Source organism: Mycobacterium sp., from assembly GCF_035274705.1.
GTDB lineage: Bacteria > Actinomycetota > Actinomycetes > Mycobacteriales > Mycobacteriaceae > Mycobacterium.
Genome location: NZ_DATENY010000119.1, coordinates 56,974 through 111,123 on the forward strand (window position 1 = coordinate 56,974; position 54,150 = coordinate 111,123).

General features: G+C 66.9%; 54 protein-coding genes and 1 pseudogene (1 of these 55 only partly in view). 33 read left to right on the forward strand and 22 right to left on the reverse strand.

Annotated elements, in window-relative coordinates:
• Positions 1 to 1,387 carry the 5' portion of a 2-oxoglutarate dehydrogenase, E2 component, dihydrolipoamide succinyltransferase gene (sucB, locus tag VJV41_RS25205; protein ID WP_325338375.1) on the reverse strand. Its footprint begins 344 nt before the window's first position, so 1,387 of the gene's 1,731 nt are visible here — the first part of the coding sequence; it begins with the start codon at positions 1,385 to 1,387; its stop codon lies off the left edge, out of view.
• Between the two features lie 148 nt (positions 1,388 to 1,535).
• Between sucB and VJV41_RS25210 the strand changes: the two genes are divergently transcribed.
• Positions 1,536 to 1,889, forward strand: a complete 354-nt coding sequence (locus tag VJV41_RS25210; RefSeq protein WP_325338377.1) for an oxidoreductase — start codon at positions 1,536 to 1,538, stop codon at positions 1,887 to 1,889.
• A 42-nt stretch (positions 1,890 to 1,931) separates the two neighbouring features.
• Positions 1,932 to 3,695 (forward strand): SDR family oxidoreductase, encoded by a 1,764-nt coding sequence (locus VJV41_RS25215; protein WP_325338379.1) that lies wholly within the window; start codon positions 1,932 to 1,934, stop codon positions 3,693 to 3,695.
• On the opposite strand, the gene VJV41_RS25220 is transcribed toward VJV41_RS25215, so the two are convergent.
• On the reverse strand, positions 3,692 to 5,194 hold the full coding sequence (locus VJV41_RS25220; protein ID WP_414685054.1) for a leucyl aminopeptidase: 1,503 nt from the start codon (positions 5,192 to 5,194) through the stop codon (positions 3,692 to 3,694). The genes VJV41_RS25215 and VJV41_RS25220 overlap by 4 nt on opposite strands.
• 37 nt (positions 5,195 to 5,231) lie before the next feature.
• Between VJV41_RS25220 and gcvT the strand changes: the two genes are divergently transcribed.
• Together gcvT and VJV41_RS25230 are read left to right on the forward strand one after the other, a co-directional pair.
• The gene (gene gcvT / locus VJV41_RS25225; RefSeq protein WP_325338382.1) at positions 5,232 to 6,326 is read left to right on the forward strand and encodes a glycine cleavage system aminomethyltransferase GcvT; all 1,095 of its coding nucleotides are present in this window, start codon (positions 5,232 to 5,234) and stop codon (positions 6,324 to 6,326) included.
• Positions 6,327 to 6,348: 22 nt separating this feature from the next.
• A complete protein-coding gene (locus tag VJV41_RS25230; protein WP_325338384.1) occupies positions 6,349 to 7,455 on the forward strand; it encodes a branched-chain amino acid aminotransferase in 1,107 nt (368 codons plus the stop codon).
• Here VJV41_RS25230 and VJV41_RS25235 read toward each other — a convergent pair.
• From VJV41_RS25235 to VJV41_RS25250, 4 genes are read right to left on the reverse strand one after another with little or no spacing between them, the layout of a single operon-like run.
• Positions 7,448 to 8,173, reverse strand: coding sequence for an adenosylcobinamide-GDP ribazoletransferase (locus VJV41_RS25235; RefSeq protein WP_325338386.1), 726 nt, complete (start codon positions 8,171 to 8,173; stop codon positions 7,448 to 7,450). The two genes, VJV41_RS25230 and VJV41_RS25235, sit on opposite strands and share 8 nt — an antisense overlap.
• Positions 8,170 to 9,210, reverse strand: coding sequence for a nicotinate-nucleotide--dimethylbenzimidazole phosphoribosyltransferase (cobT, locus tag VJV41_RS25240; RefSeq protein ID WP_325338388.1), 1,041 nt, complete (start codon positions 9,208 to 9,210; stop codon positions 8,170 to 8,172). The genes VJV41_RS25235 and cobT overlap by 4 nt, the downstream gene beginning before the upstream one ends.
• Positions 9,207 to 9,740, reverse strand: coding sequence for a bifunctional adenosylcobinamide kinase/adenosylcobinamide-phosphate guanylyltransferase (locus VJV41_RS25245; RefSeq protein WP_325338390.1), 534 nt, complete (start codon positions 9,738 to 9,740; stop codon positions 9,207 to 9,209). Before VJV41_RS25245 ends, cobT begins: the two co-directional genes overlap by 4 nt.
• A gap of 6 nt (positions 9,741 to 9,746) precedes the next feature.
• Positions 9,747 to 10,412, reverse strand: a complete 666-nt coding sequence (locus VJV41_RS25250; RefSeq protein WP_325338392.1) for a DUF3043 domain-containing protein — start codon at positions 10,410 to 10,412, stop codon at positions 9,747 to 9,749.
• A gap of 23 nt (positions 10,413 to 10,435) precedes the next feature.
• Here VJV41_RS25250 and VJV41_RS25255 point away from each other — a divergent pair, with 23 nt between their 5' ends.
• On the forward strand, positions 10,436 to 11,518 hold the full coding sequence (locus VJV41_RS25255) for a glycerate kinase (RefSeq protein ID WP_325338467.1): 1,083 nt from the start codon (positions 10,436 to 10,438) through the stop codon (positions 11,516 to 11,518).
• Positions 11,519 to 11,599: 81 nt separating this feature from the next.
• Positions 11,600 to 11,974, forward strand: a complete 375-nt coding sequence (locus VJV41_RS25260) for an iron-sulfur cluster assembly accessory protein (RefSeq protein WP_325338394.1) — start codon at positions 11,600 to 11,602, stop codon at positions 11,972 to 11,974.
• Positions 11,975 to 12,002: 28 nt separating this feature from the next.
• Here the strand turns inward: VJV41_RS25260 and VJV41_RS25265 are convergent, their stop codons facing one another.
• Positions 12,003 to 12,668, reverse strand: a complete 666-nt coding sequence (locus tag VJV41_RS25265) for a hypothetical protein (RefSeq protein WP_325338396.1) — start codon at positions 12,666 to 12,668, stop codon at positions 12,003 to 12,005.
• A gap of 162 nt (positions 12,669 to 12,830) precedes the next feature.
• Between VJV41_RS25265 and VJV41_RS25270 the strand changes: the two genes are divergently transcribed.
• Positions 12,831 to 13,805: a carbohydrate kinase family protein gene (locus tag VJV41_RS25270; RefSeq protein WP_325338398.1), complete on the forward strand. Its 975-nt coding sequence runs from the start codon at positions 12,831 to 12,833 to the stop codon at positions 13,803 to 13,805.
• On the opposite strand, the gene asnB is transcribed toward VJV41_RS25270, so the two are convergent.
• Positions 13,802 to 15,733: an asparagine synthase (glutamine-hydrolyzing) gene (gene asnB / locus VJV41_RS25275; RefSeq protein WP_325338400.1), complete on the reverse strand. Its 1,932-nt coding sequence runs from the start codon at positions 15,731 to 15,733 to the stop codon at positions 13,802 to 13,804. The two genes, VJV41_RS25270 and asnB, sit on opposite strands and share 4 nt — an antisense overlap.
• Positions 15,734 to 15,838: 105 nt before the next feature.
• Between asnB and VJV41_RS25280 the strand changes: the two genes are divergently transcribed.
• The 4 genes from VJV41_RS25280 to VJV41_RS25295 all read left to right on the forward strand — a co-directional run bounded on the left by VJV41_RS25280 (position 15,839) and on the right by VJV41_RS25295 (position 18,966).
• Entirely contained in the window at positions 15,839 to 16,867 is a 1,029-nt protein-coding gene (locus tag VJV41_RS25280) for a cytochrome c oxidase subunit II (RefSeq protein WP_325338402.1), read from the forward strand.
• Positions 16,868 to 16,876: 9 nt separating this feature from the next.
• Complete coding sequence (locus VJV41_RS25285; protein ID WP_325338404.1) at positions 16,877 to 17,296, forward strand: cytochrome c oxidase subunit 4; 420 nt, start codon at positions 16,877 to 16,879, stop codon at positions 17,294 to 17,296.
• A gap of 147 nt (positions 17,297 to 17,443) precedes the next feature.
• Positions 17,444 to 18,268, forward strand: a complete 825-nt coding sequence (locus tag VJV41_RS25290) for an MmpS family transport accessory protein (RefSeq protein WP_325338406.1) — start codon at positions 17,444 to 17,446, stop codon at positions 18,266 to 18,268.
• Positions 18,268 to 18,966 carry a DUF2561 family protein gene (locus tag VJV41_RS25295; RefSeq protein ID WP_325338408.1) on the forward strand — a complete coding sequence of 233 codons (699 nt, stop codon included), beginning with the start codon at positions 18,268 to 18,270 and terminating at the stop codon, positions 18,964 to 18,966. Before VJV41_RS25290 ends, VJV41_RS25295 begins: the two co-directional genes overlap by 1 nt.
• 196 nt (positions 18,967 to 19,162) lie before the next feature.
• Here VJV41_RS25295 and VJV41_RS25300 read toward each other — a convergent pair whose 3' ends face one another.
• On the reverse strand, positions 19,163 to 19,327 hold the full coding sequence (locus VJV41_RS25300) for a hypothetical protein (protein ID WP_325338410.1): 165 nt from the start codon (positions 19,325 to 19,327) through the stop codon (positions 19,163 to 19,165).
• Here VJV41_RS25300 and VJV41_RS25305 point away from each other — a divergent pair.
• Positions 19,326 to 19,487, forward strand: a complete 162-nt coding sequence (locus VJV41_RS25305; protein WP_325338412.1) for a hypothetical protein — start codon at positions 19,326 to 19,328, stop codon at positions 19,485 to 19,487. The genes VJV41_RS25300 and VJV41_RS25305 overlap by 2 nt on opposite strands.
• Here VJV41_RS25305 and VJV41_RS25310 read toward each other — a convergent pair.
• The 4 genes from VJV41_RS25310 to VJV41_RS25325 are packed head-to-tail and all read right to left on the reverse strand — an operon-like array spanning position 19,484 to position 23,761.
• A complete protein-coding gene (locus tag VJV41_RS25310; protein ID WP_325338414.1) occupies positions 19,484 to 21,172 on the reverse strand; it encodes a cytochrome bc complex cytochrome b subunit in 1,689 nt (562 codons plus the stop codon). The two genes, VJV41_RS25305 and VJV41_RS25310, sit on opposite strands and share 4 nt — an antisense overlap.
• Positions 21,169 to 22,335 (reverse strand): ubiquinol-cytochrome c reductase iron-sulfur subunit, encoded by a 1,167-nt coding sequence (locus VJV41_RS25315; protein WP_325338416.1) that lies wholly within the window; start codon positions 22,333 to 22,335, stop codon positions 21,169 to 21,171. The genes VJV41_RS25310 and VJV41_RS25315 overlap by 4 nt, the downstream gene beginning before the upstream one ends.
• Positions 22,332 to 23,153, reverse strand: a complete 822-nt coding sequence (locus VJV41_RS25320) for a cytochrome c (RefSeq protein WP_325338418.1) — start codon at positions 23,151 to 23,153, stop codon at positions 22,332 to 22,334. The genes VJV41_RS25315 and VJV41_RS25320 overlap by 4 nt, the downstream gene beginning before the upstream one ends.
• Entirely contained in the window at positions 23,150 to 23,761 is a 612-nt protein-coding gene (locus tag VJV41_RS25325) for a heme-copper oxidase subunit III (RefSeq protein WP_325338419.1), read from the reverse strand. The genes VJV41_RS25320 and VJV41_RS25325 overlap by 4 nt, the downstream gene beginning before the upstream one ends.
• Positions 23,762 to 23,828: 67 nt before the next feature.
• On the opposite strand from VJV41_RS25325, the gene trpD reads away from it, so the two are divergent.
• Complete coding sequence (trpD, locus tag VJV41_RS25330) at positions 23,829 to 24,887, forward strand: anthranilate phosphoribosyltransferase (RefSeq protein WP_414685053.1); 1,059 nt, start codon at positions 23,829 to 23,831, stop codon at positions 24,885 to 24,887.
• On the opposite strand, the pseudogene VJV41_RS25335 reads toward trpD, so the two are convergent.
• Positions 24,825 to 26,723, reverse strand: a pseudogene (locus VJV41_RS25335) (DEDD exonuclease domain-containing protein); the annotation flags it as partial. The gene trpD and the pseudogene VJV41_RS25335 sit on opposite strands and share 63 nt — an antisense overlap.
• On the opposite strand from VJV41_RS25335, the gene VJV41_RS25340 reads away from it, so the two are divergent.
• From VJV41_RS25340 to VJV41_RS25355, 4 genes are all read left to right on the forward strand, one after another.
• A complete protein-coding gene (locus tag VJV41_RS25340; RefSeq protein ID WP_325338421.1) occupies positions 26,722 to 26,925 on the forward strand; it encodes a hypothetical protein in 204 nt (67 codons plus the stop codon). The pseudogene VJV41_RS25335 and the gene VJV41_RS25340 sit on opposite strands and share 2 nt — an antisense overlap.
• Before the next feature lie 157 nt (positions 26,926 to 27,082).
• Positions 27,083 to 28,210, forward strand: coding sequence for a peptidoglycan hydrolase RipC (gene ripC / locus VJV41_RS25345; RefSeq protein ID WP_325338423.1), 1,128 nt, complete (start codon positions 27,083 to 27,085; stop codon positions 28,208 to 28,210).
• On the forward strand, positions 28,179 to 29,012 hold the full coding sequence (locus tag VJV41_RS25350) for a peptidase (protein WP_325338425.1): 834 nt from the start codon (positions 28,179 to 28,181) through the stop codon (positions 29,010 to 29,012). The genes ripC and VJV41_RS25350 overlap by 32 nt, the downstream gene beginning before the upstream one ends.
• Before the next feature lie 10 nt (positions 29,013 to 29,022).
• Positions 29,023 to 30,159 carry a glycosyltransferase family 4 protein gene (locus VJV41_RS25355; RefSeq protein WP_325338427.1) on the forward strand — a complete coding sequence of 379 codons (1,137 nt, stop codon included), beginning with the start codon at positions 29,023 to 29,025 and terminating at the stop codon, positions 30,157 to 30,159.
• Between the two features lie 2 nt (positions 30,160 to 30,161).
• Here the strand turns inward: VJV41_RS25355 and VJV41_RS25360 are convergent, their stop codons facing one another.
• A complete protein-coding gene (locus VJV41_RS25360) occupies positions 30,162 to 31,958 on the reverse strand; it encodes a long-chain fatty acid--CoA ligase (protein WP_325338428.1) in 1,797 nt (598 codons plus the stop codon).
• 90 nt (positions 31,959 to 32,048) lie between these two features.
• Between VJV41_RS25360 and VJV41_RS25365 the strand changes: the two genes are divergently transcribed.
• The 5 genes from VJV41_RS25365 to VJV41_RS25385 all read left to right on the forward strand — a co-directional run bounded on the left by VJV41_RS25365 (position 32,049) and on the right by VJV41_RS25385 (position 35,426).
• Positions 32,049 to 32,438, forward strand: a complete 390-nt coding sequence (locus tag VJV41_RS25365) for a polyketide cyclase / dehydrase and lipid transport (RefSeq protein WP_325338430.1) — start codon at positions 32,049 to 32,051, stop codon at positions 32,436 to 32,438.
• A 40-nt stretch (positions 32,439 to 32,478) separates the two neighbouring features.
• A complete protein-coding gene (locus tag VJV41_RS25370) occupies positions 32,479 to 32,916 on the forward strand; it encodes an SRPBCC family protein (RefSeq protein ID WP_325338432.1) in 438 nt (145 codons plus the stop codon).
• Between the two features lie 25 nt (positions 32,917 to 32,941).
• Complete coding sequence (locus VJV41_RS25375; RefSeq protein ID WP_325338471.1) at positions 32,942 to 34,198, forward strand: ArsA family ATPase; 1,257 nt, start codon at positions 32,942 to 32,944, stop codon at positions 34,196 to 34,198.
• The gene (locus VJV41_RS25380) at positions 34,195 to 34,617 is read left to right on the forward strand and encodes a hypothetical protein (RefSeq protein ID WP_325338434.1); all 423 of its coding nucleotides are present in this window, start codon (positions 34,195 to 34,197) and stop codon (positions 34,615 to 34,617) included. Before VJV41_RS25375 ends, VJV41_RS25380 begins: the two co-directional genes overlap by 4 nt.
• Before the next feature lie 83 nt (positions 34,618 to 34,700).
• The gene (locus VJV41_RS25385; protein ID WP_325338436.1) at positions 34,701 to 35,426 is read left to right on the forward strand and encodes a lysophospholipid acyltransferase family protein; all 726 of its coding nucleotides are present in this window, start codon (positions 34,701 to 34,703) and stop codon (positions 35,424 to 35,426) included.
• On the opposite strand, the gene VJV41_RS25390 is transcribed toward VJV41_RS25385, so the two are convergent.
• The gene (locus VJV41_RS25390; protein WP_325338438.1) at positions 35,386 to 36,663 is read right to left on the reverse strand and encodes a glycosyltransferase 87 family protein; all 1,278 of its coding nucleotides are present in this window, start codon (positions 36,661 to 36,663) and stop codon (positions 35,386 to 35,388) included. The genes VJV41_RS25385 and VJV41_RS25390 overlap by 41 nt on opposite strands.
• A gap of 150 nt (positions 36,664 to 36,813) precedes the next feature.
• On the opposite strand from VJV41_RS25390, the gene VJV41_RS25395 reads away from it, so the two are divergent.
• From VJV41_RS25395 to VJV41_RS25405, 3 genes are read left to right on the forward strand one after another with little or no spacing between them, the layout of a single operon-like run.
• Complete coding sequence (locus VJV41_RS25395) at positions 36,814 to 37,626, forward strand: hypothetical protein (protein ID WP_325338473.1); 813 nt, start codon at positions 36,814 to 36,816, stop codon at positions 37,624 to 37,626.
• Positions 37,623 to 38,120 (forward strand): polyadenylate-specific 3'-exoribonuclease AS, encoded by a 498-nt coding sequence (locus tag VJV41_RS25400; RefSeq protein ID WP_325338440.1) that lies wholly within the window; start codon positions 37,623 to 37,625, stop codon positions 38,118 to 38,120. Before VJV41_RS25395 ends, VJV41_RS25400 begins: the two co-directional genes overlap by 4 nt.
• 33 nt (positions 38,121 to 38,153) lie before the next feature.
• Complete coding sequence (locus VJV41_RS25405) at positions 38,154 to 39,551, forward strand: class II 3-deoxy-7-phosphoheptulonate synthase (RefSeq protein WP_325338442.1); 1,398 nt, start codon at positions 38,154 to 38,156, stop codon at positions 39,549 to 39,551.
• Positions 39,552 to 39,555: 4 nt separating this feature from the next.
• Here VJV41_RS25405 and VJV41_RS25410 read toward each other — a convergent pair whose 3' ends face one another.
• Together VJV41_RS25410 and VJV41_RS25415 are read right to left on the reverse strand one after the other, a co-directional pair.
• Entirely contained in the window at positions 39,556 to 41,223 is a 1,668-nt protein-coding gene (locus tag VJV41_RS25410; RefSeq protein ID WP_325338444.1) for an FAD-dependent monooxygenase, read from the reverse strand.
• Between the two features lie 107 nt (positions 41,224 to 41,330).
• Entirely contained in the window at positions 41,331 to 42,518 is a 1,188-nt protein-coding gene (locus VJV41_RS25415) for a protein kinase domain-containing protein (RefSeq protein WP_325338446.1), read from the reverse strand.
• Positions 42,519 to 42,554: 36 nt separating this feature from the next.
• Between VJV41_RS25415 and VJV41_RS25420 the strand changes: the two genes are divergently transcribed.
• On the forward strand, positions 42,555 to 42,959 hold the full coding sequence (locus VJV41_RS25420) for an Rv2175c family DNA-binding protein (protein ID WP_325338448.1): 405 nt from the start codon (positions 42,555 to 42,557) through the stop codon (positions 42,957 to 42,959).
• Here VJV41_RS25420 and VJV41_RS25425 read toward each other — a convergent pair.
• From VJV41_RS25425 to VJV41_RS25440, 4 genes are all read right to left on the reverse strand, one after another.
• Positions 42,880 to 44,445: an alpha-(1->6)-mannopyranosyltransferase A gene (locus tag VJV41_RS25425; RefSeq protein ID WP_325338450.1), complete on the reverse strand. Its 1,566-nt coding sequence runs from the start codon at positions 44,443 to 44,445 to the stop codon at positions 42,880 to 42,882. The genes VJV41_RS25420 and VJV41_RS25425 overlap by 80 nt on opposite strands.
• 4 nt (positions 44,446 to 44,449) lie before the next feature.
• Positions 44,450 to 45,538, reverse strand: a complete 1,089-nt coding sequence (gene idsA2, locus VJV41_RS25430) for a bifunctional (2E,6E)-farnesyl/geranyl diphosphate synthase (protein WP_325338452.1) — start codon at positions 45,536 to 45,538, stop codon at positions 44,450 to 44,452.
• Between the two features lie 123 nt (positions 45,539 to 45,661).
• Positions 45,662 to 46,282 carry an LppM family (lipo)protein gene (locus VJV41_RS25435; protein ID WP_325338475.1) on the reverse strand — a complete coding sequence of 207 codons (621 nt, stop codon included), beginning with the start codon at positions 46,280 to 46,282 and terminating at the stop codon, positions 45,662 to 45,664.
• Positions 46,283 to 46,377: 95 nt separating this feature from the next.
• A complete protein-coding gene (locus VJV41_RS25440; RefSeq protein ID WP_325338477.1) occupies positions 46,378 to 46,983 on the reverse strand; it encodes a GNAT family N-acetyltransferase in 606 nt (201 codons plus the stop codon).
• A gap of 230 nt (positions 46,984 to 47,213) precedes the next feature.
• Between VJV41_RS25440 and VJV41_RS25445 the strand changes: the two genes are divergently transcribed.
• The 7 genes from VJV41_RS25445 to VJV41_RS25475 form a co-directional block, all read left to right on the forward strand.
• Complete coding sequence (locus VJV41_RS25445; protein WP_325338453.1) at positions 47,214 to 47,618, forward strand: DUF3040 domain-containing protein; 405 nt, start codon at positions 47,214 to 47,216, stop codon at positions 47,616 to 47,618.
• A gap of 292 nt (positions 47,619 to 47,910) precedes the next feature.
• Complete coding sequence (gene mraZ, locus VJV41_RS25450; protein ID WP_325338455.1) at positions 47,911 to 48,342, forward strand: division/cell wall cluster transcriptional repressor MraZ; 432 nt, start codon at positions 47,911 to 47,913, stop codon at positions 48,340 to 48,342.
• Positions 48,317 to 49,447, forward strand: a complete 1,131-nt coding sequence (gene rsmH, locus VJV41_RS25455; RefSeq protein WP_325338457.1) for a 16S rRNA (cytosine(1402)-N(4))-methyltransferase RsmH — start codon at positions 48,317 to 48,319, stop codon at positions 49,445 to 49,447. Before mraZ ends, rsmH begins: the two co-directional genes overlap by 26 nt.
• Positions 49,444 to 50,445, forward strand: a complete 1,002-nt coding sequence (locus VJV41_RS25460) for a hypothetical protein (RefSeq protein ID WP_325338459.1) — start codon at positions 49,444 to 49,446, stop codon at positions 50,443 to 50,445. The genes rsmH and VJV41_RS25460 overlap by 4 nt, the downstream gene beginning before the upstream one ends.
• Positions 50,442 to 52,346, forward strand: coding sequence for a penicillin-binding protein 2 (locus tag VJV41_RS25465; RefSeq protein WP_325338460.1), 1,905 nt, complete (start codon positions 50,442 to 50,444; stop codon positions 52,344 to 52,346). The genes VJV41_RS25460 and VJV41_RS25465 overlap by 4 nt, the downstream gene beginning before the upstream one ends.
• Positions 52,347 to 52,413: 67 nt before the next feature.
• Complete coding sequence (locus VJV41_RS25470) at positions 52,414 to 53,943, forward strand: UDP-N-acetylmuramoyl-L-alanyl-D-glutamate--2,6-diaminopimelate ligase (RefSeq protein ID WP_325338461.1); 1,530 nt, start codon at positions 52,414 to 52,416, stop codon at positions 53,941 to 53,943.
• Positions 53,940 to 54,150, forward strand: a 211-nt coding sequence (locus VJV41_RS25475; protein WP_325338462.1) for a Mur ligase domain-containing protein, incomplete at its 3' end; no start/stop codon positions are given. The genes VJV41_RS25470 and VJV41_RS25475, both read left to right, overlap by 4 nt.

Genomic DNA, 54,150 nt, shown 5'->3' on the forward strand with positions numbered 1-54,150 from the left:
CTCGCGCCAGACCGCCAAGCGACAAGTCGCCTGCGTTGTGGATCACCGGCGATAGCAGACCCTGTTCGGTGTCTACCGCGATGCCGAGGTGCTCGGCGTCGTAGTAGGTGATCTCCTTGGATTCCTCGTTGTAGCTGGCGTTGACGTTCGGATGGATCTTCAGCGCGTCGATCACCGCGCGGGCGATGAACGGCAGATACGTCAGGTTGACGCCCTCCCGTTCGGCGAAGGAGTTCTTGGCCTTGGCCCGCAGCGACACGATCTTGGTCATGTCGACCTCGTGGGTTTGCGTCAATTGCGCTGTTGCCTGCAGGGATTCGCGCGTCTTCTTTGCGGTGATCTGCCGGATCCGGCTGGCCTTCTGGGTGGTACCGCGCAGATGCGCCAGGGCGGGCGCGGGCGTCGGCACGGATGCAGCCGCGGGCGCCTTGGCCGGTGCTTGGGTGGCCGGCTCCGGTGCCGGGGGAGCCTTCTTGGCTTCCGCTGCAGCTAGCACGTCCTGCTTGCGGATCCGGCCGCCGACACCGGTGCCCTTCACCCGCGAGAGGTCAATGTCGTTCTCCGCGGCGAGCTTTCGCACCAACGGGGTCACATACGGACCGGCTTCGGCCGAGGTCGGCGAAGGTTCGGGTGCTTGCTTCGGCTCCGGCTTGGGCTCGGGCTTGGCCTCCTGCTTGGGTTCCGGCTTCGGCTCGGGCTTGGGCTCGGCCTTCGGTTCCGGTTTGGCTTCTTCCTTCGGAGCCTCTTGTTTGGGTTCGGGTTTCGGCTCGGGCTTGGGCTCGGCCGCCGCGCCCGCTTCACCGACCTTGGCCAGTTCGCCGCCGACGGGAACAGTGTCGTCCTCCTCGGCCGTGATCGACAGCAGCCTGCCGGCCACCGGCGACGGGATCTCGGTGTCGACCTTGTCGGTGGATACCTCGACCAGCGGCTCGTCCACCTCCACCTTGTCGCCCACCTTCTTCAGCCACCGGGTAACGGTCCCCTCGGTAACCGACTCACCCAGCTCGGGCATTTTCACCGACGTGGCCTCACCTGAACCGGAGGTCTGCGCGGCGGGCTCGGGTTCGGGCTCCGCGGCCGGTTCCTCCGAGGGTTTTTCTTCTTCAGCCGGCTCCTCTTCGGCGGCAGGGGGTTGGCCGTCGGATTCACCGGCATCACCGATCACGGCCAGCTCGCCGCCCACCTCAACGGTGTCGTCCTCTTGCGCGACGATCTTCTTCAACACACCGGCCGCGGGCGACGGAATCTCGGTGTCGACCTTGTCTGTGGAGACCTCAAGTAACGGCTCATCTTGTTCAACCGTGTCGCCCTCTTGCTTGAGCCAGCGGGTCACAGTGCCCTCGGTGACGCTCTCACCGAGTGCGGGCATCTGAACGGAGATGGCCATGTGGGTGGACTCCCTCGAACGATCAGTCGTGCCGGGTCAAATGTCGGTTCCCATCCTGTCATGTCGGGACCGACAGTTCGTCGCAGACCTGGGGTCTCGCGGCTCTGGCACTATCGAAGGAGGTAGAGCCGGAAGGAGTAGGGCCCAGGTGGGACTGTTCGACAGGTTCCGTGGTCCCCGTAGGACCGGAAACGACGGCCACGATCCGGCGGCCGATCTGCGTTATCTGCGCCAATGGATCACACAACGCACGGGTGTCGAGGCGTTCGTCGAACCGAAAACCACTGTCACCGACGTCACGGTTGTGCTGGTCGCCGCCGACGGCGAATGGACCCGGCGCAGGGCCGGCGGCGATGCCGGCGCACGGCGGCTGTCCGAGCGCCTCAACATCCCGGTCTACGACGTGCAGAAGGTCGGCTACCCGCAACGGATGCGCGACTACGACGCCCGCCGTCGCATCGAACGGCAACGCGCCGCCCGCAAGGAGCTCGAGGAGCGCTGATACGGTACCTGCGGTCCCACTAAATTGTGCGGGAGGTGTGCGATGGCAGCGCAGCGTTTCGTGGACACGGCTGACGGTGTCCGGATCGCGGTCTACGAAGAGGGCAACCCCGACGGGCCCACCTTGATGCTCGTTCACGGCTGGCCCGACTCACATGTGCTGTGGGACGGTGTGGTGCCGCTGCTGGCCGACCGATTCAGGATCGTGCGCTACGACAACCGCGGTGTCGGCAAATCCTCTGTGCCCAAAGCGGTTTCGGCGTACACTATGGACTGCTACGCCGATGACTTCGCCGCCGTGGTCGATGCCGTCGCGCCAGGCGAGGCCGTGCACGTGCTCGCTCACGACTGGGGATCGGCGGGCATGTGGGAGTACCTGTCCCGCCCTAATGCCCGTGACCGCATCGCCTCGTTCACCTCGGTGTCCGGCCCGAGCGGCGATCACATCAACCGCTACATCATGGAAAACCTCAAGCGGCCCTATCGCCCGCGACTGTTCCTGCGTGGGCTGAGCCAGCTGCTGCGCTTCTCGTACATGGGTTTGTTCTCGATACCGGTGCTGCCGCGTCTGCTGGTCCGTGCGGCGTTCGGCGCCGGGTTGATGGATCGCATGCTCAATGTGCGCGACGGCATCCCGGTCGAAAAGATCCATCATTCCGACACCTTCGCCGTCGACGCCGCCAACAGCATGAAGGTGTACGCGGCCAACTACCTGCGGACGACGACCAGCGCCCGCAAGGACCGCTACGTCGACGTGCCGGTGCAGGTCATCGTCAACACCAACGACCCGTATGTGCGGCCGTACATCTATGACGACACCCGCAAATGGGTGCCGCGGTTGTGGCGCCGCGATATCAAAGCCGGGCACTGGTCACCGATGTCGCACCCTCACGTGCTTGCCGCATCGGTCACCGAACTGGTCGACTTCGTCCAGGGCAAGCCGCCCACGCGATCGCTGTTGCGGGCGCAGGTCGGCCGTCCGCGCGAATACTTCGGCGACACACTGGTTTCCGTGACCGGTGCGGGCAGCGGCATCGGTCGCGAGACCGCGCTCGCGTTTGCGCGTGAGGGCGCGGAGGTGGTGATCAGCGACATCGACGAGGCCAGTGTCAAGGAGACCGCCGCGCAGGTCACCGCGCGCGGCGGGGTTGCGCACGCCTACCGGCTCGACGTCGCCGACGCCGACGCCGTCGAGCAATTCGCCGAGCAGATCAGTGCCGCCCACGGCATGCCCGACATCGTGGTCAACAATGCGGGCGTCGGCCACGCAGGGCTGTTCCTCGAGACCCCGCGCGAGGAATTCGACCGTGTACTCGCGATCAACTTTGGCGGAGTCGTCAACTGCTGCAGGTCATTTGGCCGCCGACTCGTCGACCGTGGCACCGGCGGGCACATCGTCAACATTTCGTCGATGGCCGCCTACTCACCGCAGCAGTCGATGAATGCGTACTCCACCAGCAAGGCCGCGGTATTCATGTTCGGTGACTGCCTGCGCGCCGAATTGGATCAGGCCGGGGTTGGGCTCACCACGGTGTGCCCCGGGGTGATCAACACAAACATCGTGCACACCACGAGATTCGACGTGCCTGCCGCAACGCAAGCCAAAGTGGAGGCGCGCCGGGTACAGCTCGAAAAGGCGTTCGCCGCACGCAGATACGGACCTGACAAGGTGGCCAAGGCGATCGTGTCGGCCGTCAAGAAGAACAAGCCGATACGGCCCGTGGCGCCGGAGGCCTATTTCGTCTACGGCGTCGCCCACCTGCTGCCGCAGGCGATGCGCAGTTCCGCGCGCGCCAGAGTGCTCTAGCCGTTCGAGGCGATGTCCTCGAGCACCGCGAACATGGTGCGGGTCGGCACGCCGGTGCCGCCCTTGCCGGTGTAGCCCCACGGACCGCTGGTGTTGTACGCCGGGCCGGCGATGTCGATATGCGCCCACTGCACTCCGTCGGCGACGAACTCGCGCAGGTAGGTGCCGGCGACCAGCATGCCTGCGTAGCGCGAGCCGCTGACGTTGGCCAGGTCCGCCACCGTCGACTTGAGGTCGTCCTTGAGCTCCTCGGGCAGCGGCATCGGCCAGCCGTTCTCGCCGGCCTCTTGCGAACGCTTCGCAACCCGGTCGCGGAACTCGTCACTGCCCATCACGCCGGGCGTGCGTGCGCCGAGCGCCACGGTCTGGGCACCGGTCAATGTCGAGGTTTCGATCAGGTAATCGGGGTTGTCCTCGCACGCCCGCACGATCGCGTCGGCCAGGATCAACCGGCCCTCGGCGTCGGTGTTGAGCACCTCGACCGTGATGCCGCCGTACTGGGTCAGCACGTCGCCGGGCCGCTGTGCGGTCGACGACGGCATGTTTTCGGCCATCGGCACGGTCGCGATCACGTCGATGGGCAACTGCTGCTTGGCCGCAAGCACGACGGTGGCGATCACAGCGGCCGCACCGCCCATGTCGGAGGTCATGTGGTGCATGTTGGCCGCCGGCTTGATAGAGATGCCGCCGGTGTCGAACGTGATGCCCTTGCCGACCAGCGCCACGGTCTTGCCACCGCGCTTCTTGCCGCGGTATGCCAGGCGCACCAGCCGAGGAGGCCGTGATGAGCCCTTGCCCACACCGATCACTCCGCCGTAACCGGCCTTGGCGAGCGCCTTGTCGTCGAGCACCTCGACCTCGAGCCCGGCCTCCTCGCCCAAAGCCTTTGCGCGCTTGGCGAATTCGGCTGGGAACAAGTGGCTGGGCGGTGTGTTGACGAGATCGCGGGCAGTGGCCACCGCGGTCGCGACCGCTGCCGCCCGTGCGGCCGCATCTTTCGTCCGTCCCTTGGTGTCGGCCGCGAGCACCGTGATCGACTGCAGGCCGCTGTCCTTGGGCGCGGTCTTCTCACTGCGGAAATCGGTGAACCGGTACGCGCCGAGAATCAGCCCTTCGACCGTCGCGCCGAGGTCGACCACCGATAACGTCGTCACCACCGACTCGGTCTTGTCCAAAGACCGCGCTGCGACGCCGGCCGCCCGCCGGATCTTGTCGGCGGGCCAGTCGTCGCGCGCTGCACCCAGCCCGACCGTCAACACGCTGGCCACCGGCAGCGACCCGATCACCAGGCGGTTGACCTGTCCTTCGCCCCCCGTCGCGCCGATCGCACGCAGCCCCGATTCGATCTCACCAATCGCGTCGCTGCCGAGGTGCGGCTCGCCGGCCAGCACGGATGGCGACTCGTCACCGTTGACGACGGGAACGATCAGCACCGCGTCGCTGGCGCTCTTCGGCAGCTTCGAGCTGACGGTGACACTGGGGGCTTGATAGCCGGAGATTGCGGGGCTCACGAGCGTCCACCCTAAGGTGTGAACCGTGAGCGAAGTACTGCATGGCCCCCTCGAGGATCGTCATCGTCAACTCGGCGCAAGTTTCGCCGAATTCTCGGGTTGGCTGATGCCCGTCAGCTATGCGGGCACCGTGAGCGAGCACACCGCAACTCGCAACACTGTGGGGCTTTTCGACGTGAGCCACCTCGGCAAGGCGCTCGTGCGAGGATCCGGCGCAGCCGAATACGTCAACTCCGCACTCACCAACGACCTCCGTCGTATCGGCCCGGGCAAGGCTCAATACACGTTGTGCTGCACCGATTCAGGCGGTGTCATTGACGACCTGATCGCCTACTACGTCGGCGATGACGAGATCTTCTTGGTGCCCAACGCCGCGAACACCCCCGCCGTCGTCGCGGCGCTGAAGGAGCGCGCACCCGCTGGCATCACGATCACCGACGAGCACTCTTCGTACGCCGTGCTCGCGGTGCAGGGACCAAAAGCCGCCGACGTGGTCGGCGGTTTAGACCTGCCGACCGACATGGACTACATGGGGTACGCCGACGCCGAATTCAGCGGCGTACCTGTGCGCGTGTGCCGCACCGGCTACACCGGCGAGCACGGATATGAACTCCTGCCGCCGTGGGATGAGGCCGGCGTGGTTTTCGATGCTCTCGTCGACGCGGTCGGCAGCGCGGGGGGCGAACTGGCAGGGTTGGGTGCCCGCGACACGCTGCGCACCGAAATGGGTTATCCCCTGCATGGTCACGAGCTCTCGCTCGACATCTCGCCGCTGCAGGCCCGCTGTGGCTGGGCGATCGGGTGGAAAAAGGACAAGTTCTGGGGCCGCGATGCGCTGCTGGCGGAGAAAGAATCCGGCCCGCGCCGTCTGTTGCGGGGGTTGAAGGCCACCGGCCGCGGCGTGTTGCGGCCCGATCTCACCGTGCTCGAAGGTGACACGCCAGTCGGGGTGACGACGTCGGGAACTTTTTCTCCGACTTTGAAAGTCGGTATCGCACTGGCGCTTCTGGACACCGATAAAGCCATCGCGGACGGGCAGACGGTTTCGGTCGATGTGCGAGGTCGCGGGCTCGAGTGTGAAGTGGTGCCCCCGCCGTTTATCGAGGCAAAAACCCGGTAGCTAGCGGATATACAATCGTTTCATGACTGACGGCCCCCTCGAGTTCACGGTTGAGCGCAACCCGAACGCGGCCAGCGACGAGGTACGGGCGTCGATTCTGTCTGATCCGCCGTTCGGTCAATTCCACACCGACCACATGGTGTCGATCGACTACGTCGCCGGTAAGGGTTGGCACAACGCGCGGGTGATCCCGTACGGCCCGATCGAACTCGACCCGTCGGCGATCGTTTTGCACTACGCGCAAGAGGTGTTCGAGGGGCTCAAGGCCTACCGCTGGGCCGACGGCTCGATCGTCTCGTTCCGGCCGGAAGCCAACGCCAGGCGACTGCGGACATCGGCACGGCGGTTGGCCATCCCCGAGCTGCCGGAAGAGACGTTCATCGAGTCGCTGCGCCAGCTGATCGCCGTCGAAGAGCGGTGGGTGCCGCCGGCAGGCGGCGAGGAGTCGCTCTACATGCGGCCCTTCATATTCGCCACGGAGCCGGGCCTCGGTGTACGCCCCGCGACCGAATACCGCTACCTGATTATCGCGTCTCCCGCGGGGGCGTATTTCAAGGGCGGCATCAAGCCGGTCAGCGTGTGGCTGTCGCATGAATATGTGCGGGCCTGCCCGGGCGGAACCGGTGCAGCGAAGTTCGGCGGCAACTACGCCGCGTCGCTGCTGGCACAGGCGCAGGCCGCCGACAACGACTGCGATCAGGTGGTGTGGCTCGACGCCACCGAGCGCCGCTACGTCGAGGAAATGGGTGGGATGAACCTGTTCTTCGTGTTCGGCAGCGGCGGCACCGCCAGGCTCGTCACACCGGAGCTTTCCGGGTCGATCCTGCCCGGTGTCACGCGAGATTCCTTGCTGCAGTTGGCAACCGACGCCGGATTCGCCGTCGAGGAACGCAAGATCGACGTCGACGAGTGGCAGAAGAAGGTGGCCGCGGGGGAGATCACCGAGGTGTTCGCCTGCGGCACGGCCGCCGTCATCACGCCGGTCGCCAAGGTCCGCCACGCTGACGGTGAGTTCACCATCGCCGACGGCGGACCCGGCGAGATCACGATGGCCTTGCGCGATACATTGACCGGAATCCAGCGAGGAACCTTCGCCGACACGCACGGGTGGATGGCCCGGCTCAGCTGATCGCGAGCCCGACGGCGGCCACCGTCGTTGTCACCTCGACCGCGGCGCCAAGCACGTCGCCCGTGATGCCGCCGAACCGGCGCACACAGTGCGCGACCAGCGCTGCGCCGCACGCCAGCCCGGCGACGACGGCGACGGGCCCCTGCCACAGACGGGTGTCGGCCGGCACCGCCAGCGCGGCCACTGCGGCGACCCATGCCAGCACGATCGCCGCGGGTTGTGTACCCGCCGCTCGCGCGCCCAACGTGCTGCCGGCAGCGGCAGGCACCGACCGCCGGCATGCAGCCACCGCGGCCACCCGGCCCGCGGTCACAGCGACGATCACAGCGACCGCGCTCAGCTGCGCGAATGCGAAGGCCTGCAGCAATATCGCGACGACGACGGCGGCCACCCCGAACGGGCCTGCCGAGCCGTCGCGCATCACCTCCAGCGCCCGCTCCGGCGGCCCGTAACAACCGAGCGCATCGGCGGTATCCGACAAACCGTCGACGTGCAGCCCTCGCGTCGCCACCAGCAGGACCGCGACCGCCAGCACGCCGGCCAACGGACTGCCGTGGCCGAACGCCCACGACGACGCCAAGAGCACCCCCGCGGCCAGTGCGCCGAGTGCGGCGCCAACGAGGGGCAGGGCGGTCATGACGCCCTGGCCGACGCCGGCTGAACTCCTTACCGGAAGGATGGATCCAAACGCGAACGCGCCTGTGACCGAACGGATCACGTGGTGACGCCGGCCTCGTCAAACGTCGCCATCGATGCCAGCGTCGCGATCGCGGCGCGCACGATGGGCAACGCGACGGCGGCGCCGGTGCCCTCGCCGAGCCGCATCCGCATGTCGACGAGCGGCTCGAGTTCGAGCTGCTGCAGCGCCACGGCATGGGCCGGCTCGGTGGAACGATGGCCCGCCTGCCACCACTTCCGCGCACCAGGTGCGAGCGCCTCGGCCACCAGCGCGGCCGCGGTCACGACCACGCCGTCGAGCAGCACCGGCGTGCGTCGTGCCGCGGCCTGCGCGCAGAAGCCAGCCATCGCCGCGAGATCGGCTCCGCCGCAAACCCTCAGCAGCTCAACTGGTTTCGCCGTCAGGCCGCGGGCACGGTAGAGCGCGTCGCGGACAGCGGCCGTCTTGCGCGCCCAAGCCGCGTCGTCGATCCCGGTTCCCCTGCCCACCAGGGCGACGGGTTCGGAATCGGTGAGCGCCGCGATCAAGGTGGTTGCCGCCGTTGTGTTTCCGATTCCCATATCGCCCGCGATCAAGAGGTCCGCGCCGGAATCGACCTCTTCGTCTGCGATTCGCCGACCCGCCTCGACCGCGTTGACCGCCTCGTCGGCGCTCAACGCGTCCTCGACGCCGATGTTGCCGCTGGCCCGCCGGACCTTGTGCGCACCGATCGACGGTGACAGCGGCTCGTCGACGTCGACGGCGATGTCGACGACCCGCACGCTGGCGCCGGCCGCCTCGGCCAGCACGTTGATGGCGGCGCCGCCTGCGTCGAAGTTGGCCACCATCTGTGCGGTGACCTCGGCCGGATACGCGGACACCCCGGCCCTGGTCACCCCGTGGTCACCGGCGAACACCACGACCCGGGCGCGCTCAAACTGTCGCGGGGGACAGACACCCTGACACGCCGATACCCAAACCGACAGGTCCTCGAGCCTGCCCAATGAGCCGGGCGGCTTCGTCAACCGGTTCTGCCGGTCCCGGGCCGCCGCAGCCACCTCGGCGTCGGGCGCCGAGATCGGCGCAAACTCGGTCACGACGCTTCCTTGACGGTCATTGGCTGTCCGGCGATCACCAGCACCACCCTGTCGCAGAGCGCGGCCAGCCGCTGATTGAGGCTGCCGAGCTCGTCGGCGAACCTGCGCCCCGATGCCGTCTGGGGCACCACCGTCAACCCCACCTCGGGGCTTACCAGGGCCAGTGGCGAACCGAAGGAGCTCACCGCGCCGACCAGGTCGTCCACGTCGTCGTCCACCGAGCCACCCGTCCAGGCTGCGCGGCGATCCATCACGGCGGTCAGCCAGCCACCGATATCGTCGACCAGCGTTGCGATTGCGGCGTTGGAGCGCAATTGCGTTGGCACATCGACGGTTTCAACGGTCGTCCAATGCGGTGGGCGCCGCGCCCGGTGTGTCTGGATTCGCGCCGCCCATTCGGTGTCATCGTCGGGTTTCGCGCCGGTGGCGAGGTAGCGCACCTCGCGCCCGTCGCGAGTCGATTCGGCGATAACCGTCTCCGCCCACTGCGATTTACCCGACCGGATACCACCGAGCACCAGCGTGCGCACCGGCGGTCAGACGACCTTGTCGCCGCGATTGACCTGCGGCCGCGGCGCGCGCATCCGGCGCAGCTGCGACGCGCGGCTGGCCGCGTAAAAGCCTAGTTTCCAACCGCTTTCGGTGTTGTCCGGGAACTTCTGGTCCACAAGCTTGTTCGCCTTGCGGCCCACGATGAAGCCGTCGATCACCATCACCAGCACAAGCACCAGCATCGCGGGGGAAAGCAACCGCTGCACCTGGACCGACGGCACCGCGAGCATGATGAAGATCAGGCCCAGCGCGGCCGGCATGAACAGGCCGAGCACGTTGCGCCGCGAATCCACCACGTCGCGGACGAGTCGGCGCACCGGACCCTTGTCACGCGGCAGCAGGTAGGCGTCCTCGCCGGCCATCATCTTTTCGCGGCGGTCGGCCATGTCGGCGCGGCGGGTCAACCGCTCCGCCTTGCGTTCCTCGCGCGAGAGCTTCGGGCCGCCCACTTCCTTGCGCCGGCGGCGCGCCTCGGCGGCAGTCATCGGGGCGGGCGCGACAGGACCACGCTTGCGGGCGGCCTGGCTACGTTTCGGGGTCGGCCTGCCCTTGGGGGCGGTGGTGCCGGTGGCGCTCTCCTGGCCAGCCGCAGTGCTGTCCTCGGACGCCGCCGAGCCCGTGTTGTCTTTCTTGCGGCCCAGCAGATTCACGCCTGTCAGGGTACTTTGCCGTGATGCGGGTACTGATCGCCCCCGACTGCTTCGGCGACAGCCTCACCGCCGTCCAGGCCGCCGAGGCGATCGCCGCCGGCTGGCGCCGCTCCCGCCCGGATGACGAACTGACGCTGGCGCCGCAGTCCGACGGTGGCCCAGGCTTTGTCGGTGTGCTGGCGGCCCGGCTGGGCGAGCTGCACACCCTGCGGGTCACGGGACCGCTGACCGCAGAGGTCTGCGCGCAATGGGTACTAGACCCGGCTCCGCCGGTCACCGCCTACATCGAATGCGCGCAGGCGTGCGGGCTGGCGTTACTCGGTGGGCCGCCGACCGTGCAGACCGCATTCGACGCGCACAGCAGGGGAGTCGGACAGCTGATCGCCGCCGCGGTGCAGGCCGGCGCAGGACGGATCGTGGTCGGGCTCGGCGGCAGCAGCTGCACCGACGGCGGCCGCGGCATGGTCGACGAACTCGCTGCGCACGCGAGGAGCACAACAGGCTCCGGCCTTGGCGCGGCCCGCGCGCTTCTAACCGGTGTCGAGCTGATCGCCGCCACCGACGTCGAGCACCCGCTGCTCGGGCCGATGGGCGCCGCAAGGGTGTTCGGCCCGCAGAAGGGAGCAGATCCGGACACCGTCGTCATCTTGGAGCGGCGTCTGCGGGACTGGGCCGCCGAGCTCGACGCGGCGGCGGGCCGCACAATCAGTGACGACGCCGGCGCAGGAGCTGCCGGCGGCATCGGGGCCGCACTGCTGGCGCTCGGCGGTCGCCGCGAATCCGGGGCGTCGATCATCGCGGAATACACGGGGTTGGCCGACGACGTGGCGGCCGCAGATCTCGTCATCACCGGTGAAGGCCGGTTCGACGACCAGTCCCTGCACGGCAAAGTGGTGAGCGCGATCGCCAAGGGGGCGCGGGCTCGGAACATCCCCGTGCTCGTACTCGCCGGTCAGGTCACGCTCGACGATGCGGCGCTGCGCACGGCGGGCATCGCCGCGGCGCACTCGATCGCCGCGCACGCCGGCTCCGTTCGGCTGGCTATCGACGATGCGGCAAACCAGCTGGTGGGGTTGGCCACTGTGACATCGTCGACCTGGGGATAAGTCGGGAATAGGCCGCAAACAAGGTACCGTTGATGAAGTGGACCGACGGTCTACCCACGAACATGCCACAGGGGAGAAGTAATGACTGTTTCCGACCAGACGGCCCCGCCTTCCGGGGAAGCTACCGCCACCCACGGCGTGACCCTCACCGACGCCGCGGCCGCCAAGGCGAAGGCACTGCTGGACCAGGAGGGTCGCGACGACCTCGCGCTGCGCATCGCCGTCCAGCCGGGCGGATGCGCCGGCCTGCGCTACAACCTCTTCTTCGATGACCGTGCGCTCGACGGCGATCTCTGCGCGGAGTTCGGCGGCGTGGCGCTGACCGTCGACCGGATGAGCGCCCCCTACGTGCAGGGCGCCACGATCGACTTCGTCGACACCATCGAAAAGCAGGGCTTCACCATCGACAACCCCAACGCGACGGGATCGTGCGCCTGCGGCGACTCCTTCAACTGAGTCATCGCCGGGCCGGGTGGCTCCGGCGTCAGTACTGACCGGCCGTTCTCGGCAGATACGAGCAGACCAGCACCTCGTTGTCCTGCGCGAGTAGCTGCGCGACGGCCTGTTGTTCGCCGTCGCCCGACTGACCGCGGGATCCGGGTGCCGGGGCGACCCGCATCGTGAAAAGCACCTGCGCCTGATTGGGCGACCACTGCACCATCTTGTCGATCGAGGTCACCTCGGCCCGGCTGTATTGCTTGCGGAAGGCGTCGCTGCTCAGGCTGGCCAGCGCCAGGTCGGATCGGCGCTCCTTGACCGCGTCGAACAGCCCGCAGAGGGTGTGACGCGCCACGGTTTCGTCGTCACCCTTCGACAGGGCGTCCAAATACTCCTGAATTGCCGCTTTGGCTGACGCATCTGTGAGCACGGTGTGGCCGCCGGATCTGTCGCTGCCGACCGCGAACACAATGGCGGTCACCACAGCGACGACGATAACCACGACCAATGCCACACCGGCGATGAGTTTGGTGCGCCGCTGTTTCGGATATTGCACCGGCGGCGGCAGCATGCCCGGATATGGCGACGGAACATTGGCCGGATACGGCTGCGAGGCATCGTGCGGCGGAAAGGGCTGCTGGGGAAATGATTCGGGGTACATTTGCGGGCCGACCGGTCCGGCGCCGTATTCGGGCGGGTACGGACCTGCCATGTATTTGCTCCCCCGAGGTGTCTGGATGAAATCGCTTGTCTACAGTGGCCGGGCGGGCACTTGTACGCAGGTTAGCGCACGGCCGGGGCAGTGCCCCTGGCAAGAACGTTAGTCTGGATAAGGTTATCTAGGCGACTTAATAAACGAAGGGTGTGACTGTTCGTGACCATTGCGGTGACCGGATCCATTGCGACCGACCATCTCATGCGTTTTCCCGGTCGGTTCTCCGAGCAGCTGCTCGCCGATCACCTGCAAAAGGTGTCGCTGAGCTTCCTCGTCGATGATCTTGTGGTGCATCGCGGTGGCGTCGCCGGCAACATGGCGTTCGCGATCGGCGTGCTCGGCGGCGACGTCGCACTTGTCGGCGCCGCCGGCAGGGACTTCGATGACTACCGGCAGTGGCTGACGTCGCACGGCGTGGACTGCGACAGCGTCCTCATCTCCGACTCGGCGTACACGGCGCGATTCGTCTGCACGACCGATGAAGCCATGGCCCAGATCGCCTCGTTCTACCCCGGCGCGATGTCGGAGGCTCGCAACATCAAGCTTGCTGACGTCGTATCACGAACGGGCACAACAGATTTGGTGATTGTCGGAGCCAACGACCCCGACGCGATGTTCCTGCACACCGAGGAGTGCCGCAAGCTGGGCCTGGCCTTCGCCGCCGACCCTAGCCAGCAGCTGGCCCGGTTGTCCGGCGAGGAGATTCGCAAGCTGATCGACGGCGCGAGCTACCTGTTCACCAACGACTACGAATGGGATCTGCTGCTGCAGAAGTCCGGCTGGTCCGAGGCCGAGGTGATGGGCCAGATCCAGATGCGCATTACGACGTTGGGGGAGAAGGGCGTCGATATCGTCGGCCGCGACGGCACCTTCGTCCATGTCGATGTGGTGCCTGAAACCCACAAGGACGATCCGACCGGCATTGGCGACGCGTTCCGAGCGGGCTTTTTGACCGGCCGCAGCGCAGGGTTGAGCCTCGAGCGGTCCGCACAACTCGCGTCGATGGTCGCCACGCTGGTGCTTGAGGCGCCAGGTCCGCAGGAGTGGACCTGGGACAGGGATGCCGCGGTGAAGCGACTGGGTGACGCGTACGGCGCAGAGGCGGCCGCAGAGATCGCGTCAGCGCTGGCCTAGAGCTGGACCGGGTAGGTCGGCTCGCTGATCTGTGGGGTCACGCTGTGCTCGACGAAGATCGCGTGCCACAGCATGAAAATCAGCACCGTCCACAGTCGGCGGCTGTGATCGCTTGTGCCGCTGCGGTGTTCGTCGAGCATGGCGCGCACCGCGGCAAGATCCACGAAGTCGCCGGCCTGTGAAGCCGCGATCGTCGCATAGGCCCAGTCCATCAGTTCACCCGCCCGCAGCCAGTGCCGGATCGGCACCGGGAAGCCCAGCTTCGGCCGGTTGAGCACGTGCGCGGGAACGATCGGTTCCAGCGCCTTGCGCAGCGCGAATTTGGTCGTGGCCCTGGTGATCTTCTGGTCGGCAGGCAGCCGTGACGCCACCGCGAAGACTTCGGGGTCCAGGAACGGCACCCGCAGTTCGAGCGAATTGGCCATCGTCATCTTGTCGGCCTTGACCAAGATGTCGCCGCGCAGCCAGGTGAACAGGTCGATGTGCTGCATGCGCGCCACTGGGTCCCAACCGTCGGAGGTGGCGTACACCGGCGCGGTGATGTCGGTGTGCGTCCACTCCTCGCGGAAGCCCGGTAGCACCGCCCGCAGTTGGGCGTCGGAAAAGCTGCGCGCATTGCCGTAGTAACGCTCCTCGAGGGTCAACGACCCCCGGTGCAGCAGGCTCTTGCCTCGCATGCCCTCCGGCAGCGGTTTGGACGCCTTGCCCAACGAGCGTCGAACCGGCCGGGGAAGATAGTCGAAAGGCTTGAGCGACAACGGTTCCCGGTAGATGGTGTAGCCGCCGAACAATTCGTCGGCGCCCTCGCCGCTCAACACCACCTTGACGTGCTTGCGGGCCTCACGGGCGATGAAGAACAACGGCACGAGCGCCGGGTCGGCGACGGGTTCGTCTAGATACCAGACGATTTCGGGTAGGGCCGCGACGAACTCGGCCTGATTGACCACCTTCGTCACATGCCGCGCGCCGATCGCCTCGGCCGACGCGACCGCGACGTCGACCTCGGAGAAGCCCTCCCGTTCGAAACCGGTGGTGAAGGTGATCAGTCGCGGGTTGTGGCGCATCGCCAGGGCGGCGATCGCGGTGGAGTCGATGCCTCCGGACAGGAAGGCTCCGACCGTGACGTCGGCGCGCATGTGCTTGGCGACCGAATCCTCGAGCACCGCGGTGATCTCGTCGTAGCGGCTCTGCTCACTGCCATTCACGAACGGCTTCGCGGTGAACCGCGGCGTGAAGTAGCGCGTCACCGCCGGTGGCTTTCCCGGCCGCACGCGCGCGTAGCTGCCCGACTCGAGCCGGCGAATGCCGCGGTGCAACGTCTCCGGCTCGGGCACGTATTGCAGGACCGTGTAGTGCTGCACGGCGCGATCGTCGATGCCTAGATCGATGCCGAGGGTGTCGGCCAGGTCCAGCAGGCACTTTTTCTCGCTGCCGACCGCCGTCCCACCCGATCCGGTCGCCATGAACAGCGGTTTGATGCCGAACGGGTCGCGGGCGCAGAACAACTCACTCTTGACGGTGTCCCACAACGCGAACGCGAACATGCCGCGCAGCCGGGTCAGCGCGTCGGCGCCCCAGTGGTGGTAGGCGGCGATTATCGCCTCGCCGTCGCCGTCGGTACCGAACACGGCACCGTGATCCGCCGAAAGCTCCTGGCGCAGTTCGAGGTAGTTGTAGATCTCGCCGTTGAACACCAGCACGTAGCGGTCGGGCGACTCGGGCGGCCCCCAACGCAGAGGCTGATGGCTGTGCGCGATATCGATGATGGAGAGCCGGTTGAAGCCCAGTACGACACGGTCGTCCGACCAGGTGCCCGGCTCGTCGGGGCCGCGGTGGCGCATGAGGTGCGAGGCCCCCGAAACCGCGTCGACGAGCGACGAGGCGACGTCAGCGGACGGGTCGGTAAGCAGGGCCAGCAGTCCGCACACCGCGCCAGTATGCCTAATCGAAGAGGTGTGTCGAGAGCGGCACCGGGCGGTGGTCTACGCTGCGTAGTATTCGCCTAGCGTTACCGACTTCTAGGAGGCTCCAACGTGACACCGCGCGGGCTTCGGGTGTTGGCGTTGTCAGTCATCCTGGGTGGCACGGCAGTGCTGCTCAGCGGGTGTAGCTGGTCCGAGGTGATCGGCCTTGGCTGGCCCGAAGGCATCACGCCCGAAGCGCATCTCAACCGGGAGCTGTGGATCGGTTCGCTGATCGCCGCGCTAGTGGTCGGCGTGATCGTGTGGGGCCTGATCTTCTGGAGTTCGGCGTTTCACCGGCACAAGAAGGGCGACACCGAGCTGCCGCGGCAGTTCGGCTACAACATGCCGCTGGAGCTCGTGCTCACCGTCACGCCGTTCCTCATCATCTCGGTGCTCTTCTACTTCACCGTGGTGGTGCAGGAGAAGATGCTGCACAAGGACCCCAATCCCGAGGTCGTCATCGATGTGACCGCCTTCCAGTGGAACTGGAAGTTCGGCTACCAGAAGGTCAACTTCGGCGACGGCACATTGACCTACGACGGCGCGGACAACGAGCGCAAAGCGGCCATGGAGTCCAAGCCCGAGGGTGTCGACAAGCATGGCGAGGAGCTGGTCGGCGCGGTGCGCGGGCTCAACCCCGAGGACCGCCGCTACCTGAACTTCGACAAGGTCGAGACACTGGGCAGCTCCACCGAGATCCCGGTACTGGTCCTGCCCGCGGGCAAGCGCATCGAGTTCCAGATCGCCTCCGCCGACGTCATCCACGCGTTCTGGGTGCCGGAGTTCCTGTTCAAGCGCGACGTGATGCCCGATCCCGAGGCCAACCACTCCGACAACATCTTCCAGATCAGCGAGATCAACAAGACCGGCGCGTTCGTCGGCCGCTGCGCGGAGATGTGCGGCACGTATCACTCGATGATGAACTTCGAGGTTCGGGTGGTGGAGCCCAACGACTTCAAGGCCTATCTGCAGCAGCGCAACGCGGGCAAGACCAATGCCGAGGCGCTGCAGGCCATCAACCAGCCGCCGACGGCGATCACGACCCATCCGTTCGACACCCGCCGCGGCGAGGGATCGAACCTTCAGGCGACCAAATAGGAAACGCGCATGCACATCGAAGCCCGGCTGTTCGAGTTCCTGACCGCGTTCTTCGTGCTGTCGGCGGTCGTCTACGCCGTGCTGACCGCGATGTTCCAGTACGGCGGCGTGGAGTGGGTCGGGGTCACCGCGCTGGTGCTGACATCCGGTCTGACGCTGATCACCGGCACCTTCTTCCGGTTCGTGGCCCGTCGCCTCGACACTCGCCCCGAGGACTACGAAGATGCCGAGATCAGCGATGGCGCCGGTGAGCTGGGGTTCTACAGCCCGCACAGCTGGTGGCCGTTGTTCATCGCGCTGTCCGCTTCGGTCACCGCGGTCGGTGTGGCCCTGTGGCTTCCATGGCTGATCGCCGCCGGGGTGTGCTTCGTCCTGTCGACGGCCGCCGGCCTGGTATTCGAGTACTACACCGGGCCCGAGAAACACTAGGTCACAATCGGGACAACAGTTCGCCCGCAAACCGCGGTGTGAGAGTCGCTCACTCGCTCGCTTTGGGTAGTGTGGCCGAGGCGCGGTCGAGCCGCTTATGGCCCAACATGCCGGCGCCAGTGAAGTAGTGGAGAAGGATAGGCGTAAATGAGCGGGCCGAATCCCCCAGGGCCGGATTCTGAGGACCAGCCGGCGGCACCTGAGACCGGCGAGACCGAAATCCACTCGCAGGCGTACTCCGCGCCCGAGTCCGAACAATTCAGCAGCGGTCCGTACGTGCCCGCCGACGCCGGGCTCTACGACTACGACAGCTACGACCCGGCGACCGAGCTGGTCGACCAGGAGACGCCGCCGCGCTGGCCATGGGTCGTGGGGGTGGCAGCAATCATCGCCGCCGTCGCACTTGTGGTGTCCGTGTCGGTGTTGGTCACCCGCTCCGACACCAACAACCTCGCTACCCCGGGCACTTCGACGACCACTGCGCCGCCGGTGCAGGACGAGATCACCACGACCACTCCGCCACCGCAGCCCCCGCCTCCACCGCCGACATCGGAGCCTCCACCGCCACCACCGGAGACTGTGACGGTCACGCAGGAGCCGCCTCCGCCACCGCCCGCGCCCGCACCGTCCACGGAGGCGCCACCGCCGCCGGCGCCCGAGACCACGACGCCTCCGCCACCGCCCACGACGACCCGGTCGGGACCGCGACAGGTCACCTATTCGGTCACCGGCACCAAGGCGCCCGGAGACATCATCACCGTCACCTACATCGACGCGTCGGGTCGCAGCCGCACGCAGCGCAACGTCTACATCCCGTGGTCGCTCACGGTGACACCGATCTCGCAATCGGAGGTCGGCTCGGTGCAGGCGTCCAGCCTGTTTCTCGTAAGCAGGCTCAACTGCTCGATCACGACCAGCGATGGGACAGTGCTGTCGTCGAACACCAACAACGCCGCGCAGACCAGCTGCTGATGCCGTACAACACAGACACTGCGGGCTCGCGGTTCGGCGCGGGTTTGGACACCGGCGAACTCGACCGCATTGACCGCATATTGCTTGCCGCGTGTGCGGCGATCTGGCTCGCCGCATTGGGCGCCGGGGTGGCCGCCACGGTCGCCCTTGTCGACTTGGGCAGCGGGCATGCGCAGTCGTCGTCCGACTCCGAGACGCCCTGGCTGCTCTACACGGTCATCGGCATCTCGGCGGCCGTCATCATCGGCGCGGTGCCGCTGCTGTTGCGGGCACGCCGCGCCTCGCTCGAGGATTCGCCTCCGCCGCCTCGCGCCCCGTTGCGCAACGTCGGGGGCCAGCCGCCACCACCGGTTCGTGGCATCGACGCTCCCACGGAGAAACTGCGGGTTCTCGGCACCGCCGACCCCGTCGGCGCGCGGGCCGGCTACCCGTCACCGCGAGAGGCCATCAGGGCCACGCCGTCTCCGTTGATGACGGCCGTCGACCAGCTCTGGCTGCGCTGCGCGGTGGTTATCGCCTGCGCCATGGGAGTTGCGACAGTCGCCATCGCTGTCGCGACGTATCTGATGGCCGTCGACAGCAACACCGCATCGTGGGTGTTCTACAGCCTGGCGGCGATTGTCACGCTGGCGATGCCCGCGGTCCCATGGTATTTCCTGCGCCAGTTGCGCGAACTCGTGGAGACGCCGGCCGTCTAACCGGCCGACCCCGGCGGCATCGAGATGAAGGCGTCATTGGTCGTCGGCCGGCTGAGCGACGCGTATTGAGGCATCGGTCGGTGGCGGTCCGGTAGAGCCAGGTACGAAGCGACGAACGTCCCTCGAACTTTCCCACGCCCTGCCTGAAGCTCACGGCCGTGCTGTTGCACGCGCCTTTGGGCGCGAGTGGGCCAAGTCATTTCTGACCGGCCGCAACCTGGCACCTGCGGAAGTTGTTGTCGCCGACGTTGTTTCCGCAGGCGGATTCGCCGAAGCGGCAGTCGTCGACGCTCTCGACGAGTCGGCCGTGGACGGGCATTTGCGGTCCGTCATCGATCGGGTCCAAATCGAGGGGAATCATGACTGTCACCACACTCCACGCGCGCACTGGCATCCCGTTCGTGGGAGGCTATGGTCCCGCGAACGCAGCCAAGGAGGCACTCACCCGGGATCAGTCGGATATGGCGAGCGGGATGACGGGATCCACCGTCAACCTCACCATGGGCAGCCTCGACGACTAGTGGTGTCCGTTAACCTCGTCGTTCGACGAGCCGTTGCTCTCCTGGTGTTCGCGTAATGCGGTGAGCGCCTTGCGTTCCGAGGCATGCGCGGCTTCTGTCAGCGCCTCGTGTTCGGAGACGGGGTCGGCGGTGAGGAAGCTGCCGCTGCCGGGTGCGCCGGCCGAGCCGAGCTTGTTCATCCGCTTGGGCACCGCAGCGCCCTGGTATTCCAGCGGGATGGGGTGGCCGTGCTCGTCGACGGGGCCCAGCGGCTGGTGTAGTTCGATGTAGGCGCCGTGGGGGAGGCGTTTGATGATGCCGGTCTCGATGCCGTGTTCGAGCACGGCGCGGTCGCTGCGCTGCAGTCCGACGGCCCACCGGTAGGCGATGTAGTAGACGATCGCCGGTAGCACCACCATGCCGATGCGCGCGATCCACGTTGTGGCGTTCAGCGAGATGTGGAACTTCCACGCGATGATGTCGTTCATCGCGGCCAGCGTCAGCACCATGTAGAAGGCGATCGCCATCGCGCCAATTGCGGTGCGCACCGGCACATCTCGCGGCCGCTGCAACAGGTTGTGGTGCGCCTTGTCGCCGGTGACCTTCTGCTCGATGAACGGATAGGCGATCAGCAACGTGAAGACCAGGCCCATGCCAACGGCGACCCACACCACGGCGGGGATGGTGTGGCCGAACGGGTAGAACTCCCATGCCGGCCAGATACGGGCAAGGCCCTCGGTCCACATCATGTAAAAGTCAGGCTGGCTGCCCGCCGAGACTTGCGACGGCTTGTACGGGCCCAATTGCCAAATCGGGTTGATCTGCAGCAGCCCGCCCATCAGCCCGAGGATGCCGGTGGTCACTGCGAAGAAGGCGCCGGACTTGACGGCGAACACCGGCATGACCCGCACGCCGACGACATTCTTCTCTGTGCGACCAGGACCGGGGAACTGGGTGTGCTTCTGGAACCACACCAGAGCAAGGTGAATCCCGATCAGTGCCAGGATGATTCCCGGGATCAGCAAGATGTGCAGCGAGTACATGCGCGGCAGCATGTAGCCGTCCTGAGAACATTGGTAGCCGACCCCGCCGCACGGGAAGTCGCCGCCGAACAATGCCCAGTGCAGCCACGTGCCGATCACCGGCATGCCCATCGTGATCGAGGACAACGCGGCGCGCAGGCCGATGCCGGACAGCAGGTCGTCGGGTAGTGAGTAGCCGAAGTAGCCCTCGAACATCGACAAGATCAGCAGCAGCGAGCCGATCACCCAGTTGGCTTCGCGGGGACGGCGGAAGGCGCCTGTGAAGAAGATGCGCGCCAGGTGCACCATGATCGCTGCGGAGAACATCAGTGCCGCCCAGTGGTGGACCTGGCGGACGAACAGCCCGCCGCGCACCTCGAAGCTGATGTCCAGTGTGGACGCGAAGGCCTTGGACATCTCGACACCGCGCAACGGCTGATACACGCCGTTGTAGGTGACCTCGGCCATCGACGGGTCGAAGAACAACGTCAGGTACACGCCGGTGAGCAGCAGGACGATGAACGAATACAACGCGATCTCGCCAAGCAGGAACGACCAGTGGGTCGGAAACACCTTGTTCAGCTGCCTGCGCACCGCCGCTGACGGGTGATACCGCGAATCGATCGCATCACCTTGTGCCGCTGCGATTTCAGCCAGATTCGGTTTTGGCAGTGTCGGACTCATGATCGCCGCTCCCAGAATGCCGGTCCGACGGGTTCGATGAAGTCACCGTTGGCGACCAGGTACCCGTCTTGATCAATGGTGATGGGCAGCTGCGCCAAGGCGCGCGCAGCAGGACCGAATATAGGTTTCGCGAAGTGCAAGGCATCGAACTGTGACTGGTGGCAGGGGCAGAGGATGCGATAGCTCTGTTGCTCGTAAAGCGAAGAGGGGCAACCCAAATGCGAGCACACCTTGGTGAACGCGAACAGCTCGCCGAAGTTGAAGCTCTCCTGGCCCTTGCGCTTGACCACCTTGCCCATGTCCGTCGGCCTGATGCGGATCAACATCACCGGGTTGCGCACACCCATCGCGATCTCGCTGAGCCGCTCGTGGGATTCGACGGTCGTGCCATCGCCGTCGGATTCGCGCCACGGGAAGACCGTCTCCATGCCGCCTGCGTCGATGTCCTCCGGGCGCATCTTGACGAACGGCGACTCGCCGGGCAGTCCGGTGGCGCGGGCCATGTAGATAGTCTCGCCCTTGAATCGTGGGGTCCAGCCCGACGTCCACAGCACGGCCTTTTTGCCCTCGGCCGTCGAAACGACCGGCTTCCACGGGTTCTTGATCAGCCCACCGACGAATGCGATGAGCGTGCCGAGGCCGAATGCACCGAGACCGATACCCAGTGACAGGCCAATCAGCTTGCGCCGCTTCAGGGTTGAACCCTCCAGCGCATCGGTGAGGTTGGCGGCGACGGTTTTCCGGTGAACCTCGGGGGAGCTGCCGTCATGGCGCTCCTGGATCGAGATCTCCTCGGGGATGAACTTCTTCTGGAACAGCACCGCGCCGATGCCGATCGCCAGAATCGACAGTCCGAATGTCAATCCGTACAGCGGCGTGGCCAGGTCGTACCAGAAGTGTCCCTCAGTCTCGCCGCCCTTGTACTCCCACGGCCAGAACAAGAAGATCACCAGCAGCGCCAGTCCCGAAAGACCGCCAAGCATAAGCCAATACGCCACCGCGCGTTCTGCCCGCTTCTCGGCCTTGGTGCCGGGAACCGGCCAGCGGTCCTCTTTGAAGACGGTCTCGACGCCGTCGATCCTGCCGCCAAGCTCGACAAGCTCCTCGCGGGACATCGAGGCGAGCTGCTCGTCGGTTGGAGTGTCCTTCACTTCGTCACTCATGCTCGGACTCCGATCCACAACGCCGCGCCGATGACGGCGACGATGCCGATAATCCACATCGCCATGCCCTCAGATGACGGCCCGAAGCCGCCAAGGCCGTAGCCGCCGGGGTCGGGCGCCTGTGTCGCCATCCGGACGTAAGCCACGAGGTCCTTCTTCTCCTCAGGCGAGAGCTGCCGGTCGGAGAACTTCGGCATGTTCTGTGGGCCGGTCAGCATCGCGGTGTAGATCTGGGCGGGCTCGGCTTCCGAGAGGTCGGGCGCGAACTTGCCTGACGACAGGGCGCCACCCTTGCCGGTGAAGTTGTGACACGACGAGCAGTTCAACCGGAACAGGTCACCGCCGCGGGCCACATTGCTGCCCATCAGCCCCTGCTGCTCGATGTGGCCGTTGGCATCGCGGGGAACTGTCGGGCCGCCACCGTTGGCCTGCACATACGCGCCGAGCGCGTCGATTTGCGACTCGTCGAAGATCGGGTCCTTGCGCGGAGCCTGAGCCTCGCCGCGCATCGCCGGCATCCGCCCGGTCGACACCTGGAAGTAGACCGCGGCCTCGCCCACGCCGATCAGGCTGGGCCCGCGGTCCGGCACGCCCTGCAGGTTCGCGCCGTGGCAGGTCACGCACGACGTCTCGAACAGCTGCTTGCCGGTGCGCAGCAGCGCCGAGGCCGACTCGTCGGCGACCGCCACTTGCGGCGACGGTGTCAGGGTGGCCGCCAGGCCACCGGCGACTGCCAGTCCGATCAGCAGCAGCAAAGCTGCCGACAGGCGCCGGCGCAGCCGACGGCGAGACTTGTCGGTCATCGAACCCCTTCTCATCGAACGAAGTAGATCGTGGCGAACAAGGCAATCCACACGATGTCGACGAAGTGCCAGTAATACGAGACGACGATCGCCGCGGTGGCCTGCGCCGGGGTGAACTTGCTCATCGTGGTGCGGGCGAGCAGGAAGATGAACGCGATCAGACCGCCGATGACGTGCAGGCCGTGGAAGCCGGTGGCGAGGTAGAACACTGAGCCGTACGCGCTGCCCGGGATGGTCGTGCCGTGCTGGACCAGGTGGATGTACTCGTAGCCCTGGCCGCCGACGAAGAACGCGCCCATCAGGAACGTGACGAAGTACCACCGTCGCAGCCCGAACACGTCACCGCGCTCGGCGGCGAACACGCCCATCTGGCAGGTGAACGACGACGCGATCAGCACCAGCGTCACCGGCACTGCCTGTACCAGGTTCAGCTCAGTCGGATGGGGCGGCCAATCACCAGCAGCCTGGGCGCGCGCGGTGAAGTACATCGCGAACAATCCAGCAAAGAACATCAGCTCGCTGGAAAGCCAAACGATCGTGCCAACACTGACCATGTTGGGTCGGTTCAGCGAATGTACTCGCGACGTGATTGCGGTTCCCGAGGTCCCTACAGCGCTCGTCACCCCGCAAGTATGACGCTTTGTAGTTGTCGAACTCCACCCGGGTCAGGCAATTCGACATAATCAGCGGGTGACTTCTTCCGACGCTCCGACGTGGCCGCAAGTCCTCGGCCGCCTGACCACAGGTCAGGCACTGGCGCACGGCCAAGCGGCCTGGGCGATGGACCAGATCATGACCGGCACCGCGACGCCCGCCCAGATCGCGGGCTTCGGCGTGTCGATGAAGATGAAGCGGCCAACGTCCGGCGAGGTCACCGAGCTGGCCGACACGATGCTCAAGCATGCGCGCCGGGTGCCCACTGATCAGATCGGCAACGACACCGTCGACGTCGTCGGAACCGGCGGCGACGGCGCCAACACCGTGAACCTGTCCACCATGGCCGCGATCGTGGTGGCCGCCGCGGGTGTGCCGGTGATCAAGCACGGCAACCGCGCCGCGTCGTCGCTGTCGGGTGGCGCCGATACGCTCGAAGCGCTCGGCGTGCGCATCGACCTGGGACCCGACGACGTCGCCCGCAGTGTCGCCGAAGTCGGCATCGGCTTCGCGTTCGCCCCGCAGTTCCACCCGTCATACCGGCACGCCTCCGTTGTGCGCAGGGAGATCGGCGTGCCGACGGTGTTCAATCTGCTTGGGCCACTGACGAATCCGGCCGCACCGCGTGCCGGCCTGATCGGCTGTGCATGGGCTGAGCTGGCCGAGGTGATGGCGGGGGTGTTCGCGACCCGCCGCTCCAGCGTGCTCGTCGTGCACGGAGACGACGGCCTCGACGAGCTGACGACCACCACGACGAGCACGATCTGGCGGGTGCAAGCGGGCACCGTGGAACGGCTGACCTTCGACCCCGCGGCGTTCGGCTTCAAACGCGCCGAGATCTCGGAGCTGGTGGGTGGCGACGCGGAATCCAATGCCGCAGAGGTGCGTTCGGTGCTCGGCGGCTCCAAGGGTGCCGTGCGCGACGCGGTCGTGCTCAACGCGGCCGGCGCGTTGGTAGCCCACGCCGGGCTAGCCAGCGACGCCAAATGGGTGCCGGCCTGGGAGTCGGGTCTGGCCAGGGCCGCCGAGGCGATCGACACCGGGGCGGCCGAACAACTGCTCGCGCGTTGGGTGCGGTTCACGCAAAAGGCCTGAGAGGTCTGTCCTCTTGATTTGCTCGGCGGCCAGCCGCGCGGACCGCGCCGACGCGGCCCACGCCGCCCAACGTCCCGCCGATCCCACCGGCGAGGCGTAACCGGGTTCCGCCCGCACGATGCGCACGCCGGGGTGGGCGAGCCAGCGCGCGATCAGCGCGGTCTCCTCGACGAGCGCACCGCCGAGTGGCGCGTCCGTAGGCAGAATCGCCTGTGCGCCAGCGCAAATCGCGTCGATGACAGGCATCGGTGGAACGCCACGATGGGCGGTGCCCGCCGCCGCCAGCTGGCCGTGCCGGATCACCGCGAGGTGCCACCCGCCGCTGCCGTCCGAGCGCGCGGCCACCATTTCGGTGACGGCGCTCAGCGCTCGTAGCCGTTGACCGCGCCACAGCACGTCGATCGCCGCGGCGGCGTGATCTCGCAATCGGGCGGCGGTCTCGTAGCGGTTGCGGTCGGCGAGGTCGGTGACCTGCGCCAGCACCCCGGTCAGCGGACGGCCGTCGCGGCCGTCGATCAGCTCGACGGCGTGGTGCGGGGTGGTGGCGTAGTCGGCGGCGGTGATGTTCTGCCCCGCGGGACATGGTGACAGTTCACGTTCGGGGCAGGTGTGCAGTGTCGATCGGCCCAGTCGCTTGGTGCACGTTCGCACTCCGGTGAACCGGGCCAGCAGCGCGGCGGTTTCAGCGGCGTCGGCGCGGGATCGGAACGGACCGACGGCCGTTTCGTGTTTGGGTGCGCGCACGATCGAGAACCGCGGGAACGCTTCGTCGGTCAGCACGACCCACCACCATCGGTGTGGAAACTTCGAGCGACGGTTGTATGGCGGCGCATGCGCGGCGAGCAGCCGGAGCTCGCGCACGCCCGCCTCGAGGTCGTGTGCGCATTCGACGTGGTCGACGGCGGTGGCCAGCGTCGCCATCTCCTTGATGCGGGTGCGCGGGTCGGCGCCGTTGAAGTATTGCCCGACACGCCTGCGCAGATCGACCGCGGTGCCCACATACAGCACCTCGGCCGACGGCCCCCGGAACAGGTAGACGCCGGGGCGATGCGGCAGAGCGTGGGCGAGGTGGCGCTTGCGGCGCTGGGCCGGCGTCACGTCAGGCAGGTAGGCCCGCAGATCGGTGTAGGTGTGCACGCCCTGATTGCCCACCCGCTCGATCAGCCCGTGCAGCACGTCGACGGTGGCGCGGGCATCGTCTAGCGCCCGGTGCGTGGGCGTGGTGGCGGCGCCGAACAGCCGTGCCAGCGCGGCCAGCCGCACGCTCGGGGCCTCGTCGCGGGTGAGTACTCGGCGGGCGAGGCGCACGGTGCACAGCACTGGCGGTCGCGGCCACGCGATCTGACAACGTTCGGCGGCTGCGCGCAGGAATCCGATGTCGAAGCCGGCGTTGTGCGCGACGAGCACGGCGCCGCGGGCGAATTCCAGGAACGCCGGCAGCACCGAGTCGATGGTGGGGGCGTTGTACACCATCGCCGTCGTGATTCCGGTGAGCGCGACGATCTGCGGGGGGATGCTGCGCCCGGGGTCGACGAGCGTGGCCAGCTCACCGAGCACCGCGCCGCCGCGCACCTTCACCGCGCCGATTTCGGTGATCGCGTCGGGGCCCTCGCCGGTGGCGCGCCCGCCGGTGGTCTCCAGGTCCACGACGACGAAGGTGGTTTCGCGTAGGGAAACATCTGTGTCAAAGGCCAATGGCTCGACATCCGCGAAGCTCAGCTGCCCCATGCGCTGAAGGTAGGCAGCCCCACCGACAGGTGCTGGTTGCCACGCGGGGAAATTGTCGGTCCCTCTCGATACCGTGCGGGCAACACCGATCGAGAGGAACAGCCACATGGGCACGGTGAAGATCGATTGCGACGACTGCGCGGTGCGCGGTCCGGGATGCCAGGACTGTGTCGTCAGTGTGTTGCTCGGGGTGCCCGAGACGTTGCACGACGACGAGCGCCGGGCGCTCGAGGTGCTCGCCGATGTCGGCCTGGCGCCGCGACTACGGTTGGTACCGATTCGCCGGCACGGTGATTCCGGAGTTGCCTAGAGCGACACGCGCTTTGACGTAGCCGTTGATAACGATCTCTGAGGCGGCTGTTAAATTTGCGTCCTCTGTTGGACAAGGCCGATGCCGTTTCGTAACCTATCTGAGACCTAAGAGCAGTTCGACGCGGATTCGTCACGGCAGTTGAAGGACGCAAATTTTGAGCCTCGACCGCACGCACCGGACCACCCGTCGTTTTCGGCGACCCGTTGTAGGCACGATAGCTGGATTGATGGTCCTCGGAGGTGTGGTCGCCGGACATGTGCAGGCGGACCCTGCCGACGATGCTCTGGCAAAGCTCAACGAGTTGTCTAGGCAAGCCGAACAGACCACCGAGGCGATGCATTCGGCCGAGCTGAATCTGAACCAGAAGCTGGCGGCGCAGGATGCCGCGGAGGCAACGCACGTTTCCGACGTCGCTGCCGTCGAATCGACAAAATCCCAATTGGCAACCTTCCAAACGTCGGTCGACAAATTAGCTGCCGCACAGTACATGGGTGGTCGCACCGACGGCCTCGACGCGATCCTGACTGCGAGCTCGCCGCAGGGTCTGATCGACCAACTCTCGGTGCAGCGGGTGATGGCCGCCGAGATGTCGGCGCAGATGAAGAGCTACCGCGAGATCGGTCAGCAGGCCGCATTGGCCGAGGAGGCGTCGGCCAAATCGGCGGCCGAGGCGAAGACCGCCGCCGAGCAGGCCGCCGCGGTGCGCGCCGACCTGCAATCCAAGCAAAGCAAGCTGCAGGTGCAGATCGCGGTGGTGAAGTCGCAGTACATGGCCCTGACGCCCAACCAGCGTGAAGCCCTGGCCGCCATGCCGCCGATGCCCGCTCCGCCCGCGCCCGAGGCGGCTCCACCGGATCCCGGAATCTTGGCCGCCCCGCCGGAGGGCATCCCACCGGGCGACGTCGCACCGCCGGGAGCTGTCCCAGGCGGCGGAAGTCCTGAGGCCGCCACTGTCATCCAGGCCGCTCTGAGCCGCATCGGTTCCCCCTATTCGTGGGGTGCGTCGGGCCCGAGCGCCTTCGACTGCTCGGGTCTGGTCATGTGGTCGTTCCAGCAGGCCGGCGTCTCGCTGCCACATTCCAGCCAGGCACTCGCCCAGGGCGGGCAGCCGGTGTCGATGGATCAGATGCAACCGGGCGATCTCGTCACCTATTACTCCGATGCGTCGCATGTGGGCATCTACATCGGCGACGGAATGATGGTGCACGCGTCGACTTACGGCACGCCGGTGCGAGTTGCTCCGGTGGACAATGCGCCGATCCACAACGTCCGCCGGTACTAAGCGCCGCTCACTGCTGGGCCTGCTGATCGCCGAGCTGATCTTCGGCGCCGTCCTGCTGGCCCGGCCTCCTGCGACCAATCCGCCAAGCCCCTCTGTGGCCGCGCCACCCTCGTTGACGACGGCGACGGCGGCGTCCACCACCGAGACCCTGAGCGATGGCCGCACCGTGCACCTCGTCGGTCTCGGTGGGACGGACACGGCGCCGGTGCTCGCCCGCATCGCCGCAGAGATGGACAGTGCCGCACGGGCTGTCACGGAATTCTGGGGGCCCAACTGGCCGAGAGACGTCCTGATCGTGGCCGCGGGATCGGACACGCAGTTCCGGCAGTTGGCGGGGGGCAGCGCCGACATCGCCGCCACCACGACAGCAGAGCGGATCATGTTCGCGCCCGGCGCCGCCGCGATGAGCGATGCGGCATTGCGAATCGTGGTGCGGCACGAGCTTTTCCATTACGCCGCTCGTGCCGACACCGCCGCTGACGCGCCGAGCTGGCTCACCGAGGGCGTTGCGGATTACGTCGGCAGGCCGCCGACGCCGCGACCGGCGAATGCGGCCGACCTGGCGTCAATACCCACCGACGCCGACTTGGGCACCGCCGGACCCGATCGCTCCCTGGCGTACGACCGGGCCTGGTGGTTTTCCCGCTTCGTGGCCGAGGAGTACGGAACCTCGACGTTGCGCGCGCTGTATCTGCGGGCGTGCGGCAACGGCCACCCCGACGCTGCTACCGCGGTGCACGACACCCTGGGCGCCGACCTGCCCACGGTGCTGATCCGCTGGCGCGCGTGGTTGACGGGCTAGCCTGCCTGGAATGAGCCGGGTGCTGCTGGTTACCAACGACTTTCCGCCGCGACGCGGCGGCATCCAGTCGTACCTGGAGGAACTGGTCGGTCACTTGGTCGCCGGTGACACCCATACGCTGATGGTGTACGCGCCGAGGTGGAAGGGCTCCGACGAGTTTGATGATCGGGCCGATGCTTCCGGTTATTCCGTCACGCGTCACCCTGGCACGCTGATGCTGCCCGTGCCTTCGGTGGCCAACAGGATGAAACGGCTGATCGATCGGCACGATATCGACACCGTGTGGTTCGGTGCCGCCGCACCGCTGGCGCTGATGGCGCCACTGGCGCGAGACGCCGGAGCAGGCCGCGTCATCGCCAGCACCCACGGCCACGAAGTGGGGTGGTCGATGCTGCCGCTGGCTCGAACGGCGTTGCGCCGCATCGGAACTGACACAGACGTGGTGACCTACGTCAGCCGCTATACCCGCGGCCGCTTCGCCTCGGCGTTCGGCGCCGACGCCGCGCTCGAGCACCTGCCGGCAGGTGTCGACACCGACCGGTTCACGCCGGACGAGGTGGCCCGCGCGGAACTGCGGGGCCGATACCGGCTGGGCACGCGGCCGGTCGTGGTCTGCGTGTCGCGATTGGTGCCACGCAAGGGTCAGGACATGTTGATCCGGGCGATGCCCGCGATCCGCCAGCGGGTGGCCGGTGCCGCGCTTGTGATCGTCGGCGGCGGCCCCTACCGGAATTCGTTGCGCCGGCTCGCGCACAGTTTCGGCGTCGCCGAGCATGTGGTGTTCACCGACGGGGTGCCCGGCGACGAACTTCCGGCGCACCACGCGCTTGCCGACGTGTTCGCGATGCCGTGCCGCACCCGCGGGGCCGGCCTGGATGTCGAGGGTCTCGGCATCGTCTATCTGGAGGCGTCCGCGACCGGAGTACCGGTGGTCGCCGGCCGGTCCGGCGGGGCCCCGGAAACGGTGCGTGACGGGGAGACCGGTGTGGTGGTCGACGGCTGGGACGTCGGCGCGATCGCGGCATCGGTTGGCGACCTGCTTGCCGACCCCGACCGCGCGGCACGCATGGGGGCAGCGGGCCGGCGCTGGGTGGTCGACAACTGGCAGTGGCGCACGCAGGCCGAACGCCTCGCGGAACTGCTCTAGCCCTACGCGTAAAGCTCTTCGATCTCGGCGGCGAACTTGTCAGCCACCACTTTGCGTTTGACCTTCAGCGTCGGCGTCAGCTCACCGGTGAGCACGGTGAAATCCACTGGCAGGATCCGGAACTTGCGGATCGCCTCGGCCTTCGACACCGCCTGGTTGGCGTTCTTGACCGCCGAGTCGATTTCGGACACCAGGTCGGGGTCTCCCGCGAGATCCTCCACTGAAGCCGTCGAGTTCTTGCCGTGGTGCTGCTTCCAGACGTCGAAAGCCTCCGGATCGATCGCGATCAGCGCTGCGATGAACGGCTTCGCGTCGCCGACCGCCATCGCCTGGCTGATCAGCGGATGCGCCCGCAGCTGATCCTCGAGTACCGCAGGGGCGACGTTCTTGCCGCCCGCGGTCACGATGATCTCCTTTTTGCGGCCGACGATCGACAGGAAACCGTCGTCGTCGATCGCGCCCAGATCCCCGGTGTGGAACCAGCCGTCGACGATGGCCTCGGCGGTGGCTTTCTCATTGCGCCAGTAACCGCCGAACACGACACCGCCGCGCACCAGCAGTTCGCCGTCGGCGGCGACCGCCATGCTGTTGCCCGGCAGCAGCTTGCCGACCGTGCCGATCTTCAATTCGCCGATCCTGTTCGCGGTGATGGCGGCGCTCGTCTCGGTCAGGCCGTAGCCCTCGTAGATGGTGAGTCCGATACCGCGGTAGAAGTGGCCGAGCCGGGTGCCCAGCGGGGCGCCACCGGAAATCGATGCCCGGCAGTTGCCGCCGGTGGCGGCGCGCAGCTTGCCGTAGACCAGGCGGTCGAACAGCGCATGCTTGGCGCGCAGCAGCAGGCCGGGGCCGCCGGTGTCCTGAGCCTTGCTCCACTCGATCGCCGTCTGCACCGCCCTGGCGAAGATCGGACCCTTACCGCTGTCCTGCGCGTTCAATTCGGCTGTGTTGTAAACCTTTTCGAACACCCGGGGCACGGAAACGATGACCGTCGGCTTGAACTCGCCAAACATTGCGACGAGGTTCTTGATGTCGCTGGTGTAGCCGATGGTCACCCCGTTCGCGAACGCCGTCATCGACAGCGCCCGGGCCAGGACGTGGGCCAGGGGCAGGAACACCAGCAGCCGTTCGCCCTTGCGGAGCAAGCTGGGGAAGGAGTCGGACGCGCTGCGCGTCTCGTACACCAGATTCGAGTGCGTCAGCTGGCAGCCCTTCGGGCGGCCGGTGGTGCCCGACGTATAGATCAGTGTCGCCGGATCGGCGGAGCGGATCGCGGCCAGGCGTTCGTCGAGCTGCCCCGGGTCGACTGCCGCGCCCGCTTCGGCCAGCCTTTCCAGCGCCGACGGTCCCGTCGACTCGATGTGCTCCACCCGGCGCAGCGCCGGCAGTTCGTCGAGCAGTTCCTTGATAAGTTGGGCATGCGCGTCGGTCTCGGCGAACGCCAGTACCGCACCCGAGTCTTCCAGCACCCAGCGCACCTGCTCTGGCGAAGACGTTTCGTAAATCGGGACGGTGACCGCACCGACCGCCAGGATCGCGTAGTCGAGGACCACCCATTCGTAGCGGGTAGCTGACAGGATGGCCACTCGATCACCGGCGTTGACACCCTGGGCGATCAAACCCAATGCCGCCGAACGGATCTGGCTCGCGGCCTGCTTACACGTGACGTCGGTCCATGCGCCGTCGACCAGACGCTGGAAGATCACATGATCGGGGTTCTCGCGTTCATGTGAAAATACGGAGGACACGATGTTGTCGTGCTCACCGACGGCGAATGATGCGGGAACACTGTACTCGCGCACGATTCTGGCCTCTCGACTAGCAGCTTTGCCGTTGTCAGCCTAGTCGGCCGCCACTCGCGGGGTCAGGTGCATGTGTGAAGCTTGTGTGCCATGAACAGCATCCAGATCGCGGACGAGACCTTCGTCGCCGCCGACCCGGTTGAGGTCGGCAAAGCGGTTTCGGATCCCGCGAGCTGGCGACGGTGGTGGCCCGACCTGCTGTTGACGGTGGTCGAGGACCGCGGGGACAAAGGGCACCGCTGGACGGTCACCGGCGCACTGACCGGAACGATGGAGATCTGGCTCGAGCCGGTCCTCGACGGGGCCATACTCCACTACTTCCTGCACGCCGAACCGTCTGGTGTTGCGGCATGGGAGCTGGCGAAGATGAACCTGGCCAGGATGAACCATCGTCGCCGGGTGGCGGGCAAGAGGATGTCGTTCGAAGTAAAGCAACGGCTGGAGGCATCGCGCCCAGTCGGCGTATCGCGCCTGGCCTGATACTTCGGCCGGAGCATGCAGGGGGAGGTAGATTTTTCACGTGGCGGACAAGACGGCTCAGACCATCTACATCGATGCCGATCCTTCGACGGTGATGGACGTCATCGCCGACATCGGTTCCTATCCGGAATGGGTCAACGAGTACAAGGAAACCGAGGTGCTCGAGGCCGATGAGGCCGGTTATCCCAAGACCGCCCGGCTGGTGCTCGACGCCGCTGTCCTCAAGGACACCATGGTGCTGTCCTACGACTGGCCGCCCGACCGTGGCTCGGTGAAGTGGTCGCTGGTGTCCAGTTCACTGCTGAAGTCTCTGGACGGCGCATATCGCTTGTCGCCCAAGGGATCTGGCACCGACGTCACCTACGAATTGTCTGTCGATCTGATGATTCCGATGATCGGGCTGTTGAAGCGGAAGGCTGAACGGCGCCTCACGGATACCGCATTGAAGGACCTCAAGAAACGAGTCGAGGCTGAGTGATCTCCCACCACCCCCGCCCGGTGTGATTCTGGGTGCCCCGACCGCTGCCCGGATCAGTCTCTTCGTCGGCAAGGGCGGGGTAGGTAAGTCAACGTTGGCCACCGCAACCGCGGTACGCGATGCGCGCGCCGGGCTGCGGGTCTTGATCGTCTCCACCGACCAGGCGCATTCGACCGGCGACGTCCTCGGCCTCACCGTCGCCCCGACGGGTCTGCGTGACCCGACTCGGGTGCTCGCCGACGATGCCGAGGCCGGCGGCGGCATGCTCGACGCGCTCGCGCTGGACACCTTGGCGTTGCTCGAGTCACGGTGGCGCGAGATCGCCGGCCTGCTGTCTGGCCGTTTTCCGGAGTCGGACGTCGGAGACATTGCGCCAGAAGAACTTTCAGCATTGCCGGGCATCCAGGAGGTCCTCGGCTTGCATGAAGTCGGCGAGCTGGCCCTCTCAGGCGAGTGGGACCACGTCGTGGTGGACTGCGCGTCGACCGCGGACGCGTTGCGCATGCTCACGCTGCCCGCGACGTTCGGCCTTTACCTGGAACGGGCCTGGCCGCGGCACCGGCGGCTATCGACCGCGAGTTCGGATGCGCGGGCGGCGGCGGTCGTCGAGCTGCTCGAGCGCATCGGGGACGGCACGGAACAGCTGAGCTCGCTGCTGACCGACGGCACACGGGTCAGCGCCCATCTGGTGATGACGGCCGAGCGGGTGGTGGCCGCCGAAGCGGTGCGCACGCTGGGCAGCCTGGCATTGATGGGAGTGCGGGTCGACGAGCTGATCGTCAATCAGGTTCTGCTCCAAGACGATTCGTACGAATACCGCAATCTGCCCGAGCATCCGGCCTTCGACTGGTACGCCGAGCGCATCTGCGAGCAGCAGGCGGTTCTTGCCGAGCTGGATACCACCATCGGCGACGTGCAGCTGGTCCTCGTTCCGCATCTGCCGGGTGAGCCGATCGGGCCGAAGGCCCTTGGCGAGCTGCTGGACAGCGCGCGTCGCCGCGACGGGTCAGCTCCACCCGGGCCGCTGCGGCCCGTCGTCGATCGCGAATCAGGATCTGGACTCGAAGCCGTCTACCGGTTGCGGCTAGAGTTGCCGCAGGTCGATTCCGCCGCTTTGACGTTGGGCCGGGTCGACGACGACTTGATCATCGGCGCAGGCGGTATGCGGCGCCGGATCCGGCTGGCGTCCGTCCTCCGACGGTGCATCGTGATGGACGCGCAGTTGAGGGGCAGTGAGCTGACGGTGCGATTTCGACCGAATCCGGAGGTGTGGCCAGCGTGAGTGGCTCCCAGCGTGACGCCGGAGCCGATGGGAGGCGACATCCGGAATTAGCTCCCGAACTGCGACAGCTCGCTCAGACCATCCTGGACCGGCTGGACCCCGCGGTGCGACTGGCCGCCGCACGGGCGGCGGGCAGCGGGGACGGACCCGGTAAATGCCAGCAGGTGTGGTGCCCGGTGTGCGCACTGGCGGCGCTGGTCGCCGGCGAGCAGCATCCGCTGCTGACCGTCATCGCCGATCACAGCGTGGCGCTGCTGGCGGTCATCAGGGCGATCATCGAAGACACAGCGCAGACTCCGTCGGGGCCCCCCGAGCCGCCGCCGGAGAGCCCGCCGCCGGACGCCGGTCCTGGCGGTGACGAACCACCACCGCCGGGCCCTGGCCGCTATCAGCACATCCCTGTGACGGTGGAGGAGTGAGACTCGGCAATGTGGTCGGGTCCACGGCTGGTGGGTAAAGTTGTCGCAAAGCACCGTCCGGTGCTCGGTGGTGGGGAGGGTCCATGTGGTACTGGCTTTTCAAGTACATCTTCATGGGCCCTTTGCTGTCGTTGCTCGGTCGGCCGAAAGTCGAAGGGCTGGAGTACGTTCCGCATTCCGGCCCGATGATCCTGGCCAGTAATCACCTGGCCGTGGCCGACAGCTTCTACCTGCCCCTGGTTGTGAGCCGCCGGATCACCTTCCTTGCCAAGGCCGAATACTTCAGCGGAACCGGCCTCAAGGGCTGGTTTCAGCGGTGGTTCTACACCGCCGCCGGGCAGGTGCCGATCGACCGCACCGATGCCGACAGCGCCCAGAGCGCACTGGACACTGCGGCGCGGATCGTCAACGAAGGCAAGTTGCTGGGCATGTATCCCGAGGGCACCCGCTCACCCGACGGACGTCTGTACAAAGGCAAGACCGGCCTGGCGCGACTGGCGCTGCAGACCGGTGTGCCGGTCATTCCCGTCGCGATGATCGGAACCGACGTCGTCAACCCTCCGGGCAGCAAGATGTGGCGCTTCGGCCGCGTCCAGGTCAAGTTCGGCAAGCCGATGGACTTCAGCCGTTTCGAGGGCCTGGCGGGCAATCGCTTCATCGAACGCGCCGTGATCGACGAGGTGATGTACGAGCTGATGCGCCTGTCCGGGCAGGACTATGTCGACCTGTACGCCGCCGACGTCAAAGAGGGAAAAGGTGAGACGGCGATCAAGCCGCCGGCGCGGATGCCTGAAGCAGCGGCCGGCTAGGCGAGCGCGCCGCTGCCTTCGCTGACACGGTGCCTGCCACCACGATCATCGCCACCGCCCACCACACATACGAACCACCGGCTAGTTGGCGCCACAACGAAGCCGCGGTTTCACGGTGCTCGGGCATCAGCGGGATCGGCGTCCACACCATCAGCGCGATGCCCGCGAGGGTGACCAGGCCCAGCGCGATATGCCGTCGCCGGTAGGCCACCACGGTCGTCACGAGCACCGCGGGCAGCGCCCACACCCAGTGGTGTGACCACGACACCGGCGAAACCACCAGGCCGAACATCGCCACGCAGACCAGCGCAAGTACCGGTTCTTCTGCTCGAACGACACGTCGCGCCGCCCACACAGTCAAGCCGAGCACCGCAAAGCACAGAAGCGTCCACAACACGAACCGCTCGCCCTCGCTGAGGCCAAGCCTCGCCAGGGTGCCTGCGATGTTCTGGTTGGTGTTCAGCGTGGCGGTGCCGATCCTGTCGGTGTTTCGCACGGTGTCGGTCCAGTACTCCAAGGAGTCGCGCCAGGCGAGCGCGAAACCGGCAAGCGTGGCGGTGACGGCCGAGGCCGCCGTTACGAGTAGCGCACGTGTGTTGCGCCGCAGCAGGAAATACAGCAGGAACACCGCGGGGGTGAGCTTGAGCGCGATGGCCAGCCCCAGCAGCATGCCCCGCGGCCACGGCGTCTTGCGGGGCATGCAATCGGCGATCACGAGAGTCATCAGCACGACGTTGATCTGACCGAAGTCGAAGTTCGACCGGATCGGCTCGAGATAGACCACGGCCGGTGCCACGATCGCCACAGCCAGCCAGCACCGTCGAACCCACGCGGGCTCAGCAGTGATCGAGGTCTGCGGCCACACGTCCAAGCGGGTCAATACGATCACCGTCGACGCGATGAGCAGCAGCAGCGTCGTGAGCGTGATCGCAATGCTGGCCGCCTTCAGCGGCAGCCACGCGAAAGGGGAGAACACCACCGCCGCCAGCGGCGGGTACGTAAACGGCAGGTCCAGGCCGGCGCGGGTGTGGAACATCGCCCCGTCGGCGTACAGCGGCCTGCCGTCCAGCCAGGCCTGCCCGCCCATCCGGTACACGTCGATGTCAATGCGATACGGGGTGTGGCCGAGCAGTCGCCAGGCCGCCCAGGCCAACGCCGCCAGGGTGAGCAGTTCAAACAGTCGCCAGGCGAGCGTTGGCCCCCAACCAACGCCGCCGGGCGACCGCCAAGTACTCATGTCGCAGACCAGACTATCGGTGCGCACCGGCGCGTCGGCGGGTAACCATGCCGTGACACGCGCAGGTCGGCGTAAGTTTTGGCCGTGCCCGACGAACTCAAGTTCGACCTGAACTTCGATCTGGTCGTCCCGCCGGAGCGACGGCCGCTGATGTGGTGCCTGATCGCCTTCCTCCTGACCTTCCTGGTGACGCGCACGATCGTCCGGTATATCCGGTCGCATGCCGACAGCGACGCGCCGCGCAAGTGGTGGCAGCCTCGCAACATCGGCCACGGCTCGTTGCACATCCATCACGTGGTAATCGGTGTGATCTTGGTCATGGTTTCCGGCGTGACAATGGTGACGTTGGCTGTGGACGGGGGAGTACCCGAATTCACGGCCGCCGCAATCATTTTCGGAATCGGCGCGGCGCTCGTGCTGGACGAGTTCGCGTTGATCCTGCATCTGCAGGACGTGTATTGGTCCGAGGACGGCCGCACGTCGGTGGACGCGGTGTTCGCCGCGGTTGCGGTGGCAGGGCTGTTGATCTTGGGCTTCAACCCGTTGTCGTTTTTCGACGTCACCATCTGGCGCGAGGACCAGACGTTGGAGGCGCGGGCAGTGGTGATCGCGGTGGCAGTGGTGACGCTGCTTCTTGCAGTGATCGTGCTGTTCAAGGGCAAGGTGTGGACCGGGCTGGTCGGCATGTTCATCACCCCCCTGTTGTTGGTCGGAGCCCTCCGGTTGTCGCGGCCGCATGCACCGTGGGCGCGCTGGCGCTACGGCGACAAGCCCCGCAAGATGCACAGGGCGCTGGAACGGGAACGGCGACTGCGTCGACCGGTGGTGCAGGCGAAGCTGTGGCTGCAGCATGTGATCGCCGGGGAGCCGCACTTCCCCGACGACAATGAGGTCAACGAGCAACTCGACCGCGAAATCCATCCGGCCCCCGCGCCGCAGGAGCGGACGGCGGCTGGCGTGTGAAGTACTTCTACGACACCGAGTTCATCGACAACGGCCGTACCATCGAATTGATCTCGATCGGCGTGGCCGCCGAGGACGGCCGCGAGTATTACGCGATTTCAACGGAATTCGATCCAGAGCGGGCAGGCAGTTGGGTGCGCAAACACGTGCTGCCCAAGCTGCCGTCGCCGGCGTCTCCGCTCTGGCGCTCACGCAGGCAGATCCGCGCGGACCTCGAAGACTTCTTCGGTGTCGACGGCGACGAGCCGATCGAGCTGTGGGCATGGGTGGGCGCCTACGACCACGTCGTGCTGTGCCAGCTGTGGGGGCCGATGACCGACCTGCCGCCGGCGATTCCGCGGTTCACCCGCGAGCTGCGCCAGTTCTGGGAGGACCGCGGTTCGCCGCGGATGCCGCCGCGACCCCGTGACTCGCATGACGCCCTGGTCGATGCCCGGCACAACCTGCAGCGATTCCGGTTGATGACCACGGGGGAAGTGCCTGCGCACGGTTAAAAACCACGTGTTGGCGCCCGTTACCATGGATGGGTGAACTGGACCGTCGACGTACCCATCGACCAGCTGCCTCCGCTCCCGCCGCTGCCCGATGACCTGCGGCATAAGCTGGACGCCGCGCTCTCCAAGCCTGCGGTGCAGCAGCCGGGCTGGGACGCCGACGCCGCCAAGGTGATGCGCACCGTGCTGGAAAGCGTTCCGCCCGTCACCGTGCCCGCCGAGATCGAGAAGCTCAAGGGCCAGCTGGCCGCCGTTGCCCGCGGGGAGGCGTTCCTGCTGCAGGGCGGCGACTGCGCCGAGACGTTCGTGGACAACACCGAGCCGCATATCCGGGCCAACATCCGCACGCTGCTGCAGATGGCGGTGGTGCTGACCTACGGCGCGAGCATGCCGGTGGTGAAGGTGGCCCGTATCGCCGGCCAGTACGCCAAGCCGCGGTCCTCCGACATCGACGCGCTGGGCCTGAAGTCCTACCGCGGTGACATGATCAACGGCTTCGCGCCCGACGCCGCCGCACGCGAACACGACGCGTCGCGGCTGGTGCGTGCATACGCCAACGCGAGCGCGGCGATGAATCTGGTTCGCGCACTGACCGCGTCGGGCTTGGCGTCGCTACATCTGGTGCACGACTGGAACCGCGAGTTCGTCCGCACGTCGCCCGCGGGTGCCCGTTACGAGGCACTGGCCGCCGAGATCGACCGCGGCCTGATGTTCATGAGCGCCTGCGGGGTCAACGACCGCAACCTGGATACCGCCGAGATCTACGCCAGCCATGAGGCTTTGGTGCTCGACTACGAGCGCGCGATGCTGCGGTTGTCCACCGACTTCCCGGTCGAGGAGCCCGAGCCGCGGCTCTACGACCTGTCCGCGCATTACGTGTGGATCGGGGAGCGGACTCGTCAGCTCGAGGGCGCGCACGTCGCTTTCGCGGAGGTGATCGCCAACCCGATCGGCGTGAAGATCGGTCCGACGATGACCCCCGAGCTCGCCGTCGAATTCGTCGAGCGGCTCGATCCGCACAACCAGCCAGGACGGCTGACGCTGGTCAGCCGGCTGGGCAACAACAAGGTGCGCGACTTGCTGCCGCCGATCATCGAGAAGGTGCAGGCCACCGGGCACCAGGTCATCTGGCAGTGCGACCCGATGCATGGCAACACCCACGAGTCCTCGACGGGTTACAAGACCCGCCACTTCGACCGCATCGTCGACGAGGTGCAGGGCTTCTTCGAGGTGCACCGTGCGCTCGGCACCCATCCCGGCGGCATTCACGTCGAAATCACCGGCGAGAACGTCACCGAGTGCCTCGGCGGCGCGCAGGACATCTCCGACTCCGATCTGGCCGGCCGCTACGAGACGGCTTGCGATCCGCGGCTGAACACCCAGCAGAGCCTGGAGCTGGCGTTCCTCGTCGCCGAGATGTTGCGCGACTGAGCGTCTAACCCGCCAGCGCCGTTGTCGTGGCCGGCAACCGGGCGGCCAGGTCGGCCATCAGGTGTTCGGTGTCGATGGGCTTTCCGCGATAGCCGATGTACTTGTCCGGGCGGACGACGAACGCGCTGGCCTCGGTGATTCCGTACTGACGATGCGCGCACCGGTCGGGATCGCCGAGCGCCAGTGGATGATCGGCGAAGCGCTCGGCTGTGATTACTCGTGCCCGCACCAGATTTGGGTATGACCGCTCGATCTCTTCCGCAATCCGGCATAGCTCGATGGCCGGCCGGGCGCCATCGTCGAGGCCGGTGAACAGCAGCACGCTGTGGTGCGTGCCGCGCAGCATTTCATGGAGCCGTCGCGGGTTTGCGTCGACGAGCAGGTCGGCTTCGCGTGCCCGGTCACCGGGCGCGGGTGCATCGCGCCAGCCCCCACCGTCCTCGGCATTTAGCGGGCTTTGCGGATAACGCAGCCGCAGCTGCGCCAACGTGCCGACGAACCACCGGCGAACCGACGGGCGCGTCAGCACAGTCGTGGCCACCAGCGGGCCGATGCGGCCGCGGGCGATCCGCGAGATCGGATTCTGGCCGGCGAAGGCGGTGAACAGTCGGTCGGTCGTCTTCAGCAGCTGGACACCGATCGGGTGCCGCTCGGCTTCGTAGCTGTCCAGCAGCGTCGGGTCGGCGATGCCGCGTTCGACCAGAGCTAGCTTCCACGCCAGGTTGTAGGCGTCCTGGATGCCGGTGTTCATGCCTTGCGCGCCCGCCGGGCTGTGCACATAGGCGGCGTCGCCGACCAGAAAGACGCGGCCCTCGCGATAGTGCGGCGCGACGCGGCTGTGCACGCGGTAGCGGGTTACCCAGTACTCCCTGACGACCTTGGCGGGGAAGGGAACTCGCTCATCAACCATCGCCTGGAACTCGTCGTGGGTCGGCTCGCTGCACTCGGCGGTCGGGCCTTCGGGCCCAGGAGGGAAGTTGCCGAAGATCCGGTAGCGGTTCTCGCCCGGCATCGAGAAGGCAGCGAAAATACCTGCGGGACTTGGGAATCCATAGATTTTGCCATGCGGTAGCGGCCAGTCGAGCTCGGCGTCGGCCATGATGAACTCGTCGCGATAGGTCGAACCGGCGAAGGGAATGCCCGCCGCCTTGCGAACCGCGCTATGGGAGCCGTCGCAGCCGATCACCCACCGGCAACGCAGTGTCTCGCTCGATCCGTCCTCGCTGCGCAGGGTCGCTGTGACCCCGTCGTTGTCCTGCGTCAGATCGATCAGTGATCGCCCGCGCATAACCTCGATGCGCCGGTTGGCGAGTGCCTCGGTGAGAAGACGCTCGGTGTCATGCTGCGAGAGCGTGCGCAGTCTGGAATAGGCCGTGTAGTTCTGCGGTCCCGTCAGCATGCCGGCGACATCCATTTGCACGAGCTTGTTCTTGAACGTGATCGTGAGGCCATCCACCGGATTTCCCGCGGCGAAAGCCGGGTCGATCACACCCATGTCATCGAACACCTCCAAGGTGCGGGGCTGGACGACCAGGGCGCGGGAGGTGGTCGATGGTTCGGGTGCGCGGTCGATGATGCGCACTTCGGCGCCGTGGCGCACTAGTTCGTTGGCCATTGTCAGACCGGTCGGGCCTGCTCCAACGACCAGCACAGCGATCGCTTGATCGTTCATCGTGGTCACCTCGGTGTGATTTCTACGTTTGTTGAATTCTTCCACTACGACAGTAGTAGTGAAAGGCGCGGGAATCAACCCGAAATGTTCTGTGGTCTGACGCGGTGCTAGATGAGGTTGGCGAGATTGCTGCCGACCGTCCATGCGGCGGCGGCGACGAGACCGGCCAGCGTCAGCACGGCGACCACCCAGAACAGCAGCGCACGCCTCGCGCGCTGACGGGCCCAGTAGAACTCATCCATGTCGATCCCCGCGAATTGCCCTGCCACGCCGCGATATTCGTACTCACCGTCCGGCGTGTACGGCTGCCATTCCTCGCTGGTGAGCTGCCTGGTGTGCTGGCGCGGAGCCGGCGCGGGAACAACTTGGCTGTGATACATCGCGGCCGACGCGTGCTGGGCCGAGTTGCGCGGTGCGGGCACGCGAAACTGCGGCAGGCCCAGCTCGTCGACGATCGCGTCGAGCTCGGCGCGCATGTCTTGTGCGTCGGCATACCGGTCGGCGGGGTCGCGAGCGGTCGCGCGCAGCACCAACTCGTCGAACTGCGCTGGGACGCCTGAGATTATCGTGCTCGGCGGCGCGACGTCGGTGTCCATCCGCTGGTATGCGACGGCCAGCGCGCTGTCGCCCGTGAACGGGGTGGCGCCGGTCAGCAGCTCGTAAGCCAGGATGCCGACGGAGTACACGTCGCTGCGCGGCCCGGCGTTGCCGGTGCTCACCTGCTCGGGCGACAGGTAGGCCGCGGTGCCCAAGATGACGCTGGTGGAGGTGATCTTGGCTTCTGCGACGGCGCGAACCAGACCGAAGTCGGCGATTTTCACCTCGCCGTTGTCAGAAACCAGCACGTTTTCCGGTTTGACGTCGCGGTGCACAAGCCCGGCGCCGTGTGCGACCGCCAAGCCACCCAGGACGGGACCCAGCACCGCGGCGACCGCGTGCGGCGGCATCGGCCCGCGCTCCCGCAGCAGTTCGCGAAGCGTGCCACCCTCGATCAGCTCCATCACCAGGAACGGATGCTGGCCGTCGATGCCCTGGTCGTAGACGGCGACAAGACCGGGATCCTTGAGCTTGGCGACCGCGCGCGCCTCGCGCTGAAACCGCGTCAGGAACTGGTGGTCGCCGGAATATCGCGAATCCATGATCTTCAGCGCCACCGGCCGGTCGAGGCGAAGATCCAGTCCGCGGTACACCGCGGACATGCCTCCGGTGGCGATCATCGCCTGGACACGGTACCGCCCGTCAAGCACGGCCCCCACGAGCGGGTCGGATTGCTGGAAGGGCTCCACCGAACACATGTTACGAGCCGGCCGATTCGTCTTAGACTCTATGCGGTGAGCAGCATTCCGGCCGCCGACGATGTTTTGGATCCCGGCGAGGCCGTCTACGAGTTACCCGCCGTCGCCGATTTGCTCGGTGTTCCGGTGACCAAGGTGCATCAGCAGTTGCGTGAGGGCCACCTGATCGCGGTGCGTCGTGACGGTGTGGTGGTGGTGCCCAAGATCTTCTTCGACGACACCGGCCACGTGGTCAAGCCCCTGGCCGGGCTGCTCGTCGTTCTGCACGACGGGGGATACCGCGACACGGAGATCGTGCGCTGGCTTTTCACGCCCGACCCCTCGCTGACCATCAGCCGAGACGGTGCGATACAGCAGCAGGCTAATGCGCGGCCGGTGGATGCGCTGCACTCGCATCAGGCCCGGGAAGTGGTGCGTCGGGCCCAGGCGATGGCCTACTAGGCGCGCTGTACAGGTAGTACCACGCCGCAGCGCCGCATGCCGTGGCGAGGAGCACATGTATCCACGAGTACATGCCATGCGCCCCATCGGGTTTCCAGATCACGGTGATCCACGTGGAAAGAGCCGCGATCACCGCAATGGACAACCGCGACTGCGCCAGTGCCGACACCACTGCCAGCGGCCAGGTGTAGTACCACGGTAGCGCCGCGGGCACGAACAGCACCACGACGCCCATTACCAGGGCGATGCCGAGAAGCGCCTCGCGGTCGGTGTGGCGAAACCTCCACCACAGCAATGGAAGTGAGATCGCGATGATCGCGATGCCGACGATGCGGGTGATGTCGAGAACGGCGTAGAAGTTCACGGGAAAGAGCAGACTGCCGAAGACATTGACCAGATTGGCCGCGGCGGTCGGCACGGTCAGCCAGTTGATGATCTTCACCGATCCGGCCAGGGCGGTCAGCCAGCCGAGACCGACCCCGGCGGCGGCGGACAACACCGCGAAGACTGCGACGAAGATCACCGCAGACGCTGCAGTGGCCACCGCGAAGGCTTTGACCGGGGCATACCCACGTCGGTCGCGAATGTCGCGCGTCCACACCCACACCATGAACGGAAGCGCCAGCCCCGCCGTGGCTTTCACCGCCACCGCGACGGCAATCAGGCTGACGCCGGCGATGTGGTGGCGACCGAATGTCAGCGCGATGGCGGCCATCATCAGCCCGACCATCAGCATCTCGTTGTGCACCCCACCCATCAGATGGATGATCACCAGCGGGTTGAGCACGCAGATCCATAGGGCAGCAGCCCCGCTGGCGCCGACGTGACGGGCGACCCGCGGCGCCGCCCAGATCAGCAGGGCGAGCCCCGGCAGCATGCACAGCCGCAGCAGCATGGTTCCCGCGACGACGTCGTTGCGGACCAGCAAGGTGACGAACTTCGCCACCAAGATGAACGCGGGTCCGTACGGTGCAGTCGTCGTCGTCCAGATCGGACTCACGTTGTCCAGCAACGAGTTCGGATTATCGACCGGACCGACGACATAAGGGTCGAAGCCGTCGCGCAGCAGGGCGCCCTGCGCCAGATACGAATACGTGTCCCGGCTGAACACCGGAACACTCAACAACAGCGGCGCCAGCCAGAAGCCGGTCGTCGCGATCATCGTGTATTCGGTTGCCGTGCGGTCGATCACGCGGCGGCCCAGCCACAGCCATGCGACCAGCATCAGCGCAACACCGATCCACAACAGCACCGAAGACAGCACCAGGCCATGGCCGAAGCGAAGCCACGACAGGTGCATCGACTCGAGCAGCGGATCGTGCAACCGGGTGCTGCCCGCGCCAAGCCCCCCAGCGGTGATCAGGACTGCGCCGAGAGCGCCCAGCAGCGCGGGACGGGCGTCCACAGAGGTGGTGAACAACCTCAGGCGCGAGAAATGTTGGGCGAGCCCGTTTTTCGTGGCCTCGGCAGGCGCGGACGTTGTCATGCTCCTACGCGGACCGGTTCGCGGCCAATCTGGCGAGCTCGGACAGGCCAACCTTGGCCCGCGCGTCGATCGGTGCGGCGTTGAGGATCTCGAGCGCGCGGCGGGTCAGCATGTCGATACGGCCCTCGACCGCAGCCAGTGCGCCGACCGACTCGATCACCAGACACAGCTCCTTGATCTGGGCATCGGACAGCTCGGTGCCGATCGACGTACGTAACAGCTTGGCGGCTACGGGATCCATTTTCTCCGCCAGCTCGACCGCCTCGGCGAGCAGCACGGTGCGCTTGCCGGACCGCAGGTCGTCACCGGACGGCTTACCGGTCACCGCGGGGTCGCCGAACACGCCGAGCACGTCGTCGCGCAACTGAAATGCCACCCCCAAGCTGGTGCCCAGTTCGTGGAACGCGTCGAGAACTTCGGGGCGGTCGGCGGCCGCGGCCGCGCCGAGCTGCAACGGCCGAGAGATGGTGTAGGAGGCAGTCTTGTAGATATTGACCGTCATCGCCGAGGCCACGGTCTCCGCGCCGCTGGATTCGGCGACGATGTCCAGGTACTGCCCGCCGAGCACCTCGGTGCGGATCGCCGACCACACTCGCCGCACCCGCAGATGGGCGTCCACCGGCAGATCCGCGGTCGCGACGATGTCGTCGGCCCATACCAGCGCGAGGTCACCCAGCAGGATGGCCGCCGACATCCCGAACTGCTCGGGGGAGCCGTGCCAGTTGCTGGTGCGGTGCTTGTCGGCGAACAACCTGTGCACGGTGGGCAGGCCTCGGCGGGTCGCCGACGCGTCGATCACGTCATCGTGCACCAGCGCGCACGCGTGGAGCAGTTCAAGTGCCGAGATCAGCCGTATCACCCGCGGTTCGAGCAGGTCATCGGACGCCTCAGCGACCGCACGCCAGCCCCAATAGGCGAACAACGGGCGCAGCCGCTTACCACCGCGCATTACGAACTCTTCGAGGGCGGCGGTCAGCTCCGCATAGTCGGCGCCGATGTAGGAAGAGTCACGGCGGCGACTGCGGAGATATTCGCGCAATTGGTCGGTGACGGCGCCGGCCAATTCGACGGCCGACGGTGCCGCTGCATTCACGCTCAGCGGGCGCCCCTTTCGTCAATCGGCGTCTACTCGCCCCCGAGTGCACTTCAGAGTAGAGCGTGCCACTGGGTTTTTACCAAGTCAGGCATGGACTCACCAGGGGCGCGTGCCGTGTCTTCAGCGTGATTGGTCTGCCGGATCGCCGACACGAGGGGAGCGGTCCCGGTTCATATACGCCAGCCCGCCGACGATGCTGGCGACCAAGACTGACGCGACGCCAAGCCAGATCGCCGCACCGGTGAACGAGCGTGCGCTCGGGTCGGTGTAGCGGGCCTGGGCGTTCATCGTGCTGACCACACCTGGCCGCAGCTTCCACTCCACGACTTCGGACGACACCTGGTCGCCGTTGGTCGACGTCACCTCGCCGGGGAACGACACAGAAAGCGAGACGTCGGCCTCGGGGTCGTTGAGCGACGTGAGGTCGGCGCGCCCCTCGAGAATCACCAGATCACCGGCGCGGCGCAGCGAGATGTCGACCCCGGCTGAGTCGCGGTTCATATTCGCCAGCTGCGGCAGCTCGGCGAAGGTGAGGTCGGAGAACACCGCCTCCGAGCCGACGTAGTCGTCGCGGCTGTAGTCAGAAACCGCCACTTTCTGGGCGAACGGCAGGTTGTTGAGAAGCTGAGGGCCCTTGTCGTCGGCGTTGCGAGGCTTGGCCGCCGCGATGATCTGGCCTGAGACCCGGTCGTCAGGGGAGACCGTGATCGACGCCCGCACCCGCACACATCCGACGGCCATTGGCAGGACGAGCAACAGCAGCGCGATCGCCAGCAAGCGGCGTCTCGCCCGCGGCGAAAGGTCAGGCACGTGGTCATCGTGCCAGATTGGGTGTGCTATAGCGGCAGTGACCGGCCCAGGATCGCAAACGCCCGCGGATCGCCCGCGAAGTGGTAGCCGCGGATGATGTCGGTGAACCCGAGCCGCCGGTACAGCCGCCAGGCCCGGTTTGCCTCGCCGTTGATCTCCGGCGTCGACAGCAACACGTGCGCCTCGCAGCGGTCCGTGAGCAGCCGCCGGGCCAGCGCCTCGCCCAGCCCGCGGCCTTGGGCCTGGGGCGCGATGTGCAGCTCGGTCAGCTCGAAGTAGCTCGTCATCAGCTCGGAGATGCGGGTCGAGTCCGCGCCGACGCGGTGCAGGCCGGCCACCACTTGCTGCTGCCACCACTGGTCGGGCGCACCGCAATAGCCGTACGCGACTCCGAGCATCGGCGCCGCGCTCAGGGCGGCGGTGGACCGGTCTCCATTTTGTCCATCTTGGTCGGGCACCTCCACCGCGGCCACGGCCTTCCAGCCGTTCCGGCGGGTGTGCTCCAGCCACATCGATGCGCGTTGTTCCTCGGTGCCGCGCGGGTAGCGCATGGCGTCGACATAGATGCCAAGCGCGTCACCGAGCCGGCGTTGCATATCGCTCGGCGACAGATCGATCAGAAATGTCGCCAACTTCGTATCGCCCTTCGCGGTGTCGTGCCGTGCCGTCAACACCATTATTGGTTGAGCGAGGCGCTGGTTGGCAGCGGCGGTGTACGTCATAGAATCGACCGGCGAACTAGGTGGTACGGCTCAGATTGACCTCGTATCATGACTGTTAGGCGTCCGCCGTGGCGGGCGGACACAATTTTTGAACGATAGAGACCGGTCGCATCGGCTCCTGGGCCCCGAGGGAGGGACGAATGCCACTCTCCGATCATGAGCAGCGCATGCTCGACCAGATCGAGAGCGCGCTCTATGCCGAGGACCCCAAGTTCGCATCGAGCGTTCGTGGCGGTACTCTGCGCGCGCCCTCGGCCCGGCGCCGGCTACAAGGGGCCGCGCTTTTCGTGATCGGTCTGGCGATGCTGGTGTCCGGTGTCGCGTTCAAGGCCACCATGATCGGCAGTTTTCCCATCTTGTCCGTGGTCGGCTTCGTTGTGATGTTCGGCGGCGTGGTCTTCGCCATCACCGGTCCGCGGGTGGCCGGCGGCCGCGATCGTTCCGGCTCCGAGCCTGGCGCGCCGCGGCAGAAGCGTGCCAAGGGCGGAGGCGGCTCGTTCACCAGCCGGATGGAAGATCGGTTCCGCCGCCGCTTCGACGAGTAGATCCGCGCCGACCCACGGGGTAGCCCACGACGGGCTACCCCATTTTTTTGTGCGCGGCGCGTCGGCAATTCCCCACACCTCCCCACCACGGCCACAAAGCTGGCCTACCTGCTGTTTTGGTCTGTGACGGGGCGCGATGTCCTTCTGTGCGACACCCGTATGCGCTGGATTCGGGAGCTAGGTGGGGACATCTGGCCAACTTTTGCTATCAAATGGAGCGCTGTGGGGGATTGTGGGGTAAAGTGGCGGACAACGGAGCGACCGGGGCTCCGGAGTGGTAGGAGGTGGCCGGATGTTTCTGGGCACCTACACGCCCAAGCTCGACGACAAGGGGCGGCTGACGCTGCCCGCCAAGTTCCGCGACGCGCTGGCAGGAGGGTTGATGGTCACCAAGAGTCAAGACCACAGCCTTGCCGTGTACCCGCGCGCCGAGTTCGAAAAGCTGGCCCGGCGGGCGTCGCAGGCGTCGCGGAGCAATCCGGAGGCCCGCGCATTCCTGCGAAACCTTGCCGCCGCCACCGACGAACAGCACCCCGACGGGCAAGGCCGGATCACGTTGTCGGCCGACCACCGCCGCTACGCCAACCTCTCGAAGGACTGCGTGGTGATCGGATCGGTTGACTACCTGGAGATCTGGGACGCCCAAGCATGGCAGGAGTATCAGCAGACCCACGAAGAGAACTTCTCCGCGGCCTCCGATGAAGCTCTGCACGACATCATCTGATTCGGCGGCTGACCGACACGTTGCCCGTGCATCGTGGCCTCTGTCCGAACCGGCCCTGGCGTACTTCCCCAACGCCAGGTCCGCGCTCTCGGACAGGGACCTGGGTGCAGGGGTACACCTCATCGGAGGCGCTGCAATGCCTGGCCACATCCCGGTTCTGCTCGACCGCTGTGTCGAGCTGCTGACTCCCGCGCTCACCCGGCACAGCCCCGACGGCGAGGGTGCGGTCCTCATCGACGCCACGCTCGGCGCGGGTGGACATGCCGAACGCTTCCTCACCGAGTTCTCCGCCCTGCGGCTGATCGGGCTTGACCGCGACCCCGACGCGCTGTGGATCGCAGGTGAGCGGCTGGCGCAGTTCGGCGATCGCGTCATGCTCGTGCGCACCCGCTACGACGGAATCGAAGCTGTGCTGGCCCAAACCGGTGATTGGGCAGGCCAAGTGGACGGCGTTCTGTTCGACCTCGGGGTGTCCTCGATGCAATTGGACCGCACCGAGCGCGGCTTCTCCTACGCCGCCGACGCTCCGCTGGACATGCGGATGGATCCCGACGCGACGCTCACGGCCGCTGAGGTCATCAACACCTACGACGAGAAGACACTCGCACGCGTGCTGCGTGAGTTCGGCGAAGAGCGCTTCGCAGGCCGCATCGCCGCTCACATCGTGCGCCGCCGGGGCCGCCGGCCTTTCGCCACCACCGGCGAGCTGGTTGAACTGTTGTACGAGGCGATACCCGCGCCGGCCCGCCGGACCGGCGGGCATCCGGCCAAGCGCACATTCCAGGCCTTGCGGATCGTCGTCAACGGAGAGCTGGACTCGTTGCGCGACGCGCTGCCCGCGGCGCTGGGAGCGCTCGCACCCGGCGGCCGGATCGTGGTGATGGCCTACCAATCCTTGGAAGACCGCATCGTCAAAAGCCAGTTCGCCGCGGTGAAGGCGTCGCGGACCCCGCCGGGCTTACCGGTGGAGTTGCCTGGGCACGAGCCGGACTTCGTCGCCCTGACTCGCGGCGCGGAACGGGCAGGCCCCGAGGAAATCGCAGTCAATCCACGTAGCGCATCGGTGCGGCTACGGGCGCTGGAAAAGGTGGGGGGACAACGATGAAGGCCAAGCGAGGCGCAATGGTGCGCGACGGCGATGCGCCGGTTCGCAAATCGCGGCAGCCAGCCCGCAACGCGGTGCGCCGCCCGGCCGACGCGCCGCCACGCAGGCGTAAGCCCGCGCGTGAGCAGCGCCCGCAGCGCTCGGCGCCCGCGACCAATCCGATTCCCCGGCCCACCGACGGCCCGGCCCGGCCCAAGAACGCCAGCCAGGCCAAGGCAAGGGCCAAAGCGCGAAAGGCCAAGGCGCCCAAGGTCGTCCGCCCGCCCTTGCGTGAGCGGATCCTCGTCAAGCTGTCTTCGATCGACCTCAATCCGCGCACACTGGTCGCGAGGGTGCCGTTCGTGGTGCTGGTGATCGGATCGCTTGGTCTCGGACTGGGTATCACGCTGTGGCTCTCGACCGACGCGGCCGAGCGCTCCTACCAATTGAGTCACGCCCGCGAGACCAATCAGGCGTTGCTGCAGCAGAAGGAAGCGCTGGAACGCCAGGTGCTCGAGGCGCAAGCGGCCCCGGCGCTGGCCGAGGCCGCGCGCAATCTCGGCATGATCCCGTCGCGCGACACCGCGCACTTGGTGCAGGACGCCGCGGGCAACTGGGTCGTGGTCGGCACACCCAAACCCGCTGAGGGTGTTGCGCCGCCGCCGCTGAACACGCCGCTGGCCGACCAGCCTCCGCCGGGACCTCCGGCACAACCGGCACCGCGTGTGGTGGAACCGCGAGAGGTCACGGTTCGCATGCCGCCGAGGGGCGCGCTCACACCGGCTCCGCTGCCGGGAGTCGAACGGCCACTGCCGGTTTCGCCCGCCGCACCGTTGGCGGGGCCCTCCGCTGCCGAGGTTCCGCACGCCGTCGGGACGCAGATTCCGGCCCTCGGACCCGCACAGCCGCCTGCCGAGGTGCCGACCGCGTCGCCGGCCGAACAGCCGGCTGCTCCGCTGGACGCCGCAGCGCAGGCACCGGCTCCTGCCGCCGTCCCGCTCCCTGGTCCTGCCGCATGAGCCGCGGCGACAACCGGGGTCGCCGTGGGGCAGTAAAAACCCAGGAGCGCTCCGCCAAGGCACGCCGGACACGCCAGCCGGTCACCGACAATGGTTTGCGCAGTGCGTCATTCGTGTTCCGGCATCGGGTTGGCAATGCCGTCATCTTCCTCGTGCTGCTGGTCGCAGGCGCCCAGTTGTTCAGCCTGCAGGTGCCGAGGGCTGCGGGTCTGCGCGCCGAGGCGGCCGGTCAGCTCAAGGTCACCGACATCGAGAAGGCTGTGCGCGGTGCCCTGGTGGACCGCAACAACGACAAGCTGGCCTTCACCATCGAGGCCCGCGCGCTGACGTTCCAGCCGGTCAAGATCCGCAAGCAGCTGACCGAGGCCAAGGCAAAGACCCCGTCGGCGCCGGATCCCGACAAGCGATTGCGTGACATCGCGGCCGAAGTCGCCTTGCGGCTCAACAACAAACCCGACGCCAACACGGTGCTGAAAAAGCTCGCCAGCAAGGACTCATTCGTCTATCTGGCCCGTGCGGTCGACCCGGCCATCGCCGACGCCATCACCACAAAGTTCCCCGAAGTCGGTTCGGAGCGCCAGGATCTGCGCCAGTATCCCGGCGGATCGCTGGCGGCCAACATCGTCGGCGGCATCGACTGGGACGGTCACGGCCTTCTGGGACTTGAGGATTCGCTCGACGCCATGCTGGCAGGCACCGACGGTTCCGTCACATACGACCGCGGCTCAGACGGCGTGGTGATTCCCGGCAGCTACCGCAACCGCCACGATGCGGTCGACGGCTCGACGGTGATGTTGACGCTCGACGACGACATGCAGTTCTACGTCCAGCAGCAGGTCCAGCAGGCCAAGAACGCCTCCGGTGCCAAGAATGTGGCCGCAGTGGTGCTGGATGCGAAAACCGGTGAAGTGCTTGCGATGGCGAACGACAGCACGTTCGACCCCAGCCAGGACATCGGCAGGCAAGAGGACCGGGACCTGGGCAACCCGGCAGTGTCGTCGCCGTACGAGCCGGGCTCGGTCAACAAGATCGTCACCGCGGCATCGGTGATCGAATTCGGGCTGTCCAACCCCGACGAGGTGCTACAGGTGCCCGGCTCGATCGATATGGGCGGCGTCAATGTGCACGACGCCTGGGAACACGGCACGATGCCGTACACCACGACGGGCATCTTCGGAAAGTCGTCCAACGTCGGCACGCTGATGTTGGCTCAGCGGATCGGCCCGGATCGCTACGCGGACATGCTGAACAAGTTCGGCCTGGGTCAGCGCACAGGCGTCGGGTTGCCGGGTGAGAGCGCGGGTCTGGTGCCGCCGATTGACCAGTGGTCTGGCAGCACATTCTCCAACTTACCCATCGGGCAGGGTCTTTCGATGACGCTGTTGCAGATGACTGGCATGTACCAGGCCATCGCCAACGACGGTCTGCGCATCCCGCCGCGCATCCTCAAGTCGACGATCGCGCCGGGCGGCACCCGCACCGACGAGCCGAGGCCGGAAGGCGTGCGGGTGGTGTCGCCACAGACCGCACAGACTGTGCGTCAGATGTTGCGCGCTACCGTGCAACGAGATCCGATGGGAATCCAGCAGGGCACTGGTTCGCTCGCCGCGGTCGAGGGTTATCAGATCGCAGGCAAGACCGGCACCGCCCAGCAGATCAACCCCGGATGCGGCTGCTACTACGACAACGTCTACTGGATCACCTTCGCGGGCATGGCACCGGCCAACGATCCCCGTTATGTCGTCGGCATCATGGCCGACAATCCGCAGCGGACGGCCGAAGGACTGCCCGGCACAACGATGGCGCCGCTGTTCCACAACATCGCGGCGTGGCTGCTGCAGCGCGACAACGTGCCGCTCTCACCCGATCCAGGACCGCCGCTCACGCTTCAGGCCACCTGACCGAAGGGCCGCTTCGCCCCCGCCGAACGGGGAATGCGTCCTAGACGGCCGGTACTGTGTCATCGCCATGAATTTGCGTCCCAGCCATCCTGTCGGCCAAGCGCTCGGGCGGTTGGCGGAGGCGGTGCGGGCGGTGCCCGCCGAAGGTGTCACGGTGCCCGACGTCCGGGTCACCGGGGTGACGCTGCGGGGCCAGAACACCCAGCCCGGCGACCTGTTCGCCGCGCTGCCGGGTGCCTCCTCGCACGGCGGCCGTTATGTGGCCGACGCGGTGGCCCGCGGAGCCGTCGCGGTGCTGACGGACGCAGCGGGTATTGCCGAGATGGGGCCGAACGTCGATGTCCCGGTGCTCATTCACCCGTCCCCGCGCTCGGTGCTGGGCGAGCTGGCAGCGGCCGTCTACGGACATCCGTCGGAGAAGCTGCGCGTCATCGGCGTCACGGGAACCTCCGGCAAGACCACCACGACCTACCTGGTGGAGGCCGGGCTGCGGTCGGCTGAGCGGATCGCCGGGCTGATCGGCACGGTCGGCATCCGCATCGACGGCCGTGAGGTGCCCAGCGCGCTGACCACACCCGAGGCCCCGGAGTTGCAGGCGATGTTGGCGGTGATGGTCGAGCAAGGCGTCGATACCGTGGTGATGGAGGTGTCCAGCCACGCGCTGACGTTGGGTCGCGTCGACGCGACCCAATTCGCCGTCGGTGGCTTCACCAACCTGTCGCGCGACCACCTGGACTTCCACCCCACCATGGAAGACTACTTCGACGCCAAGGCGCGACTGTTTGACCCTCAATCCCCAACGTGTGCAAGCCTTTCCGTGATCTGCATCGACGACGAGGCCGGCCGTGCGATGGCGCATCTTGCGCACCGGGTGGTGTCGGTGAGTGCGACCGGACGTGATGCCGATTGGCGCGCGGAGAACATCTGCGCCGTCGAGCTCGGCGCTCAGGAATTCGTGGCCGTCGACCCGGCCGGCGTGCACCACGGGCTGCGGATCGGGTTGCCGGGCCGCTACAACGTCGCCAACTGCCTGCTCGCGGCCGCGCTGCTCGACACGGTCGGCGTGTCGCCGGAGCAGGCGGCACCCGGCCTGCGCACCGCGACGGTTCCCGGCCGCCTCGAGCCGATCGACTGCGGACAGGGCTTCCTTGCGCTCGTCGACTACGCGCACAAACCCGGCGCGCTGCGCGCGGTGCTCGAGACGTTGCGCGAGCAGGCCCGCGGCAGGCTCGCGGTCGTGTTCGGCGCGGGAGGCAACCGCGACTCGGGCAAGCGCGAACCGATGGGCCGCGTCGCCGCCGAGCTTGCCGATCTCGTCGTGGTCACCGACGACAACCCGCGCAACGAGGAACCCGCTGCCATCCGTGCGGCGATCATGGCCGGCGCGACAGCGGCGCCAGGCGGCGCAGACGTTGTCGAGATCGGCGACCGTCGCGAGGCCATCGACCACGCCGTCGCGTGGGCCCAGCCCGGCGACGTGGTGCTGATCGCCGGAAAAGGCCACGAGACCGGCCAGACCAGCCACGGCCAGACTCGGCCGTTCGATGACCGCCTGGAACTCGCCCTGGCACTCGAGGCGCTGGGGCACCGCGCGTGATCGACCTGACCATCGCCCAGATCGCCGACATCGTCGGCGGCCGGCTGACGGACATCACACCCGAGCAGGCTGCCGCCACCCGCGTCACCGGAACCGTCGAATTCGATTCGCGTGCAGTGACTCCCGGCGGGCTGTTCCTCGCGCTGCCAGGCGCACGCTCCGACGGCCATGACTTCGCCGCGGCCGCCGTCGGATCCGGGGCGGCCG

What these genes read in the sequence shown, in the direction of transcription:
- VJV41_RS25215 (WP_325338379.1), top strand. Translation starts at nt 1,932, where the DNA reads ATGGCAGCGCAGCGTTTCGTGGACACGGCTGACGGTGTCCGGATCGCG.
- VJV41_RS25230 (WP_325338384.1), top strand. Translation starts at nt 6,349, where the DNA reads ATGACTGACGGCCCCCTCGAGTTCACGGTTGAGCGCAACCCGAACGCG.
- VJV41_RS25255 (WP_325338467.1), top strand. Translation starts at nt 10,436, where the DNA reads ATGCGGGTACTGATCGCCCCCGACTGCTTCGGCGACAGCCTCACCGCC.
- VJV41_RS25260 (WP_325338394.1), top strand. Translation starts at nt 11,600, where the DNA reads ATGACTGTTTCCGACCAGACGGCCCCGCCTTCCGGGGAAGCTACCGCC.
- VJV41_RS25265 (WP_325338396.1), bottom strand. Translation starts at nt 12,668, where the DNA reads ATGGCAGGTCCGTACCCGCCCGAATACGGCGCCGGACCGGTCGGCCCG.
- VJV41_RS25285 (WP_325338404.1), top strand. Translation starts at nt 16,877, where the DNA reads ATGCACATCGAAGCCCGGCTGTTCGAGTTCCTGACCGCGTTCTTCGTG.
- VJV41_RS25290 (WP_325338406.1), top strand. Translation starts at nt 17,444, where the DNA reads ATGAGCGGGCCGAATCCCCCAGGGCCGGATTCTGAGGACCAGCCGGCG.
- VJV41_RS25295 (WP_325338408.1), top strand. Translation starts at nt 18,268, where the DNA reads ATGCCGTACAACACAGACACTGCGGGCTCGCGGTTCGGCGCGGGTTTG.
- VJV41_RS25305 (WP_325338412.1), top strand. Translation starts at nt 19,326, where the DNA reads ATGACTGTCACCACACTCCACGCGCGCACTGGCATCCCGTTCGTGGGA.
- VJV41_RS25300 (WP_325338410.1), bottom strand. Translation starts at nt 19,327, where the DNA reads ATGATTCCCCTCGATTTGGACCCGATCGATGACGGACCGCAAATGCCC.
- VJV41_RS25310 (WP_325338414.1), bottom strand. Translation starts at nt 21,172, where the DNA reads ATGAGTCCGACACTGCCAAAACCGAATCTGGCTGAAATCGCAGCGGCA.
- VJV41_RS25315 (WP_325338416.1), bottom strand. Translation starts at nt 22,335, where the DNA reads ATGAGTGACGAAGTGAAGGACACTCCAACCGACGAGCAGCTCGCCTCG.
- VJV41_RS25320 (WP_325338418.1), bottom strand. Translation starts at nt 23,153, where the DNA reads ATGAGAAGGGGTTCGATGACCGACAAGTCTCGCCGTCGGCTGCGCCGG.
- VJV41_RS25340 (WP_325338421.1), top strand. Translation starts at nt 26,722, where the DNA reads ATGGGCACGGTGAAGATCGATTGCGACGACTGCGCGGTGCGCGGTCCG.
- VJV41_RS25350 (WP_325338425.1), top strand. Translation starts at nt 28,179, where the DNA reads ATGCGCCGATCCACAACGTCCGCCGGTACTAAGCGCCGCTCACTGCTG.
- VJV41_RS25355 (WP_325338427.1), top strand. Translation starts at nt 29,023, where the DNA reads ATGAGCCGGGTGCTGCTGGTTACCAACGACTTTCCGCCGCGACGCGGC.
- VJV41_RS25365 (WP_325338430.1), top strand. Translation starts at nt 32,049, where the DNA reads ATGAACAGCATCCAGATCGCGGACGAGACCTTCGTCGCCGCCGACCCG.
- VJV41_RS25385 (WP_325338436.1), top strand. Translation starts at nt 34,701, where the DNA reads ATGTGGTACTGGCTTTTCAAGTACATCTTCATGGGCCCTTTGCTGTCG.
- VJV41_RS25390 (WP_325338438.1), bottom strand. Translation starts at nt 36,663, where the DNA reads ATGAGTACTTGGCGGTCGCCCGGCGGCGTTGGTTGGGGGCCAACGCTC.
- VJV41_RS25395 (WP_325338473.1), top strand. Translation starts at nt 36,814, where the DNA reads ATGTGGTGCCTGATCGCCTTCCTCCTGACCTTCCTGGTGACGCGCACG.
- VJV41_RS25410 (WP_325338444.1), bottom strand. Translation starts at nt 41,223, where the DNA reads ATGAACGATCAAGCGATCGCTGTGCTGGTCGTTGGAGCAGGCCCGACC.
- VJV41_RS25415 (WP_325338446.1), bottom strand. Translation starts at nt 42,518, where the DNA reads ATGTGTTCGGTGGAGCCCTTCCAGCAATCCGACCCGCTCGTGGGGGCC.
- VJV41_RS25425 (WP_325338450.1), bottom strand. Translation starts at nt 44,445, where the DNA reads ATGACAACGTCCGCGCCTGCCGAGGCCACGAAAAACGGGCTCGCCCAA.
- VJV41_RS25435 (WP_325338475.1), bottom strand. Translation starts at nt 46,282, where the DNA reads ATGGCCGTCGGATGTGTGCGGGTGCGGGCGTCGATCACGGTCTCCCCT.
- VJV41_RS25445 (WP_325338453.1), top strand. Translation starts at nt 47,214, where the DNA reads ATGCCACTCTCCGATCATGAGCAGCGCATGCTCGACCAGATCGAGAGC.
- mraZ (WP_325338455.1), top strand. Translation starts at nt 47,911, where the DNA reads ATGTTTCTGGGCACCTACACGCCCAAGCTCGACGACAAGGGGCGGCTG.
- rsmH (WP_325338457.1), top strand. Translation starts at nt 48,317, where the DNA reads ATGAAGCTCTGCACGACATCATCTGATTCGGCGGCTGACCGACACGTT.
- VJV41_RS25460 (WP_325338459.1), top strand. Translation starts at nt 49,444, where the DNA reads ATGAAGGCCAAGCGAGGCGCAATGGTGCGCGACGGCGATGCGCCGGTT.
- VJV41_RS25465 (WP_325338460.1), top strand. Translation starts at nt 50,442, where the DNA reads ATGAGCCGCGGCGACAACCGGGGTCGCCGTGGGGCAGTAAAAACCCAG.
- VJV41_RS25470 (WP_325338461.1), top strand. Translation starts at nt 52,414, where the DNA reads ATGAATTTGCGTCCCAGCCATCCTGTCGGCCAAGCGCTCGGGCGGTTG.